General features: G+C 34.2%; 48 protein-coding genes (2 of these 48 running past the window's edge). 23 read left to right on the forward strand and 25 right to left on the reverse strand.

Going from position 1 to position 57,671, the window contains the following annotated elements; all coding sequences use genetic code 11:
* The 9 genes from EV144_RS02715 to EV144_RS02755 all read left to right on the forward strand — a co-directional run.
* A protein-coding gene (locus tag EV144_RS02715; RefSeq protein ID WP_134145937.1) for a TonB-dependent siderophore receptor crosses the window boundary here: on the forward strand, positions 1-188 show its end. 2,110 nt of this gene lie to the left of the window's left edge; the window shows 188 of its 2,298 coding nt (coding positions 2,111-2,298); the start codon falls outside the window, past its left edge; it ends in the stop codon at positions 186-188.
* A 6-nt stretch (positions 189-194) separates the two neighbouring features.
* Positions 195-1,646 (forward strand): ABC transporter permease, encoded by a 1,452-nt coding sequence (locus EV144_RS02720; RefSeq protein WP_134145939.1) that lies wholly within the window; start codon positions 195-197, stop codon positions 1,644-1,646.
* Between the two features lies 1 nt (position 1,647).
* Positions 1,648-2,991, forward strand: a complete 1,344-nt coding sequence (locus tag EV144_RS02725) for a DUF3526 domain-containing protein (protein WP_134145941.1) — start codon at positions 1,648-1,650, stop codon at positions 2,989-2,991.
* A 337-nt stretch (positions 2,992-3,328) separates the two neighbouring features.
* The gene (locus EV144_RS02730) at positions 3,329-3,928 is read left to right on the forward strand and encodes an RNA polymerase sigma-70 factor (protein ID WP_134145943.1); all 600 of its coding nucleotides are present in this window, start codon (positions 3,329-3,331) and stop codon (positions 3,926-3,928) included.
* A 68-nt stretch (positions 3,929-3,996) separates the two neighbouring features.
* Positions 3,997-5,103, forward strand: a complete 1,107-nt coding sequence (locus EV144_RS02735) for a FecR family protein (protein WP_134145945.1) — start codon at positions 3,997-3,999, stop codon at positions 5,101-5,103.
* A gap of 7 nt (positions 5,104-5,110) precedes the next feature.
* Positions 5,111-8,470 carry a SusC/RagA family TonB-linked outer membrane protein gene (locus EV144_RS02740; RefSeq protein WP_134145947.1) on the forward strand — a complete coding sequence of 1,120 codons (3,360 nt, stop codon included), beginning with the start codon at positions 5,111-5,113 and terminating at the stop codon, positions 8,468-8,470.
* Positions 8,471-8,474: 4 nt separating this feature from the next.
* Entirely contained in the window at positions 8,475-9,953 is a 1,479-nt protein-coding gene (locus EV144_RS02745; RefSeq protein ID WP_243854603.1) for a RagB/SusD family nutrient uptake outer membrane protein, read from the forward strand.
* The gene (locus EV144_RS02750; RefSeq protein ID WP_134145949.1) at positions 9,940-11,406 is read left to right on the forward strand and encodes a hypothetical protein; all 1,467 of its coding nucleotides are present in this window, start codon (positions 9,940-9,942) and stop codon (positions 11,404-11,406) included. The genes EV144_RS02745 and EV144_RS02750 overlap by 14 nt, the downstream gene beginning before the upstream one ends.
* 136 nt (positions 11,407-11,542) lie before the next feature.
* Complete coding sequence (locus tag EV144_RS02755) at positions 11,543-12,685, forward strand: cytochrome-c peroxidase (protein ID WP_243854604.1); 1,143 nt, start codon at positions 11,543-11,545, stop codon at positions 12,683-12,685.
* 227 nt (positions 12,686-12,912) lie between these two features.
* Here EV144_RS02755 and EV144_RS02760 read toward each other — a convergent pair whose 3' ends face one another.
* The gene (locus tag EV144_RS02760) at positions 12,913-13,461 is read right to left on the reverse strand and encodes an REP-associated tyrosine transposase (RefSeq protein ID WP_134145952.1); all 549 of its coding nucleotides are present in this window, start codon (positions 13,459-13,461) and stop codon (positions 12,913-12,915) included.
* Between the two features lie 240 nt (positions 13,462-13,701).
* Between EV144_RS02760 and EV144_RS02765 the strand changes: the two genes are divergently transcribed.
* Positions 13,702-14,355, forward strand: coding sequence for a VOC family protein (locus tag EV144_RS02765; RefSeq protein WP_134145954.1), 654 nt, complete (start codon positions 13,702-13,704; stop codon positions 14,353-14,355).
* A 35-nt stretch (positions 14,356-14,390) separates the two neighbouring features.
* Here EV144_RS02765 and EV144_RS02770 read toward each other — a convergent pair whose 3' ends face one another.
* From EV144_RS02770 to EV144_RS02795, 6 genes are all read right to left on the reverse strand, one after another.
* Positions 14,391-15,989 carry a family 43 glycosylhydrolase gene (locus EV144_RS02770; RefSeq protein WP_134145956.1) on the reverse strand — a complete coding sequence of 533 codons (1,599 nt, stop codon included), beginning with the start codon at positions 15,987-15,989 and terminating at the stop codon, positions 14,391-14,393.
* Positions 15,990-16,230: 241 nt separating this feature from the next.
* On the reverse strand, positions 16,231-18,240 hold the full coding sequence (locus EV144_RS02775; RefSeq protein WP_134145958.1) for a heavy metal translocating P-type ATPase: 2,010 nt from the start codon (positions 18,238-18,240) through the stop codon (positions 16,231-16,233).
* A gap of 269 nt (positions 18,241-18,509) precedes the next feature.
* Positions 18,510-19,751: an efflux RND transporter periplasmic adaptor subunit gene (locus tag EV144_RS02780; RefSeq protein ID WP_134145960.1), complete on the reverse strand. Its 1,242-nt coding sequence runs from the start codon at positions 19,749-19,751 to the stop codon at positions 18,510-18,512.
* Between the two features lies 1 nt (position 19,752).
* The gene (locus EV144_RS02785; RefSeq protein WP_134145962.1) at positions 19,753-20,991 is read right to left on the reverse strand and encodes a TolC family protein; all 1,239 of its coding nucleotides are present in this window, start codon (positions 20,989-20,991) and stop codon (positions 19,753-19,755) included.
* 115 nt (positions 20,992-21,106) lie between these two features.
* Complete coding sequence (locus tag EV144_RS02790; RefSeq protein ID WP_134145964.1) at positions 21,107-24,226, reverse strand: efflux RND transporter permease subunit; 3,120 nt, start codon at positions 24,224-24,226, stop codon at positions 21,107-21,109.
* 103 nt (positions 24,227-24,329) lie between these two features.
* Positions 24,330-24,650, reverse strand: a complete 321-nt coding sequence (locus tag EV144_RS02795) for a DUF6660 family protein (protein ID WP_243854605.1) — start codon at positions 24,648-24,650, stop codon at positions 24,330-24,332.
* 258 nt (positions 24,651-24,908) lie between these two features.
* Between EV144_RS02795 and EV144_RS02800 the strand changes: the two genes are divergently transcribed.
* The 5 genes from EV144_RS02800 (at position 24,909) to EV144_RS02820 (ending at position 29,604) form a co-directional block, all read left to right on the forward strand.
* On the forward strand, positions 24,909-26,030 hold the full coding sequence (locus EV144_RS02800) for a hypothetical protein (RefSeq protein WP_134145966.1): 1,122 nt from the start codon (positions 24,909-24,911) through the stop codon (positions 26,028-26,030).
* A 10-nt stretch (positions 26,031-26,040) separates the two neighbouring features.
* On the forward strand, positions 26,041-26,799 hold the full coding sequence (locus tag EV144_RS02805) for a porin family protein (RefSeq protein ID WP_134145968.1): 759 nt from the start codon (positions 26,041-26,043) through the stop codon (positions 26,797-26,799).
* Positions 26,800-26,934: 135 nt separating this feature from the next.
* Positions 26,935-27,684 (forward strand): SDR family oxidoreductase, encoded by a 750-nt coding sequence (locus EV144_RS02810; RefSeq protein WP_134145970.1) that lies wholly within the window; start codon positions 26,935-26,937, stop codon positions 27,682-27,684.
* Between the two features lie 57 nt (positions 27,685-27,741).
* Positions 27,742-28,614 carry an RNA polymerase sigma factor gene (locus tag EV144_RS02815; protein WP_134145972.1) on the forward strand — a complete coding sequence of 291 codons (873 nt, stop codon included), beginning with the start codon at positions 27,742-27,744 and terminating at the stop codon, positions 28,612-28,614.
* 264 nt (positions 28,615-28,878) lie between these two features.
* Positions 28,879-29,604: an alpha/beta fold hydrolase gene (locus EV144_RS02820; RefSeq protein WP_134145974.1), complete on the forward strand. Its 726-nt coding sequence runs from the start codon at positions 28,879-28,881 to the stop codon at positions 29,602-29,604.
* A 202-nt stretch (positions 29,605-29,806) separates the two neighbouring features.
* Here the strand turns inward: EV144_RS02820 and EV144_RS02825 are convergent, their stop codons facing one another.
* The 5 genes from EV144_RS02825 to EV144_RS02845 are packed head-to-tail and all read right to left on the reverse strand — an operon-like array spanning position 29,807 to position 36,385.
* Positions 29,807-30,394, reverse strand: a complete 588-nt coding sequence (locus EV144_RS02825) for a chemotaxis protein CheB (protein ID WP_134145976.1) — start codon at positions 30,392-30,394, stop codon at positions 29,807-29,809.
* The gene (locus EV144_RS02830) at positions 30,376-31,185 is read right to left on the reverse strand and encodes a CheR family methyltransferase (protein WP_134145978.1); all 810 of its coding nucleotides are present in this window, start codon (positions 31,183-31,185) and stop codon (positions 30,376-30,378) included. The genes EV144_RS02825 and EV144_RS02830 overlap by 19 nt, the downstream gene beginning before the upstream one ends.
* Positions 31,186-31,192: 7 nt before the next feature.
* Positions 31,193-31,558, reverse strand: a complete 366-nt coding sequence (locus EV144_RS02835) for a response regulator (RefSeq protein WP_134145980.1) — start codon at positions 31,556-31,558, stop codon at positions 31,193-31,195.
* A gap of 18 nt (positions 31,559-31,576) precedes the next feature.
* A complete protein-coding gene (locus EV144_RS02840; RefSeq protein ID WP_134145982.1) occupies positions 31,577-35,149 on the reverse strand; it encodes a response regulator in 3,573 nt (1,190 codons plus the stop codon).
* Between the two features lie 27 nt (positions 35,150-35,176).
* The gene (locus EV144_RS02845) at positions 35,177-36,385 is read right to left on the reverse strand and encodes a response regulator (RefSeq protein WP_134145984.1); all 1,209 of its coding nucleotides are present in this window, start codon (positions 36,383-36,385) and stop codon (positions 35,177-35,179) included.
* A gap of 361 nt (positions 36,386-36,746) precedes the next feature.
* On the opposite strand from EV144_RS02845, the gene EV144_RS02850 reads away from it, so the two are divergent.
* A complete protein-coding gene (locus EV144_RS02850) occupies positions 36,747-37,604 on the forward strand; it encodes an SDR family oxidoreductase (protein ID WP_134145986.1) in 858 nt (285 codons plus the stop codon).
* Positions 37,605-38,029: 425 nt separating this feature from the next.
* Positions 38,030-38,290, forward strand: coding sequence for a SemiSWEET family sugar transporter (locus tag EV144_RS02855; RefSeq protein WP_134145988.1), 261 nt, complete (start codon positions 38,030-38,032; stop codon positions 38,288-38,290).
* Between the two features lie 154 nt (positions 38,291-38,444).
* On the opposite strand, the gene EV144_RS02860 is transcribed toward EV144_RS02855, so the two are convergent.
* Both EV144_RS02860 and EV144_RS02865 read right to left on the reverse strand, forming a co-directional pair.
* Positions 38,445-39,275 carry a hypothetical protein gene (locus EV144_RS02860; RefSeq protein WP_134145990.1) on the reverse strand — a complete coding sequence of 277 codons (831 nt, stop codon included), beginning with the start codon at positions 39,273-39,275 and terminating at the stop codon, positions 38,445-38,447.
* Between the two features lie 395 nt (positions 39,276-39,670).
* Positions 39,671-40,012: a hypothetical protein gene (locus tag EV144_RS02865; RefSeq protein ID WP_134145992.1), complete on the reverse strand. Its 342-nt coding sequence runs from the start codon at positions 40,010-40,012 to the stop codon at positions 39,671-39,673.
* Positions 40,013-40,215: 203 nt separating this feature from the next.
* On the opposite strand from EV144_RS02865, the gene EV144_RS02870 reads away from it, so the two are divergent.
* Positions 40,216-43,422: a PAS domain S-box protein gene (locus EV144_RS02870; RefSeq protein ID WP_134145994.1), complete on the forward strand. Its 3,207-nt coding sequence runs from the start codon at positions 40,216-40,218 to the stop codon at positions 43,420-43,422.
* Between the two features lie 107 nt (positions 43,423-43,529).
* Here the strand turns inward: EV144_RS02870 and EV144_RS02875 are convergent, their stop codons facing one another.
* Complete coding sequence (locus EV144_RS02875; protein ID WP_134145996.1) at positions 43,530-43,961, reverse strand: response regulator; 432 nt, start codon at positions 43,959-43,961, stop codon at positions 43,530-43,532.
* 246 nt (positions 43,962-44,207) lie between these two features.
* On the opposite strand from EV144_RS02875, the gene EV144_RS02880 reads away from it, so the two are divergent.
* Entirely contained in the window at positions 44,208-44,711 is a 504-nt protein-coding gene (locus EV144_RS02880; protein WP_134145998.1) for a pyridoxamine 5'-phosphate oxidase family protein, read from the forward strand.
* A 139-nt stretch (positions 44,712-44,850) separates the two neighbouring features.
* Here EV144_RS02880 and EV144_RS02885 read toward each other — a convergent pair whose 3' ends face one another.
* Positions 44,851-45,573, reverse strand: coding sequence for a DUF72 domain-containing protein (locus EV144_RS02885; protein WP_134146000.1), 723 nt, complete (start codon positions 45,571-45,573; stop codon positions 44,851-44,853).
* Complete coding sequence (locus tag EV144_RS02890) at positions 45,570-46,301, reverse strand: DNA-formamidopyrimidine glycosylase family protein (protein WP_134146002.1); 732 nt, start codon at positions 46,299-46,301, stop codon at positions 45,570-45,572. The genes EV144_RS02885 and EV144_RS02890 overlap by 4 nt, the downstream gene beginning before the upstream one ends.
* 199 nt (positions 46,302-46,500) lie before the next feature.
* Between EV144_RS02890 and EV144_RS02895 the strand changes: the two genes are divergently transcribed.
* Positions 46,501-47,052: a hypothetical protein gene (locus EV144_RS02895; RefSeq protein ID WP_134146004.1), complete on the forward strand. Its 552-nt coding sequence runs from the start codon at positions 46,501-46,503 to the stop codon at positions 47,050-47,052.
* 75 nt (positions 47,053-47,127) lie between these two features.
* On the opposite strand, the gene EV144_RS02900 is transcribed toward EV144_RS02895, so the two are convergent.
* The 5 genes from EV144_RS02900 to EV144_RS02920 form a co-directional block, all read right to left on the reverse strand.
* Positions 47,128-47,772 (reverse strand): DUF5661 family protein, encoded by a 645-nt coding sequence (locus tag EV144_RS02900; protein ID WP_134146006.1) that lies wholly within the window; start codon positions 47,770-47,772, stop codon positions 47,128-47,130.
* A gap of 108 nt (positions 47,773-47,880) precedes the next feature.
* The gene (locus EV144_RS02905; RefSeq protein ID WP_134146008.1) at positions 47,881-48,042 is read right to left on the reverse strand and encodes a DUF1328 domain-containing protein; all 162 of its coding nucleotides are present in this window, start codon (positions 48,040-48,042) and stop codon (positions 47,881-47,883) included.
* An 81-nt stretch (positions 48,043-48,123) separates the two neighbouring features.
* Positions 48,124-49,209 (reverse strand): DNA topoisomerase IB, encoded by a 1,086-nt coding sequence (locus EV144_RS02910; RefSeq protein WP_134146010.1) that lies wholly within the window; start codon positions 49,207-49,209, stop codon positions 48,124-48,126.
* A gap of 9 nt (positions 49,210-49,218) precedes the next feature.
* On the reverse strand, positions 49,219-49,458 hold the full coding sequence (locus EV144_RS02915; protein WP_134146012.1) for a Rho termination factor: 240 nt from the start codon (positions 49,456-49,458) through the stop codon (positions 49,219-49,221).
* Positions 49,459-49,648: 190 nt separating this feature from the next.
* The gene (locus EV144_RS02920; protein WP_134146014.1) at positions 49,649-50,659 is read right to left on the reverse strand and encodes a hypothetical protein; all 1,011 of its coding nucleotides are present in this window, start codon (positions 50,657-50,659) and stop codon (positions 49,649-49,651) included.
* A gap of 156 nt (positions 50,660-50,815) precedes the next feature.
* Between EV144_RS02920 and EV144_RS02925 the strand changes: the two genes are divergently transcribed.
* Entirely contained in the window at positions 50,816-51,403 is a 588-nt protein-coding gene (locus tag EV144_RS02925) for a DUF4142 domain-containing protein (RefSeq protein WP_134146016.1), read from the forward strand.
* Between the two features lie 241 nt (positions 51,404-51,644).
* On the opposite strand, the gene EV144_RS02930 is transcribed toward EV144_RS02925, so the two are convergent.
* Both EV144_RS02930 and EV144_RS02935 read right to left on the reverse strand, forming a co-directional pair.
* The gene (locus tag EV144_RS02930; RefSeq protein ID WP_134146018.1) at positions 51,645-52,043 is read right to left on the reverse strand and encodes a cupin domain-containing protein; all 399 of its coding nucleotides are present in this window, start codon (positions 52,041-52,043) and stop codon (positions 51,645-51,647) included.
* Between the two features lie 250 nt (positions 52,044-52,293).
* Positions 52,294-53,166, reverse strand: a complete 873-nt coding sequence (locus EV144_RS02935) for a helix-turn-helix domain-containing protein (protein ID WP_134146020.1) — start codon at positions 53,164-53,166, stop codon at positions 52,294-52,296.
* A gap of 188 nt (positions 53,167-53,354) precedes the next feature.
* Between EV144_RS02935 and EV144_RS02940 the strand changes: the two genes are divergently transcribed.
* Together EV144_RS02940 and EV144_RS02945 are read left to right on the forward strand one after the other, a co-directional pair.
* Complete coding sequence (locus EV144_RS02940) at positions 53,355-53,942, forward strand: Crp/Fnr family transcriptional regulator (protein ID WP_134146021.1); 588 nt, start codon at positions 53,355-53,357, stop codon at positions 53,940-53,942.
* Positions 53,943-54,044: 102 nt separating this feature from the next.
* Positions 54,045-55,052, forward strand: a complete 1,008-nt coding sequence (locus tag EV144_RS02945) for an MBL fold metallo-hydrolase (protein ID WP_134146023.1) — start codon at positions 54,045-54,047, stop codon at positions 55,050-55,052.
* Positions 55,053-55,249: 197 nt separating this feature from the next.
* Here the strand turns inward: EV144_RS02945 and galA are convergent, their stop codons facing one another.
* A protein-coding gene (gene galA / locus EV144_RS02950) for a beta-galactosidase GalA (protein ID WP_134146025.1) crosses the window boundary here: on the reverse strand, positions 55,250-57,671 show its 3' portion. It continues 398 nt past the right edge of the window; only the last 2,422 of its 2,820 coding nucleotides appear in the window; the start codon falls outside the window, past its right edge; it ends in the stop codon at positions 55,250-55,252.

Consider the following 57,671-nt stretch of genomic DNA (forward strand, 5'->3'; position numbering starts at 1 on the left):
ATTTTACACTTCCTGATTTTACCATTTTTGATGCCGCACTTTATTACAAACCAAGCCAAAGTATGCAAATTGCCGTAAATGCAGGCAATCTGCTGAATAAAACCTATTGGCTTGGTGCTCAGAATTATTTGAGATTATTTCCCGGAAGTCCGCGAAATGTGAGCCTTACCGTAACTTATAAATTTTAAATGGGTATGAAAGTATTACACGCCGAAATTTTAATCGCCAAACATTTTAGAAACTCCGTTTTTAAAAATAGTGCTATTTTTATTATTACACTTTTTATTGGCATTTTATTGCTTTATGCTGCGTTTTCGGGTTGGGAGAATTATTCGAACCAAAACGAAACGAGCGAAAAATACCAGCACCAATCACGGGAAGACTGGTTGAAAAATCCAGATAAAAATCCGCACAGAATGGCGCATTACGGAAATTTTGCTTTTAGAAAGAGTACTTCTCTAAGCGTTTTTGAATTCGGAATGGAACCTTTCTTCGGAAATGCCATTTTTCTGGAAGCGCACAAACGAAATACAGCCAATTTTTCTGAAGCTGGATTTTCTAACAGTATGCTGCGTTTTGGTGAAATCAACATTGCAATGGTTTTGCAGATTTTACTTCCGTTGTTGATCTTTTTCTTAGGATTTAATTCGATTGCATACGAACATGAAAACGGAACTCTGAAAATCCTTTTAACGCAGGGAATCAATTGGAAACAACTTTTGACAGGAAAAATATTAGGTGTTGCAAGCGTTATTATGCTGCTTTTTGTACCCACAATTATTGTGTTGGTTTTTATTTGGTTAGTTCTTCAAAATTTTACTATTTCGGCAGATGAAACGATCAAAATGCTTTTGTTTATTGGGTTTCATTTTATTTATCTGCTCTTTTTCTGCATCATTGCAGTTTTAATTTCAGCGGTAAGCAAAACATCCAAAAAAGCGTTGATTTCCCTTATCGGGATTTGGCTTGTATTTACGATCATTCTGCCGAGAACTACGCAGGCGGTTGGCGCTTACATCTATGAAGCACCTTCAAAAATAAAATTCAACAGCGATATCGAAAAAGATATTCTCCTGCAGGGCGACAGTCACGACCCAAACGATCTGCATTATAAAGCGATTAAAGATTCTTTGCTTCTGGTTTATAAAGTCGATTCGGTACAGAAACTTCCGTTTAATTATTCGGGTTTTATAATGGCTGAGGGCGAAAAAATAAGTTCCAGAATTTACAACGAACATCTTGCCGAACTTCTTAAGATTTACGAAAATCAAAATAGTTTTTCTAAAACATTTTCGTTTTTAAATCCGTACATCGCTATCAAAAATCTTTCGATGGGATTGTCTAATACTGATTATGATTCTTATATCGATTTTCAAAAACAAGCCGAAGCATATCGTTACAATATGGCGCAGAAAATGAATGCTTTACAGGTAAAATTCATTAGCAATAAAAAACCCGGACCAAATGATAAACCGCTTACAATTGGCAAAGAGCATTGGGCCGATGTAGCAGCATTTCATTATGAACCAAAAGGAATCCGGGAAGTTTTAAAAAGTGAAATTATCTCTATTCTTTCTATTATTCTCTGGATTACAATTCTGTTTATTTTCATCAGAATTGCTGCCAAAAAACTTAAAGCCATCTAATATGTTAGTACTAGTATTTAAAAATTTCTTACGATCAAAAGGTACCAAAATTGGCTTACTTTTTTTATTATTAATCTGTTTTATAAGCCTTTTAATCGGACATCAATTTCAACAAAAACAGCAAAATAATATTACCGAAGCTGCAGTCTATCAAAAAGAACATATTGCCAGAAACGCTGCTTTCCATAAAGACGAAATTGGACTTTTGCTGTATAATATCAAATTTTCGTTAGTCAATAAAACACTGCCGATAAACAGTTTAGCGATTGGACAAAGAGATGTAAATCCATCGATTCAGAGTGTTACGATTCGCGGTTTGGAAGCGCAGAAATACGATTCAGAACTTAATAATCCGAATAATTTACTTTCTGGAAATATCGATTTTAGTTTTGTATTGATTTATCTATTTCCGCTTCTTATTGTGGCTTTTTCATACAATATAATTTCCGAAGAAAAAGAAAGCGGTACCTGGAAAATCGTGGCAACGCAGAGCAAAAACACGTTTCTATATATTCTACAATTATTTTATGTTAGAATTTTAAGCGTTTTAGCGTTGTTTACTATAGTTTCCCTAATTGCAGTTTTGTTTTTGAATATTCCGTTAGACACTTCTCTCCTAACCTTTTTTGGATTGGGCGTTTTGTATATTTTGTTTTGGTTTTCGGTTTGTTTCTTCATCGTTTCACTTCAAAAACATTCTAATTTTAATGCGGTTATTTTATTGACAATCTGGTTGTTTTTGATCATAATTCTTCCGGCTACAATTAACACTTATATCGTAAACAAATACAAAGTTCCAGAAGCTTTAGAACTAACATTAACGCAGCGAAATGCGTATCACGAAAAATGGGATTTGGATAAACAGAAGACTTTAAATAAATTCTATGCTCATTATCCGCAGTTTAAACATTATGCTTTGCCGGAGAAAGAATTCAGCTGGCTTTGGTATTATGCGATGCAGCAAATGGGCGATGATGAATCGGCAATACAATCGCGCGAATTAGAGTCTAAATTGAAACAGCGAAATCAGGCGAGTCAGACAATTGCTATGTTTATTCCAACACTTCACACGCAGATTCAGCTGAATGAAACCGCAAAATCAGATCTGGGAAATCAGCTTTTGTTTTTGAAGGCAACAGCTAAATTTCACGAAAAAATGAGGTTGTATTTTTATCCAAAAATATTTGATGAAGTGCCGGTTGATAAGGAAAATTGGAAGAAATTTAAGGTTGAAACTTTTACGGATTCTACAAAAATAGATTTCTTTAAAGTGATTCTTCCTTTATTGATTTTTAATATTTTATTGTTTGCTTTTGGATGGAGGAATTTTAGATTTTTTTCTTAATCACAAAGCACGCAAAGTTTTTCTGTAGAGACGTACAACAGTGTGTATAACACAATGATTGTCAGTCTGATCGGAGTCGAAGCCTGTGCCAATTGGAGCGCCCTTCGACTCCGCTCAGGGTGACAAACTGTATGGTTATGTTGTGTTAGACGCACTGCTGGGCATCTCTACAAATTAAAAACAAAGCTTATTCTGAATAAAATTTCCTGATTTACTCTTTATTTCAATTTTATTTAGAATTAATATAAATAAACTTTTATATTTGCCGCTTTCCGGGCAAATCCCTTAAGTAGTCAAACACAAATTACTTATATTGCCTCCCAAGTAATCCTGTTCGATGAATATAAATAGTAGTTTAGAATCCGATCATTTTGAATCTTTCAAGGAAGGAAACGAAACTGCTTTCACTTATTTTTACGATAAATATTTTCGCAGGATACAATCTTTCAGTGTTCAGTTTATTTACGATGCTGAAGAAGCTGAAAATCTGGCTCAGGAAGCTTTTCTTCATTTATGGCAAAATAGAGAAACTGTCGAGTCTATCAACGGAATTCAGTCTTTTTTGTACACTTATGCCAAATCAAAATGTTTGAATTTTATTCGTCATAATAAAGTGAAGGATAAATTCAAAAGTGATCTTTTAAATCAAAAAGAACGCGAACTGAATATTGAAGTTTTAAATTCGATATCATTTGATACTTTAGAATTAACCGAATTAGAACGCATAATTCAGGAATCTATAAACGAATTACCTCCCAAAACCCGCGAAGTTTTTATAAAAAAACGCTTCGAAAATAAAAAAAATGCAGAAATCGCAGAAGAAATGCAAGTTACTTTAAAAGCTGTTGAAGCCCACATGACCAAGGCTTTGAAGATTTTAAAAACCAAATTATCCGATTATTTATTCCTTCTTTTTATTCTTATTTATAATAATTAAAAACAAAAGGTAGGGTATTTTAATTCTGAAGTGTACTTACTAAAGCGAGGAGTTTTAAAAACGCAAATATGACATCAGAATTAATTTATAAATACTTATCTAACGAAGCTTCAGAACAAGAAGTTCAGGCACTTTTTGAATGGATTGATGCTTCTGAAGATCATAAAAAGCAATTTATAACTTTAAAGAAAGCTTGGATTTTAAGCGATTTCTCTGATGCTGCTTTGATTGATGCTGTTCCGGTAATCCAAATCAAATCAAAAAATAAATGGAGGCAATATTTAAGTTATGCAGCCGTATTTTTAGTTTTAATAGGATTAGGAAGCTCTATTTTATTATTTACGGATAAAAATAAATCTTCAAAAAAAGAAATTGTTCTGGAATTTAGCGACGGCTATTCAGAAAATTATTCTCAAAAAAATCAAACTGTATTGTACAATGACAAGGGATTAGTGGCCAAAAAATTCCCGGATCACATTGTATATTTCGGAAAAGTTCTTGATAAAGAAGTTTTATATCACACACTTACAGTGCCATACGGAAAAAGATTCAAACTTCAGCTTTCAGATGGAACTGTTGTGAGTTTAAATTCCGGAACTACTTTTCGTTATCCGGAGCAGTTTGGCATTAACGGAAAAAGAAATGTTTATTTAACCGGTGAAGCATTTTTTGAAGTTGCCAAAGACAAACAGCATCCGTTTATTGTGCATGCCAATCAAGCTGATATACAAGTTCTTGGAACTAAATTTAACGTGAGCGCTTATCCTGAAAACCCAACTGTAAATAGTACTTTGGTCGAAGGAAGTATTCAAATGTCTGAGGCTGCAAATGCTTCAAATGTCGTTTTATTAGCTCCAAATCAAATGGCGACATGGATTAATAATTCGAAAAAAATTGTAACAAAATCTGTCGAACCTGCCTTCTACTCTGCCTGGACAAAAGGTGAACTTGCGTTTAAAGATACCCCATTTTCAACTATCGCAAAAATTATTCAGCGTACCTACGACGTTGAAATTGTAAACGAAAATTCTGATTTGGCCAGACAGAATTTTACGGGTACAATTACGATTAGCGAATCTAGTGTCGAAAACATTTTAGAACTTCTAAAACGTGACACGCCTTTTAATTATTCTATTAAAAATAAGACTATTACCATTACCAATATTCCAAACTAAATAAAACATGACTTTAACGATACCCAATACTTTAAGAAAAATTCTGTTTTTCTTAGCCCTTCTTATATCCGGTTTTAAAGGTTTTTCTCAAAATAAATCGATCACTTTACATTTAAAAAATAAACCTATCAGCTTCATTATTAAATCAATTGAAGAACAAAGTGATTTTAGGATTATTTATAATGCCAGAAAAATTGATGCCGAACAACTGGCCGATATTGATGTAAATAATGCCTCTCTTGAAACAACTTTAACGCAGTTACTGGCTGGTAAAAATATTTCGTTTTACATTCAGAAAAAGCAGGTTTTATTAACGAGTGCTCCGCCTCAAACTTTAAATCCAGACAATCAGGAAACAGCAAGATTTATAAGCGGAACGGTTTATAATGCCAAAGACAAACTGCCTCTTCCCGGCGCAACGATTCGCATAAAAGGAACGGGAATGGGCGCGATTACTGATTTTAACGGAAAATTTGTTTATGAATTAAAAGGAAATAACATCTCAAATCTGGTGCTTGAAGTTGGCTTTTTAGGAATGGAAACGCAGTCTCAAAAAGCAGAAAACAAAAAAGAGTTTATTTTTTATCTTGAAGAAACTACAGACGAATTAAATCCGGTGGTAATTACTTCATCTTACGGAACTAAAAAATTAAAAGAAGAAATTGTTGGAAGTATTTCGACTTTAAACGCAAAAGATATTCCGGTACAACAGGCTTCTGAAAGCATTGATAAAATGATCGAAGGACAAATTCCCGGGGTTTTGGTAGAAAATACTTCTGGTGTTGGTGGTCCGGTTAAAATTAATATTCGCGGTCAGGGAACTTTAAAATCTCTAAATGGGAATCTTTTAGGAACTTCAACTCAGCCTTTGATTATTGTTGACGGAATTATTATGACGGAAGAAACAGGTATTGATAACGACTTTTTTAATGCTGCAGGAGTGGGTTCAGAAAATTTATCAAATCCTCTTGCTTTATTATCTCCTGATAATATAGAAAACCTAACGGTACTTAAAGATGCAGCTGCGGTTGGTCTTTATGGTGCTGACGGTGCAAATGGCGTAATTTTGATTACGACCAAAAGAGGAAAACAAGGTAAAGCTAAATTTAGTTTTTCAAATCAGCTTGGTGTTTCTTCTGCCATTAATCAAATTAAATATTTAAATGGCGCACAATATACTGAACTTAGAAATGACTATTTAAAAAATACATCAACGGGTTATGTTCCAGTTCCTTACAACGGTGTCGATACTAATTGGTTTGATTTATTAAATAATTCTGGAATTTACAATAAGTATAATTTTAGTGTTTCTGGCGGAACTTCAAAATTCTTTTATAATACTAATTTGACGTATTTGAATATTGATGAGCCCCAATTAGGAAATACAACAAAACAGCTTGATGCCGGAATTAATTTAGGTTACAGAACTTCAAAATGGGATCTAAATTTGTCTTTTAATCCGAGTTATATTAAAAAAGATGCACCAAACATTTTTTATGATTTTGCTTATGTGCCTACTCTTTCGCCTTATAATGCAGACGGTTCTTATTCTAATACTGGTTTAATAGGTGCAACGGGCGGAAATCCTTTAGCAGCAATTGACCAAAATAAAAATATCACAGATACGTACGGAATTTTAAGTAGTTTGAATGTAGGTTATGAATTGAATAAGAACATCAAATTTGCCACTTTATTCGGAATCGATTATAAAGATAAGTCACAGGATCGCTATTTTTCTGGTGAAAATGAAAGCGGACAAGCGAACGGTTCTTTTTTATTAAACGGTGATACGTACCCAAATTGGGGAAGACGTCTTTTTAATAAACGTAATTCGACGAAATGGAACTGGCAGGGACAAGTTTTATTCAATAAAGAAATCAATCACGATAATACTATTGATGGTGTTGCTGGGTTTGAACTTTCTGAAGAAAAAACCAATTTTGGGTATCGATCTGCGACAGGTTTTGTGAACCCGAATGTGATACACAATATCGAAGATGCGATTCAGGATGATAATCTTTTGACACCGCTTGTTGACGAAAGCAAAGCAAAACAAGTTTCTCAATCGGATATTAATTACAATTCTAGAGTTTCTTTGTTTACTCAAATCAATTATAATTATAAAAAGAAATATTATTTCTTAGGCAATTTTAGACGCGACGAAAGTTCTGTTTTTGGAAATGATACGAATGTTGCGCTTAACAGCGGCGCAGGTCTTGCCTGGATTATGAGCAACGAAGATTTCTTAAAATCAAATTCGTGGGTTGATTTCTTAAAACTAAAAGTAAGTTACGGTTCTACAGGAAATTCAAGAATTGGTTCTTACCGATCAAAAGGTCTTTATTCGATTTCTAAAAATGGTTATAATGGTGAAGAATATGCTACACCAACTGATGCCCCAAATGGAAATTTAAGCTGGGAAAAGAATAAAAAGTTTAATGCCGGTGTTGATTTTAATGTATTCAATACTATCGAATTGACTTTAGAATATTACTACGACGATCTAAGCGATTTAATTACGAGCAGAGATCTTCCTATAGAATCTGGTTATACTTCGCTGCAATTAAACGCCGCAAGTATGTACAATAAAGGTTTTGAATTGGGTACCCGAATTAAATGGTTGCAGAAAGGAAAGTTTAAATGGACTACTTCTTTTAATATTTCAACGGTACAAAACAAGGTAACGGATTTAGTTGGTTTAGGAAGTGATTATTCTATAGCGTCACTTGCGCTTGCTCAAAAAATTGGATACAGTACAACAAAAATCTGGGGAATGAAATGGGCTGGCGTTGACCCTGCAACGGGTCGGGATTTGGTTAATAAAGGCGGACAAATTTATGATGCTGCAACTTATAACCAAACTTTTACTGCTGCCGATTGGGAACCTATTGGAGATACACAGCCAAAAGCTTATGGAGGTTTTAGCAATAGTTTTTCTTTTAATAATCGCATTACTTTGGGTATTACAGGCGCTTTTCAATTGGGCGGAGATAAATTGGTTTCAGACGATATTATTGCCAAATATCGTACGACTTCAAACCGAAATATGTCTGTAAATGCTTTTGACTATTGGAGAAATCAGGGAGATGTTGTTGCGCAGCCAACGCCAAGCAATAACACTTTACTGCCCAACTTAAGCAAATATGTTTATGATGCTACGTATGTCAAGATCAGCAATATTAATTTGAGTTATAATGTTCCTCTAAAAAATACTTTTCTGGATGCTTTAACGGTGTTTGCAGATGTTTCAAACGCATTGTATTGGTATAAAGAAAAAAGTCCGGCGGGAATGAACGGTATTCGAGAATTTAATTACACTTATCCACAAGCCAGAACTATTTCATGTGGAATTAATACAAAATTTTAAAAAGATGAAATATTTTAAAAACAATATAAGAGCCCATTTTCTGATGCTTTTTGCAATGCCTTTTTTATTGCAAAGCTGCAGTGATTTTTTAGAACAGGAGCCTGGAACCAAAACTTCTATCACAGAGCAATTAAAAGACAAAAAGGGTGTTTTGACGGCCTTAAACGGTGTTTATCAAAATCTTGAAGGAGATTTAAGAGGCGAACGTTTTGCTGTTTATGCAGATGTGCAGGGAGGCAATATAAAGTTTACTCCTTCTTACACTGGAGCTTCAAAAGGGCAGATCAGCATTCCAACCAATATCAAAGACGTTTATTCTTTTGATGATAAAGCTCTTGCATCCAATTTTTCTTCTTTTTACTCCGACGGTTATGATATTATCAATCAGGTCAATCTAATTTTGGAATATACAGATGCCGTTTCTGATGCTACCGATGCAGAAAAAAATCAGATAAAAGCGCAGGCATTAACCATTCGTGCGTATGTTCATTTTTTATTGAGCGAAATCTACAGCCAGAATTACGGCTATACTAATGATGCTTCTCATTTAGGAATTGTTTATAATTTAAAATCTATCAGCCAAGGACTTACCTATCCGGCAAGAGAAACTGCTGCCAATACGTATTCTTTAATTATAAATGATATTAAAGCTTCTTTAGATTTATATTCTAATACCACGCTTAATGCTGGGCCGGCTTATTCTTATTTCAATAGTAATAGCGCAAAAGCTTTATTGGCAAGAGTTTATCTTTCTAAAAAAGATTATAAAAATGCATACGATACTGCCAATGATGTGATTGCAAATTCAGGCGTAAGTTTAGTGAGCTCAGCCAATTATATTTCGCAATGGGAACAGCCGGATCTTCCAATTTCTGAAATTTTACTAGAATTATCGGTTACCAAAAGCTCAGATGGAACTGTAAACGGGTCATTATCTTCTTATTTCGGATATATTTTTGATACCAATTATGGCAATTACGCAGCTTCTCAGGATTTAGTTGATTTGTATGAAACCGGAGATATTAGAAAGCAGCTGTTTTTAGAAAAACCATTATCTACATTGGTTAATTTACAGCCTGTAAATAAAAATTATTATTTCACTAAAAAATTTCAGGGCAATCCCGGATATGTTGCTTTTAGATTGAGCGAACAATATTTAATTCGTGCCGAAGCGTCAATTGGACTTAACAATCCGGAACAGGCAAAAACAGATATCAACATTATTAGAGCCAGATCAAATGCGGCTGTATTGACCAATACCAACAATATAACCGAAGCTTTATTTTTAGAAAGAAGAAAAGAATTGTGTTTTGAAGGTCATTTATTTTTTGATATTGCCCGAAACAAAAAAGACGTTTCGCGCAACGACGGCTGTATTTCGCTCAGCTGCGGACTCACCTATCCGTCGCCAAAATATGTATTGCCAATACCGCAAAGTACGCTTAACCTTAACTCAAACCTAAAACAAAATGAATCGTATTAAAATTATATCCATATTAAGTATCGCTATAACATTATTTACAGCTTGTTCTAAGGATGATTATAGATTAGAATCACAGAACATTAATCCTTTTATCAGGTTTAATTTCCTTGTAAACAACAATATACCGCTGGAATATCCGGCTGTAAATACTTCTTCAATGGCATCTGTAAGTTTTGAAAACAAATCGGTTAAGACCTTAAAAGTTCCGGTAACTTTAACTTCTGCTACTTTAAAATCGGCTGTAATGGCTAATTTTAGTGCTGTTTCAACAGGAGATGCTGCAAGTTTTAGCTTAGAACCCGCCAACCAATTGTTGTTTAAAGGATCACAACTTACAGATACAATTTATGTTTCTTTTGATAAAAGATGGAAAGACAAACAAAGTATTACCTTAAAATTAGAAAATACTTCTGATCCTGAAATTCATATCGGAAATTTAAATACAACGGCTGTAAATGACACTTTTACGATTAATTTAGGCGAAGTGAGCACACCGTATTCGCTTTCAACAAACCGAATTGTAATAAAAGGACAGGCAGGCGAAACATTCGATTTTAAAGTAAATTTCCCTAACGGATTTATTCCGTCTGAAATTGAAAAACTTAGTATTTTTAAGTTCTTAAATGGTTTTGAATATTCCTTAAAACATGATGATTTTGGAGATAACAGAAGTTCAATTACCTATCATTTAACGCTTTTAGAAGATATTCAGAGCGATGATGTTTATTATGAAACTAATATTTCACTTGTAAATGCTGGCGATTATATTGCATCTGGCACAACCATTCTGCAAATCGTAAAACCAATAAAATCAACACGTGATATTCAGGCAAATCCAGCTTCTAAATTTTACGATTTATCCAATCAATTTTATCTAACGTATGGCGAAACCTGGTTTGATAAATCGGGCGTTTGTGCATGGCAGGCTTTTAATGCCTTTACGTTTCCGGTTGTTGTAACAAAAGACAACGAAAACGCCATTTTATACAGCGACAAAGGAACAGCAAACCCAAATGATGATGTTTATCACGATGCTTTTAAAATCGGGTTTAATGTTTCTACAGGAGCCAACACGACAAATTCATTCAATTTAAAAAGATGGTTTTCTAACGAAAGTGTAACTGCTGCACTTTCTCCAGGTTTCAATATTACCTCTGCTTTGGAATTTTTTCCAGCAAACGGAAACAGCAAAACCAATGGTAAAGTATTAGTGATTCCACAATATATTACGATTAGCAGCAGCACTAAAGTTAGTCATAGTATTGCCATTTCCGGCGAAGGAACCTATAAAGAAATAAGCGCAGGTCTATTTGAAATTTCTTTTGAATTGAAATTAACCAACGACGAACTTTTTGGAGGAACGGTTTCTACGCAATACAAAATTTACAACAACAAAACCTATCCTAAAATAGATCCGATAAATGAAGCTTGTCCTAAAGAAATTGCTTTATAAAATTAGATAATTAGACAATTTGCAAATTAGATAATTCTTCAGGCTTTGTCAAAGTTTAAAACTTTGACAAAGCTTTTGGAGTCTAAACTGGGACTGGAAATTGAGATTAAAAATTTAAATCAAATAAAAAACAAAATTGAAAAAGCTAATTTTCCCTATTCTGTTTCTACTCATTTTAACCGCTTACAAGAGCATCGAAGAACCCGAATACATCGATATTCAGGAACTGAGAAAAGTGTATTCCAGCGGTGATCCATCGTTGTGGCCTGCAGCAGCATTAAATGAGCGAATTGATAAATCGAAATTTCAGGATATTGGTATTCTTCCTGCTGTTCCTTATCCGGCTTACAATCCGTATTCTAAAGAAAAGGAAAGTCTGGGGAAAATACTCTTTTTTGATCCGAGATTATCGCTTAGCGGACAAATTGCCTGCGCTTCCTGCCATAATCCAGAATTGGGCTGGACAGATAATTTGACGCGTTCTTTTGGACACGACCGCCAGACTGGAAAACGAAATTCGATGACCATTCTAAATGCCGCTTACGCGAAAACGCTCTTCTGGGATGGACGTGCGTCTAGTCTTGAAGATCAGGCTCAATTTCCGATCGGCGATCCATTAGAAATGAATGAAAAACTGACGATTGCGGTTGATAAAATTGCACAGGTTAAAGGTTATAAAACCCTTTTTGAAGCTGCTTTTGGAGATAAAAAAATATCACTGGAAAGAATACAATATGCCATTGCAACTTTCGAAAGATCTATAAATAGTCCGAAAAGTAAATTTGATCAATTTATAAGTGGAAAATCAGATGCTTATACGGATTCGCAAGTAAAAGGATTGCATCTTTTTAGAACTAAAGCACAATGCATTAATTGTCATAATACGCCTTATTTCAGCGATAATCAATTCCATAATGATGGACAAACTTTATTCGGTACAAAAAACGAAGATTTCGGACGTTATAATGTTACTAAAGATGTTGCGGACATAGGGAAGTTTAGAACTCCAACTTTACGCGAAGCAGTAAACACAAAACCGTGGATGCATCACGGACATTTTCCGTCTTTATTGGATGTAGTAGAATTGTATAATCTTGGAAATCCTTCTCCTATTCAGAAAAAATATCTCGGAACTGCAAGAGATTCACTGATTCCAAAAGCGGACCCAATGCTTCGTAAATTAAATTTAAACAAAGAGGAAATAAATGATCTTTTGGCTTTTATAGAGACTTTAAGTACGCCAACAAGAAGAATTATTTATCCAACTCTTCCACAATAAGTTTTTTATTTTTCGTTTGTAATTTGCCCCAAAACTTTGCAAATTTTAAAGGCCTGTTTCTGTTGAAATGGGCTTTTTTTGTTTTAATCTGTGTGGCTTATTAGAGCGGGCACGAGCGGGACGCTCGCGCTAGCATGCGTACAAAACAATACCGCAGTTCATGTCGCTAGCGCGAGCGTCCCGCTCGTGCCCGCTCCAAATTAACGTAATCAAAATCAATACTTAAACTAATTCAAATCTATTTCTAAAACCGTCTGGTCATTGTTTCCATAATTACGAGCACTACTGTATTTCCAGTCTATAGGGTCTGTTACAAAGCCAGTTTCAACAGGATTTTGATGAACATAATTTAGTTTTTGTTCAAATACTTTTAAGGACCAAATTTCTATCGGATGATTATGTTGCTGCCAAAATTGTTTTTTCTCAACATTACAATTTTTCTTTCCAGCACGTTCAAACATCCAAAGCATCCAATCTTTTCTACTTTCTTCTGGATTCTCTTCTATGATTTTTACCATTTTCTTAGAGGTAAAGCCTTTAAAATCTCTAAGTAAACCAGATGGATCACCAAAAGTCGAGCGGAAAATTATATGCAAATGACTTGGCATAATACAATAACCAAATATTTCCATTCCTTTATTTTTCCGGCAATATTCTAAAGATTCAATTATGCAGGCAAAATATGCTTCACGTGTAAAAACGTCAATCCAATGTACTGTTGCAAATGAAATGAAGTATGCACTATTTTTTTCTCTAAACTTATATTTTCTACTCATTTCAGATTTTGATTGTGCGCACGAGCGATACGCTCGCGCTAACAATAGTAATAAAATTGAAATCAAAAATGTTTCAAATTTATAAAAATTAAAGAAAAAACCTACTTATTTGTGTTTCAATATTAAATATTTATACTTCAATCAACTTATAAAATGATCCGTAGATTTATATACTATTGACATTTTTTAAATTTGATAAGAACAAAAAAGAAGTTTTCTTCTTTTCTAAATGACATAACAATGAAAGTAGAACAGATCCAAATTCAAACAAAAAATATTCAAGAAACTTTCTTTTTTTATAAAGATATACTTGAACTCAAAATCATAGAAAAAGATGAGAAATCTGTAACGATTCAGGCAGGAAATTCTATTTTAAAATTCGTTGAAAATTCTCAATTTAATTCCATTTATCATTTTGCATTTAACATTCCACAAAACAAGCTTGAAGAAGCAATTGAGTGGTGTAAAAGCAAAGTAGATTTAATTATTATAGAAGATCAAAATGTAATCACCAATTTTGAAAACTGGAATGCTCACGCTGTTTATTTTTACGATAACAACGGAAATTTATTAGAATTTATAGCAAGACATGATCTTGAGAATCAACAATCAGGTGAATTCAATTCTAAATCCATTTTGAATATAAGCGAAATAGGGATCGTAACTAAAAATCCGCTGGAATTAGGAAAAGAATTAATAGCAAAACATGGATTAGAATTCTTTAGTAAAAATACTAATAGTGAAGCATTTTCTGCAATTGGTGATGATGAAGGTTTATTAATTTTGGTAACGCCAAATCGAAATTGGTATCCAACGCAAACACCATCTGAAAACAATGAGCTTGAAGTTATATTAAAAAATAATGAAAATAGAATTGAACTAAATTTTAATTAAAACTGATTTGCACGTTCTGGATATAAGGTTGTTTTTTACTTTTCCGATTTAACAAGCGATACATCATCAATTAAACAAAAAGAATTTGCTTTTCCATCTGCAAGAAATCCAACCTCTACATTTCCTTTTTTAATCATGAAGTTTTTGATTTCGATAGTTTTCCATTCCTTATTTTCTTCAGAAATAACATATTTATTTCTTTTTCCGTTACTCAAAATATACATTTCCAAATTATTAAAACCTTGGCTGTTTTTAATTTTTGCAGTTAATGTATAGGATCCGTCTTCTAATTTAACAAAAGGTGAAGAAGAAATTATCTGAGTTATTTTTCTTTTAAAGTTTACTTTATCACTAATATTTAAACTTTTTTCTCCAATTACAATTCTTCTATCTTCCTCTGTATTAAAATAATTTAAAACGGGTGATATGGAATCCTGACTCAGTTTATTACCCTCTATAATATCGCTATTCCAACCTGTTAATTGAATTTGTACTGGTTTAACAGGACTTGGAATATGTCTTCTGTCAGCTTCAAAACTATTGTTTTTGATGTAATTATTGTCATCCGCAACCTTCCAGATACCTGTTTTAGCATCTAGATTCCAGGAACTAAGTGAATTAAAATAAGGCATTTCTCCATCAAACGAAACGGGACACCATTGGTTATATCCTAATCCGTTGCCTGCAAAATTCGCCCATCGATCTCCACAATATACTATGGTTTCTTGTTTGTTTCCTTTTAAGGAAAAGAAAAAACCGGTTTGAGATACGTGAGCAAAATCTTCAGAAGCGCCCTTCATAACCAACATATCATTTGTGGGTGTGTAAGGTCCTCGAATATCATCGGCAATAAGATAATACGCAAATGAAGAATCCCAGCCATAAATATTAGAAGCAAACATATAATACTTATTGTTGTATTTAAACATACAGTTTCCTTCGCGGCTTTCTCCCTTAAAAACCTGCGTGCAGTCTAAAAGATTAACCATTCCGTCCTTCACTCCTATTTCTGACACATAAATTTTGTTTCGTCCATTTCCATAAGAATAAATAAGATACGATTTTCCGGTATCTTCATCTGTAAAAACCGTTTGATCGCCCGTATTACTGGTGCCAATCATCGGTTCCATATTGATCTTCTGATGCCACTTAAATTCTCCAACAGGTGAATCTGAAACCGTTATTAGAACTTCTTTATCATGCTGTACAAACATCGCGTACTTCTTGATCTCTTTTATATAAGCGACTCCTAAACGACCAACCCAGCTTTTGCCAGATTGATTTACTTTGTCTTTAGTCAGAACATCTCCTTCAAACTTCCAATTGACCAAATCTAAAGAACTATAGCACGTTACGGATTGAAAGGTTGCATTTGGTAAGGTAATGGAGGGATTGTTTCTGTATGTATCAGCTTCCTGATAATGAACTCCATACCAATAATATTTTTGCTCTCCGGTTGATGGATCATTAAATTTGAAAATTCCTCCGCCCTGACTATTAATTGGAAGTCCTTCTTTGGTAGTCCAAAAAGAATCATTTTTAATATTTTGTGACTGTGATTTACTGTTTTGTATTCCAAAACCAATCACTAGTATTAATAGCAGTATTCTAAAATGATTTTTTCTTTGTTTCATTATGTTTGGCTGGATTTGGTACATTTTTTTAATGAGAATTAAATGTACTAAATGCTAATTAGCTCTGTATCATGGACTATCCTGTTTCATGATCATCACCAAACATAAAATTGACTAAAATTATATTCAATAGAATTGAATTAAAATGATCTGCACTATCTGCAAAATCTACGAGAAAAAATCTCACGCAGATTTTGCAGATTGAGCAGATTTAATTGATTAAACTAAATTATTTTAAGTTTTAAAACTTCATTCTCTGAATCCTTACTGCATTCAAGATTGCCAATAATGCAACTCCAACATCAGCAAAAACAGCTTCCCACATTGTAGCAAGTCCGCCGGCGCCTAAAAGTAACACTGCAGCTTTTACAACAAAAGCCAAAGTAATATTCTGCCAGACGATTTTTTTGGTTTGTTTTCCGATGTTTATTGCCATTGCAATTTTGCTTGGTTTATCATCTTGAATTACCACATCTGCGGTTTCGATTGCGGCGTCGCTTCCTAAACCTCCCATTGCAATTCCAACCGTACTTAATGCAATTACTGGCGCATCATTTACTCCATCGCCTACAAAAGCTACAGTTTCATTTTTTGCTTTGATTTCGTTTAGTTTATCTACTTTATCTTCTGGAAGTAAATCGCCAAAAGCATTTGCGATTCCGAGTTTTTCCGCTACAAATTGCACCACATTTGTTTTATCACCGCTCAGCATTGTAGTTTTTACGCCCAATGCTTTTAATTTTGACACCGTAATTTGTGCATCTTCTTTTATCGCATCTGCAATGGTTAAATAACCCGCAAATTTATTATCGTAAGCAATTGCAATTGTCGTGTAAACAATAGTATTCGGATCGATATCATATTGAATATTAAACTTATCCATTAGTTTAAAATTACCTGCGTGTAATTCTTTCCCGTTAATTGAAGCTTTTAGTCCGTGGCCTGAAATTTCTTCTATATTTTCTAAAGTGATTGAGGAATCTATTTCACCAACGTAATCGTGAATTGCAACGGCAACAGGATGTGTGCTTTTACTTTCCAGAACATTAAGGAGTTTTAGAATTTCATCTTTATCAAAATCATTCGAAATAACAACTTCCTGCACTTTAAAAACACCTTCTGTCATTGTTCCGGTTTTGTCCACAACTACATTCTGAATATTGGCAATACTATCCAGAAAATTACTTCCTTTAAATAAAATTCCGTTTTTACTTGCCGCGCCGATACCGCCAAAATACCCAAGCGGAATACTAATTACTAAAGCACACGGGCACGAAATAACCAGGAAAACCAAAGCGCGATACAACCAATCGCTAAAAACATAATTACTCACAAAAAGCATTGGAAGTAAACAAATTGCAATCGCTAGATATACCACAATTGGCGTGTAGATTTTAGCAAATTTCCTGATAAAGAGTTCTGCAGGCGCTTTTTTTGTCGTAGCATTTTGTACCAATTCTAAAATTTTAGCCAATTTACTGTCTTTATAAAGCGCTGTCACTTTTACCAATGCGATTGTATTTCCGTTTATCATTCCTGCCAAAACAGTTTCGCCTTTTACTTTTGTATCAGGTTTGCTTTCGCCTGTTAAAGCTGCTGTATTAAACGAAGCTGTATCGGATAATAATTCGCCGTCTAAGCCTAATTTTTCTCCTGCTTTTAGCTGTATAATTACGCCTATTGCTGCATCTTTTGCTTTTACATTTTTTGCAATATTATCTTCTAAAATCGTAACCTCATCTGGACGCTGATCCAGCAAACTTTTAATATTCGATTTTGCTTTACTCACCGCCAAACCTTGAAATACTTCTCCAATCGAATAAAACAACATTACGGCAACTCCTTCAGGATATTGACCAATTGCAAAAGCGCCAATTGTAGCGATACACATCAGAAAAAATTCTGAAAAAACATCGCCTTTTACAATACTTTCGTAAGCTTCTTTTAAAACCGGAATTCCAACTGGAAGATACGCTATAAAGTACCAGCCGATTCTAACATATCCAGAAAACCAATCTTGCGGAAAATAGTTGTCAAACGCAATTCCAATCAACAGTAAAACAAAGGATATTATTGCTGGAAGAAACATTTTAAAAGCACTGCCTTCTACATTGTGTTCGTGATCGTGTCCATCATGTTCGTCGTGATTATGTCCATCATTATCATGATGTTCCGGTTCGTCGTGTGAACAACAGCAAGTTGGTTTTACTTTCTTTTTTATAATTTTTTCTTCTTTATGTAGATGTTCCATAGGAAAATTCAAGTTTTAGGTTTCACGTTTCAAGTTGTTTAAACTCTACGTGAATAATGTTCTAAATTTAAGTATTTTATGCGAATTGATAATTATGTAAAGCTATTTTAATCTCGCAAAGACACAGAGGCGCAAAGTTTTTTTATTTAGGTACAAAGGCTCAAAGGTACAGAGGTTTGATGCAAGATCTTTTCCTGACTTTGTAGCTATAATTTAGGCTCTATAGCTTTGAACCTCTGTACCTTTGAACCTTTGAACCTCAAAAAGACCTAATGTTCATGTTCGCCGCCGCCTTTCATTGTCGAAAGCAGATAAAAAGCGCCTTCGGTAACAATCTTTGCGTCTGCCGGAATTTCATCAATAAATTTTACTTCGGTGAAGCCTAAATCTGTTGTTCCGGGAATAACTTCTATGGTTTTAAAATGAATTTCTTCTTCGTGTTTTTCTTTAGGTTTCTCGTGTTTTTCTTCCTGTACAAATACGAAATATTTATCGGCATTTCGTACTACAGCATCTTTTGGAAGCGCAGGAACAGTCGCATTCGTGATATTGATATTAGCCGAAACATACATTCCCGGAATCAAACCTTTTGCATCAGCCGATTCGATTTTGGCATGTACGGCAACCGTTTTACTTTCGTTAGAAAATGATTTATTGATTCCGAAAATTTTTCCTTTTATCGATTTGTTAGACTGATTTGTTAATACAAAATCAATTACCTGCCCAACAGAAATAGAGCCCAAATCTTTCTCATAAACATTCAAATCTAAATGCATCTGCGTATTATCTACAACCTCAAAAAGTGAAACTCCGGTTTGTGCATACGCTCCTTTCGCAATGCTTATTTTGCCTACATAACCGCTTATAGGTGCTACAATTGGTACTAAAGACGAACTTCCTTTTGTACTCACGTGCAGGGCGTCTAATTTGCTTTTTGCTCCCTGAGCTCTTACTCTTTCTGCCGCTAATTTTGATTTTACTTCCTGAAAAACTTTCCTTGGATTTACATTTTCATCACTCAAAGTTTTCTGACGGTTGTATTCTAACTGCAGATATTCGATATTGGCTAAAGCCGAATGATAATCTTCCTGCATTTCAATCACTTCAAGGTTTTGAATTGTGGCCAAAACTTTTCCTTTATTTACATAAGTGCCTTCTAAAACAAAAATATCTTTTACGGTTCCTCCTATCAAAGTCGATATTTCGGCTGAGTTTTGTGGCGGTACAGTGGTGTAACCATTTGCTTTGATAATTTTATTCAGGTTTCTGTTTTCTACAAGACCGGTTTCTATGCCGATTGTTATGTATTGAGAAGCTGTTAATACGGTTTCTGTTTTTTCGGTTTCTTCTTCTTCAGGAGTTTCTTCCACCTTTTTTTCGTTACATGAATTGAGGATAATAACCGCAAAGAACACAAAGGAAAAACGCAAAGAACACAAGAAAACCAAGCTTTCTAAACTTTGTGAAACCTTTGTAAACTTTGTGGTAAAATTTTTAAGTATATATTTCATTTTAATAATTTTTAATAGTTGGAAATTGAAGTTCAATCGCACTCTGATTGTAACTGTGAACCGCTTCTGCATGTTGTTTTTTAATATCAATAGCCTGATTTAAAAAACTGATGTACGACCAATAACTCATATCGCCGTTGGCATAACTTTTTTGAGCCGAATTGATAATCTGATCAGCATATTGCAAGCCTTCATTCTGAAAATATTCTAAGGCTTTTTGCTGCTTTTCGAAGTTATTCTGCAATTCTATTTTCTGAAGATTTAATGCCAATTTGCTTTTGTCTAATGCCAATTGAGATTGTTGCGTATTTATTGCAGAAGCCTGAGCTTTAGCTGTATTCACGCCTCCAAATAACGGAATCTGTAATCCAGCTGTAAAACCTTGAAACAACGATTCTGTATTGATTGTCTGTGCAAAATATCCCAATCCTAATTTTGGTGTGCGCGCAGCTTTAAATGTGTTTTCTTCTTTTTTGTACACTGAAATCTGTTGTTGATAATAATCTGAAAGTAAACCTTCTGCACCCAAATTCCCTTGTTCTTTTACAACTGAATATTGCAACGAAGTCTGAACATCTGGAACAATATTTTCTTCTGTCTGCATAAAAAACTGCAGCTGTTTCTGATAAATCACCAAGTCATATTCCAGTTGTTTTTTCTGGGTTTCAATTTCTTTTACTTTCGCTTTAGCGCTGATGACTTCAATGTTGCCACTTTCTCCGGTTTGAAAACGCAACTCAGCATTTTTCAAGAATTTGGTGTAAATTTCATTGAGTTCTGAGTTTAGTTTTTGAATCGAAATTCCATACAAATATTGATAATAGGCCAATGTCATGGCTTTTTCAATTTCATACGCAGACAAAGCTTTTCGTTTTTCGGCTAATTTTGCCAGTTCTTCCTGTAGTTGTCTGTTTGCTTTTGTGATATTTCCTATCGGGAAAAATTGCTGCACAGAAACATTATGGTCAAAATCTACGCTGTTAAACTGTCCGCCCTGATATTGCACTTGCAATGGATCGGGCTGAAATGCAGTCTTTTTCAGAATGGTTTGTTTCTCGATTTCTTTGTCAGCGATTTTTAAATCAATGTTGTTTGATTTGGCTAATTGAATGGCTTCTTCTAAAGATATTTTTGTTTGTGAGTTTGCTATTGTGCTTATTAACAATAATGCAATTAACCGCAAAGTTTGCGAAGGTTTTTTCGCAAGGTTCGCAAAGATTTTATGTTTTATATTTTTCATTTTATTTCTTTTTTGTTTCACGCAGATTTTAAAGATTTAAGCAGATAAAGACAGATTATTTTTTTTTAAAATTTCTATTTGATCTGTTGCAATCTGTAAAATCTGCGTGAAAAAATCATTTTATTTTGCGGTTAAATTTTTCCAGCAGTAAATACAAAATCGGCAATACAATCAATGTTAGTAATGTTGCAGAGAATAAACCGCCAATTACTACGGTTGCCAATGGTTTTTGTACTTCTGCCCCGCCACTTGTTGATAATGCCATTGGTAAAAATCCTAAAGAAGCTACGGCAGCCGTCATTAAAACGGGACGTAATCTGGTTTTGGTTCCGATTAAAACTCTTTGAAGCGGATCTGTAATGCCTTCTAATTTGAGCTGATTGAAATACGAAATCAAGACAATTCCGTTAAGAACCGCAATTCCAAATAAGGCAATAAAACCAATTCCAGCCGAAATACTAAAAGGCATGCCGCGGAGCCAAAGCGCAAAAACACCGCCAATTGCAGAAAGCGGAATTGCTGTAAAGATTAAACCTGCTTGTTTGAAACTTTTGAAAGTAAAATATAACAAGACTAAAATCAGTCCTAAAGCAATTGGTAATGCAATAGAAAGTCGTTTGGTTGCTTCTATAAGATTTTCAAATTGTCCGCCATAGGTTACATAATAACCCGTGGGAAGTTTGAAATCTTTGTCTAATTTTTGCTGAATTTCATCTACAAGACTTTTAATATCGCGGCCGCGCGCATTGAGCCCAACCGTAATACGACGCTTTCCGTCTTCGCGGGTAACTTGCACCGGCCCTTGCTCGTAATCTACTGTTGCCACCTGCGAAAGTGGTACTTGCTGTCCGTTTGGAAGCGGAATAAACAAATTGCTTACATCGGTAATATCGCCCCGATTGTCCTGATTCATGCGTACCACTACATCAAATCTTTTGCTTTGCTCGTAAATTTTTCCTGCACTTGCTCCCGCAAAAGACGAACGAATAATTTGATTGATATCAGAAATATTCAAACCGTATAAAGCGATTTTATTATAATCGTATTTAATGGTAATCTGCGGCAATCCGGTTACTTTATCGGCTTTTAAATCGCCGATTCCTTCGATGCTTTTAATCTTCGAAATCAGCTCTTTTGCTTTGGCATCTAAAATCTCCAGATCATCACCAAAAATTTTAATGGCAATATCAGATCGGCTTCCTGTCATTAATTCGTTAAAACGCATTTGTATAGGCTGTGAAATCTCGATATTAGCGCCCGGAATCACTTCCATTTCTTCTTTCATGGCATTGGCCAAATCTTCCCAATTATGATATTTTCCGTGCCATTCCTTTTTGTCTTTCAAAACAATAATCAAATCGCCGCTTTCTATCGGCATCGGATCGGTCGGAATTTCACCGCTTCCGATTTTGGTAACAATGGTTTTGATTTCGGGAAATTTATCTTTTAATATTTTCTCGTATTTTGTGGTGGTTTCTACCATCTGCGTAAGCGAACTTCCGGTCATGATACTGGCATTGATTGCCAAATCGCCTTCTTCGATTGTTGGAATAAATTCGCCTCCCATGTTTTGGAAAATGATAAGACTTAAAGCGAATAATCCTAAAGCAATTCCTAAAACTATTTTTTTATATTCTAATGCTTTGTTCAGAAATGGTCTGTAAATATTCTCCAGCCAGGTGATCATTTTATCGCTAAAATTGTCTTTGTGCTCTGTATTTTTGGATAAAAAAAGCGCACTCATCATCGGGATATAGGTAAGCGAAAGGATAAATGCACCAATAATGGCAAAACCAACGGTCATTGCCATAGGTTTAAACATTTTTCCTTCGGTACCAATTAGAGCCAGAATGGGTAAATAAACTATCAGAATAATGATTTCGCCAAAAGCAGCGCTGTTTCTAATTTTTGAAGCTGAATTGTAAACCTCAACGTCCATTTCTTCCTGAGAAAGTTCTTTTTTGATTTTTCGCTGCTGCAAATGATGCATTGTGGCTTCGACAATAATAACGGCACCATCTACAATGATTCCGAAATCTATTGCGCCCAAACTCATTAAGTTACCGCTTACGCCAAAAGCATTCATTAAAATAACGGCAAAAAGCATGGCTAACGGAATTACAGATGCGACGATTAATCCTGCACGAAGATTTCCGAGAAATAATATCAATACAAAAATCACGATAAGCGCGCCTTCGAGTAAGTTTTTGGTAACGGTTCCTACAGCATTATCAACTAATTTTCCTCTGTCTATAAAAGCTTCGGCAACAACACCTTCTGGCAGACTTTTATTAATCTGAACCATCCTTTCGTGAATTCGGTTTACGACTTCGCTCGAGTTTTCTCCTTTTAGCATTAATACCAAACCCGACACAATTTCGCCTTTTCCGTCTTTTGTAGAGGCGCCGTAACGCAGCGCAACACCTTCTCGTACTTCGGCAACGTCACGAACTAAAACGGGCGAACCGTTTCGGTTTTTTACCACAACATTTCCAAGATCTGCTGTTCCTTTTGCCATTCCTACGCCGCGGATAAAATACGCGTATTGATCTTTTTCGATATAAGCACCGCCAGTGTTTTGATTGTTTTTTTCTAAAGCATCAAAAATTTCTGTAATCGTAACTCCCAAACTGTTTAGGGTATTTGGGTTTACAGCAATTTCGTATTGTTTTAATTTTCCGCCCCAGGTACTTACGTCGGCAACGCCTTTTATTCCCTGCAATTGCGGAATAATAATCCAATCCTGAATGCTTCTTAGTTTTATGGCATCGTATTGTTTTTCGTAACCTTTTTTAGCGTAAACATCATATTGGTAAATTTCCCCAAGACCTGTAGAAATTGGCGCTAATTCTGGCGAACCTGCATATTCTGGTATGTTTTCTTCGGCTTGTTTTAAGCGCTGAAATATTTGCTCTCTTGCCCAATAAATATCTACATCGTCTTCAAAAACAACAGTTACGACCGATAATCCGAAGCGGGAAATACTTCTAAGTTCGATTACATCGGGAACGGTTTTTACGGCTTGTTCCAGCGGATATGTAATTAACTGCTCTACTTCCTGACTGGCAAGAGTTGGTGCGGTTGTAATAATTTGTACCTGATTGTTGGTTACATCGGGAAGTGCGTCTAGTGGTAATTTTTTGAGCGAATAACTACCAAAAGCAATTAATGCTACGGTAAATAAGAGTATAACGAACTTGTTCCTTATACTAAATTGTATGGTTTTATCTAACATTTGAAATGATAATGAAATGAGAAATGAGACAATTTCTTGTCTGTTTTAGCTTGTGGAAAATCCACACTTCTCTACCAAGCCCCAAATCGTTGGGACGGCTTCATTATGCTATCTGTGGCGGCTGCCAGATACTTCCGTAGAAATTGGAAATAAAAACTGATTTGTAATTTGGTACTACTGCTGTTATCGCTGTGTAAACAACTGGAAATGTAATGTTATTTGTGGATTGATAACTTAAGATCTGCGCACCACAGCAATTGCAGGCGCAAAATGGTGAACATAGATCGTTTTCTTTATCGTGTGAGTGCGAATCTGATGAAAACTGGGCTTTTTGGTGTACAATGCTGTTTACTTCCATATCTGCGCAGGGCATATTAGAAAGTGCTATTAAATAAATTGATAATATGATTGTTATCCATTTCACAAATACAAAAATAAGACTTATTCTTTTATAAAGTTTAATTTTTATTGATTGTTCCAAAAAACCGTACAACACTAACAAATAAACACTTAAGTTTATTTTTACAAAATTTTTAATTACCTTTAACACTAAATAACATATAAAAACACTCACTGCCTGAAAAATTTAATCCTTTCTTAAAGGCCAAAATCCATACTTTTCTCTAAGCCTAATATTTTTTTTTAGATCGAAATCATTAATTAACTTTTATCAGTAAATTTTATGAGAGGTACAAAACTAATATCAGCCTTTTTGTTATTTGCGTTCTCTTCAATATCTGCGCAGGTATATACAGAAAAAATTGTAGGTCAAAAAAATAAAGAACTAAAAGATAGTCTTAAGGTTGCAGATTATCCTTACGCACTGCCGATCTGGGGGAAAAAAGTAGCTCAAAAAGGCTATAAACTTCCGTATTCTGCCGGATTATCTGTTAATTATTTTTGGCAGGATTCAGAAATTATAATCAGCGATCTGGAAGTTGGTTTTAATAATGGTCAAAAATTTAATCTGGATGAAATTGTACGTTTTGATAAATCTTCTGTAGAAGCAAGTTCAATATCTGTTCGCCCGGATATTTGGCTGCTTCCGTTTTTAAATATTTACGGCGTTTTTGGAAAAGCCAGTACATCTACTAAAATTAATGCTGGAATCTGGATTCCTGATGCAACTAATAATTGGTCAAAGATTGCTGATTTTAATACTAGCGCAAGTTTTGATGCGACTACTTTTGGTTTGGGTATGACGCCTACAATTGGTATTGGAGGCGGATGGCTGGCACTTGACATGAATATGGCCTGGACTGATATAAGTTCGCTGGACAAACCTGCCTTTTCTTTTGTTTTTGGTCCAAGGTTGGGCAAAACTTTTCAACTTCCTAAACCAGACAGAAACATTGCGGTTTGGGCTGGTGGTTTTAGAGTACATATTTCGGGAGATACAAACGGAAATATTGCTTTATCCGATATTTTTTCGCTTGAAGATGCACAGGCAAAAGTAGATAACGGTTTTGCAAAGGTTGCTGAAAATCAGGAAAAAGTAGACAATTGGTGGAATAGCTTATCTCCCGCCCAACAAAATAATCCTGCCAATATTGCGAAACATAACACCGCAGACAGAGCTTTAACAAGTGCTGGAAATTTTCTTACTACAATCGATGGTGCTTTAAGCACTGTAGATTCATCGTCAATTCAATATTCACTTCAGAAGAAACCAAAAGATTTATGGAATTTTATTGTTGGATCTCAGTTTCAGTATAATAAACATATAATGTTTAGGGTTGAATGTGGTTTTTTATCCAGCAGGACTCAGGTTCTTGGTGGTGTTCAATATCGTTTTGGACTTTAATCTTCATTATATGAAAAAGATTTTATTGCTTTTAATGCTTTTTTGCATTACTCAGGCACATTCGCAGGTTTTGATTTCTTTGATTTTTGGAGACAAACTGAATTCTCCTTTTTTGGAATTTGGTTTGGAGGGCGGTGCTAATTTTTCGAGTATTTCTAATCAGGAATCTTCGGGAACGAATGTGGGTTTTAATCTTGGTTTTTATTTTGATTTTAGAGCTAAAAAAAATCCGGCATGGATGATTCATACGGGTGTGATTGTAAAATCGCCAATGGGTGCCAATAATATTCCGGTTTATTCTCTTAATGATGATGCTCTGGATGCGACTTTTGCGGGAGGAAATGTTAACCGCGAAATACGTTATTTTAATGTTCCAATTTTAATTAAATATCAGTTTAAAAATAATATTTACGTTCAGGCTGGTCCGCAGGCCGGATTATTGGCTACGGCTTTTGATAAATTTTCTAATGAAATTGACAAGGACGATATTGTTTATAAAAAAACAATTCGGGATCAGCTTCATGTTATCGATGCCGGAATTGCAGCTGGTGTTGGTTATCATTTAAAAGTGGGTTACGGTTTAAATATAACGGTACAATATTATTATGGTTTGGTGCCTTTATTAAAAGGAGATTCTAGCCCGACACAATACAATCGTTCGCTTTATGTAACTGCCGGAATTCCGATTGGAAAAGGAAAAGCGGCCAAAAAAAGAGCAGAAAATGAAGAGGATATAAACAATATTCCGCTTCCTGAAGATGGGAAATAATTACAGTTAACCTAAGATAAAAGGTGCTGTATAAACTGCAACTCTCTAAAATAATTCAAAGACTTTTGTAACACCTTCATTTTTTGATTGTCCAAATAATAGTAACAATGATGTTGCTGTTAAATTAAAAAAACAATGGACAAATTAAAAAACAAAGTTGCCGTAATAACAGGTGGCGGCAGTGGAATTGGTTTTGCGACAGCCAAAGAATTTATCGCAAATGGTGCAACGGTGGTCATCTTTGAACGAAACAAGCAATCAATTGACAAAGCAACAGATGAGCTGGGTTCTATGAGTTATGGGATTCAGGGCGATGTAACTAATATTTCTGATTTGGAAAAATTATTCACCGAAACAAAATCAAAATTTGGTGGAATTGATGTTCTATTTGTAAACGTAGGACAAGGAAAATTGGCACCAATTGCTGAAACATCAGAAACTTTTTTTGATGATATGATGAACGTAAACCTGAAAGGTGCTTACTTTTCTTTGCAAAAAGCAATTGCACACTTAAATCCAAACGCTTCTATTATTATTACTACTTCTTGGTTGAATGAAATCGGTTTTGCCGGAAGTAGTTTGTTGAGTGCCAGCAAGGCTGCACTTCGTTCGGTTGTAAGAGTTGCTAGTGCTGAACTTGCATCGCAGGGCATTAGGGTGAATGCAGTAAGTCCGGGTCCAATAGGAACACCTTTTTGGAGCAAAATTGGATTGCCGGATGATGTGTTACAAGGTGCTGCCGAAGCAATAACCAATCAGACCGCATTAAAAAGATTTGGACAACCTGAAGAAGTGGCAAAAGCAGTATTATTCCTTGCTTCAAATGACGCATCATATATTACAGGACATGAAATAGCTGTAGATGGTGGTATAAATCAAGTTTAATCTATAAATTCACCAATTGAAAACTTCAAGGTTTGCAATTGGTTTTATCTTATTATTATGGACAATCCTTTTCAACTTAATTATACCGACCAAGGTGATACAGACTTGGTAAATTTGGCTGTAAATGGCGATAAAAAAGCATTGCAAAATCTTATTATCCGTCATCAGCTGTTTGTATATAATCTTGCGCTGAAAATGACAAAAAGCGTTGAGGATGCGGAAGATTTAACACAAGAAGTATTTATTAAAGCAATCACTGCGCTGACGAAATTTGAAGGTAAAAGCAAATTCAGAACCTGGCTGTACAGAATTGCTGTAAATCATTTTCTAAATACGAAAAAGAGTAAGGCTGAATTATCAACAACAGACTTTGAGACCTATTTTGACTCAATTGATAGTATTCCCAATCATGTAATATCAATAACGGAAGAAAATGACCTTTCAGACTCAATAGAAGAGATCAGAATTAATTGTACAGCAGGAATGCTGCTTTGTCTGGACAGGGAACAAAGGATGATTTATATCCTTGGTGAAATGTTTGACATTGACCACAGTTTAGGTTCTGAAATATTAGGAATTTCGGCAGGTAATTTTCGGATACGTTTAATGAGAGCAAGGCAGGACTTGTATAATTGGATGAACGAAAGATGCGGGTTAATAAACAAATCTAACCCGTGCAGGTGCGCAAAAAAGACAAGAGCAAATATTGAAGCAGGTTTTGTAGACCCGAACAATTTAGTATTTAACACGCGTTATAAGAAAAAAATATACGAAGTATCGGCGCATAATGCATTGCCAATTGCAAACACAATAGAGGACTTGAACAAGCATATTTTTCAACAGCACCCGTTACAAGAACCATTCACTTCTCAAAAAATAGTGGAAGAAATTTTCAATAATGATTTTATTAAAAAGATTTTGAATATCTAAGCTAGTCTCATAGTAAAAGAATCTACTAACAACGTATTGGTAATAGCAAGGCTAAGAATTACAAATTCAAAAATTGTATTTCTATTAGGCATTTGTGCAAATGCTGGGCTTACGGTTTTAAATGCTGAATATCGCCAATATGTTTTTTTTAGCAGTAAACCAAGATTGTTATTTTCCAAAAAAAAATACTAAATAAAGTGATTGTCCATTTAATAATGTACAGGGGCTAAACCTGTGCACCTAACAATTAAAAATTATTAATAAATGAATAATTCAAACAAAACATTTGTGCTTGTGCATGCAGCATGGCACGGTGCATGGTCTTTTGATAAGACCAAAAAGAAACTAGAAGAATCAGGCGCAAAAGTCATTAGTTTCGACTTGCCGGGACATGGTAAAGATAAGACTGAAATCAAAGATGTTTCGCTTGCAGCCTATGTTAAAAAAGTTAAAGATGAAATCCTGAAACTGGATGAACCTGTTGTTTTGGTGGGACACAGTCTGGCAGGGTTTGTAGTTTCGCAGGTAGCAGAAGAAATTCCACATAAAATTGAAAAGCTGGTATTCGTATCGGCTATGATTCCGTACGAGGGAAAAACTGTTTTTGACATCGTTAGTGCAGATACAGAAAGCCAGCTTTTGCAAAACTTAATTTTTGCAGAAGACAAGAGCTGGGCTACCGTAAATGAGGAAACACTTAAAAATGTGATCTATAATGGGGCTTCTGCACAACAAATAATGGAAGCAGCACCGAATTTAGTGCATCAAGCCACTCAGCCATTTTTTGAGGCAGTTGAAACCAGTGCAAATGCTTTTGGTAAAATTGACAAAACGTATATTGTTTGTGAAAACGATAGAATCCTTTCACCGGCAGCACAAAGAAATTTAATGGAACAAATTGGCATTAGTAAATCACTTTCTCTTACCACAGGACATGTGCCTAATGTTGAAAACCCTGAAGCACTGGCACTGGCAATCCTAAATTCATAACTTTTCAAAAATAAATTATTTATTATTTGAGCAAAGTCGCCAGTGAAGCCAAAAGCTATTCAAGCTTCATCATTTTTCAAAAATTAAACCTATTCATTAATTTGGATAGGTTTATTTGTGCTCTAATTTTTGAGCACTGCTGATTTTGGTTGTTTGCTTGTCTGGGTATAAGTATACGAATCGATTTATCCTTATTAGGATTTTAAATATTATTTATTCTTAGAATGAATTCCAGCAATTCTGGTATATTTAAAATATAATCGGGATTGGTATTTAAAATAGCATTATTGGGCATAAATGGCATATCTGCAGATGTCGGATTCTGAACTGCTATTGTTCCTCCTGCAGCCTGAATTGCTTTTAAACCAAGAGTTCCATCGGTATTAGAACCAGATAAAATTATTCCGACCAAAGCGCTGCCGTAAATTTCTGCTGCCGATTCAAAAGAAACGTCTATACTTGGTCTGCTGTAATTTATTTTTTCTGAGGTATCTAGCGAAAGTGTTTCGTCTTTTTCGAATAATAAATGATAATTAGACGGGGCAATATAAATAAATCCCGGTAAAAGCGGTACTTTGTCTTCTACTGGTTTTACTTCGAGCTTAGATCTTACAGCAAGAAGATCTTCAAGAGTCTGCTCATCAGAACTTTTTCTGTGTACTACGATTACAATGGCAAAAGAATTTACATGGTCAATTTCTGGCAATATCTGCATAAGTGCATTCAGACTTCCGGCCGAACCACCTATTATTACAACTTTACAGCCAGATATTAACTTATTTTCCTCCATATTTTCTCTTTCTCCAGCTGTTTGTATTTACTTGTAGATATCGAATATTTTATAGTTTCTTTTGTTCCTAATGCCAGAAAACCTAAGACAGCCAGACTATCATCAAACAAATTGATGACTCTTTTTTGCAGGTTATGATCAAAATAGATTAACACATTGCGGCATAAAATAAGATCAAACTCATTAAACGAGTTGTCTGACACCAGATTATGTTGTGAGAAAACCATTTTTTCGGCTAGATTTTCATTAAACTTTGCAAAACCGTAATTGGCTATATAATAGTTAGAAAAGTCTTCCTGACCGCCAGAATCTCTATAATTGTCTGCATAATCTTTGATCATTCGCAAAGGAAAAATTCCTTTTTTTGCGGTTTCTAAAACAGAGGCATTTACGTCTGTTGCATACAGTATTGATTTGTGCAGTAATCCGGTTTCTTTTAATAAAATTGCCATCGAATATACTTCTTCACCGGTAGAACATCCTGCATGCCAAATGCGTATAAAAGGTTTTGGGCCTAATAACGGCAAAATATCTTTTCTTAATACGCTGTAAAAAGACGGATCACGAAACATTTCTGTTACGTTGACCGTAATTTCGTCGACCATTCTTTTATAATATTCTGCGTCTGTACGAACTCTGGAAAGAAATTCTGTAAAATCTTTAAATCCATCCAAATGAAAAACCCTGTTTACGCGCCTTTTTAGTGAAGCTCTGGAGTAACTCCCAAAGTCAAAGCCATAATATTCGTAAACCTCATTTATTAGGGTTTCTAATTCGATATCTTCAATCATAATTCATTTAAATTTCACTAAGCGCCAAAAGGAGCTTATCTACATCTACTGGTTTAGAAATATATGCATCTGCCCCAGCCTCTAAACATTTTTCTTTATCACCATTCATGGCCTGTGCGGTAACCGCTATAACAAAAGTAGATTCGCGCAAGGGAAGTTCTTTTATTATAGGAATGGCATCGTAACCATCCATTTCCGGCATCATCATATCAATTAAAATAGCATCTATATGAACATCTGTACTTAATAATTTTATAGCTTCTTCGGCACTTAAACAAGACATACATTCAAAAGAACGGGCGCGTAAAGTGTTTTCTAAAGCAAAAATATTCCTAGAGTCATCATCTATTATCAAAAGTCGTTTTTTATCCATTAGCATAAACTTTAAAAATTAGATTTTATCATACAACCAAACTCGTAATAAAGACAATAACTGGTCTACATCAACAGGTTTTGTAATATAATCTGAAGCTCCTGCTCTTATACATTTTTCCCTGTCTCCTGTCATTGCTTTTGCTGTAACAGCAATTACTGCTAAGTTAAGGAATTTTGGGTTACTTCTTATCTTTTCGGCTGTTTCATAACCGTCCATATTTGGCATCATCATGTCTAATAAAACAACATCTGTATCTGGATTTTCCTCCAGAATTTTGATTGCTTCTTTTCCGTCAAAAGCAGTTATTACAGTCATTTTAAAGACTTCCAAAGCTTTTGTAAGCGAATAAATATTTCGCACATCATCATCTACAATCAAAACTTTTTTATCCAGTAAAATATTATTTAAAGAATTTAGTTTTTTCTGGCTCTCTTTTTTAGACCCGCCTTCTTTTTTATCTTCGACTAAATGCAGGAAAAGTGAAACTTCATCGAGCATTCGCTGATAAGAATGTGCCGTTTTTACAATAATAGAATCAGCATATTTCTTGATTTTAAGTTCTTCTTTTATAGACAAACTTTTTCCGGTAAATACAATTACAGGCAGATTTTCTAAACCTGGATTTTTCTTAACTCCTTCAAGGATTTCGTATGCCTGCTTGTCCGGAACTCCCATATCCAGAATTACGCAGTCAACTTCTTTTTTGCTTAAGGCAGATAAACCATCAGAAACTTCGCTTTTTATCTCCGAATTGATGTTGTAAGTTTCTAAGAAATAAGCCAAAGCTTTAGCATGTTTTGGATTGTCTTCTATAATCAGTACTTTTTGCGATTCTTTGTTTACAATATGTTCTATACGCTTAAAGACATCTGGAATTCTATCAAACGCAACGGGTTTGTCTAAGAAATCTACGGCGCCTTTTAATAAACTTTCTTGTTTTAGTTTATGCGAAGACATGATGTGTACGGAAATATGTTTGGTTTGAGAATTATTTTTTAATTCTTCCAGAACCTGCCAGCCGTTTTTAATTGGAAGTTCAATATCCAGTAAAATTCCAACCGGTTTATAGATTAAGGCAAAATTTAAAGCATAATCGCCTCTTACGGCAACAATTCCTTTATATCCTTTTTTCTGTGTAAACGTTAAAAGTGATTTTGCAAAGTTAATGTCGTCTTCAATAATCAAAATTACTTTATCACCTTCCTGAATAGAATGTCTGTCGTCTTCTATTTCTTCTGGAATTGTAACGCTTAAATATTTATTTCCTGCTGTTGTTTCTTTTACTTCTTCTTTGTCCTCGATTACTTCTGCATGCGGAATTTTATCTACAGAAATTCTATTAATCGCGTATCCTAAAACGGGAACACACAAAGTAAAAGTACTTCCTTCGTTTTCTTTACTGTGCAGGATAATTTCTCCTCTAAGCAATCTTGCCAATTCCCTGCTGATAGACAATCCTAAACCAGTACCGCCGTATTTACGTTTTGTAGATCCGTCTGCTTGTTGGAAAGCTTCAAAAATAAGCGGCTGTTTTGCCAGCGGAATTCCAATACCGCTGTCTTTTACAATAAAAAAAATAATTTTATCGTCGTCTGTACTAACTTTAATTTCCAGACTTACAGTTCCTTTTTCGGTAAATTTAATAGCGTTTGAAATTAAATTTTTAAGGATCTGCTCTAAACGCATTTTGTCTGTTTTAATGACAATTGGCGCGTCTTTTGCAATAATTTCAAAATTAATATTCTTCTCTTTTGCCAGTTGGTTAAACAAATTCCAAAGGTTATCTGTAATTTCTTTAGTTGAAACATCAAGGAATTCAAGATCCATTTTTCCGGCTTCAATTTTAGATAAATCCAGAATTTCATCAATTAAACCTAATAAACTATTTCCTGAACTCTGAATAACTTTAGCAAATTCAATTTCCTCATTATTCATGTTTTTATTATTGTTTTCAGATAATAATCTGCTCAATAATAAAATCGAATTCAGCGGTGTTCTTAATTCGTGCGACATATTCGCCAAAAACTCTGATTTATAACGTGTTGTTATTTCCAAAGCTTCTGATTTTTTCTGAATTTCTGTATTTTTTTCTTCTAATAAAACACTGCGCTCAGACAATTCTTCATTCGTTTGTTCCAATTCTTCTTGTTGTACACGCAATTCTTCCTCAGAAGCTTGTAGTTTTTCTGTCTGCGCTTCCAATTCTGCATTAATCGCCTCTAATTCTGTGTGTTGTTCCTGAAGTTCTTCAGATTGTGCTTTGGTTTCTTCTAATAATTCCATCACACGTCTTCTGTTTTGAGTCGATTTTATGGCAACTCCAATGTTATTCGCAATCAGGTTTAAAAACTCCAATTGCAAATCAGAAAAACCATAAATACTGGCAAGTTCAACAGCGCCTTCCACTTTATAATCAATCAGCGGAATCGCAACAATATGTGTTGGTTTTACTTGTCCTAAAGCATAATTAATTTGAATATCGTCTGGTGTTAATGTTTTTAATTCCAACATTTTTCCAGACGTAATCGCTTGTCCAATTAATCCTTCGCCTTTCTTGATTCGCTCACGGCTTTTACTCGGAATATAGCTGTATCCGCCGGAAACCGCCAGTTCTTCTCCATCTAAAACATACAAAACCCCCGCGCTGCTGTTGGTATATTGACATAAAAATTCGATAACATCTTTAGATAATTTATCGATTGATTTATCGCCCAGCATTTTCTCATTTAAATTGGCAACACCAGTCTGCATCCATTGTTTTTGCGATAATAATTCGAAAGAATCTTTAAGAGAATCTCTCATATTATGCAACGAACTTCCTAAAGCGCCCAGCGTATCTGATTTTTTATCATCGATCTGAACGTCATAATTTCCGTTAGAAATATTACTTGCAATACCACTGATAACTTCGATTCTTTCTGCGGTTTCTATTTCATTTTTTTCTAATTGTTCCTGTAGTAAAGTGCGCGCGTTATGGTCTCTTAAGATTCTCGAGAAAAATACTAACGAAATAATAAAGGCAATAAAAAAGGCCACTACAATTAAAACAAAACTATAATTTCCGTAACGTTCAGAATTACCAATTCGTTCTTTTAGAAGTCCTTGTTCTGTATTTTCAATACTTTTAAACTTCACACGAAGTTCATCCATCATTTTTTTGCCTTCTTCAAGATCAAAATTAACAACAGTTCTTCCTAATTCTTTTTTAACGATTTGATTGTGGAGGTATTTAAAAAAGATTTCGCGCAGCGGCTTTAATTCCTGCAGTTTTTTTTGCTGTGAAGGATTATCAACCGTTAATTCCTCTAATTTTTCAAAATATATTTTCGAAACTTTTTCTGCATCGTAATGTTCTTCCAAAAAATCTTTATTTCCAGTAATCAAATAACCTCGCATACTGGTTTGTGCATCAGTCATTACAGACGAAGCCTCGTTTAAATTATAAATAACTTCTTGCGTATGGTTTACCCAGGAATTACTTTCGAGCAGACTTTTTATACTTAAAAAAGAGGCAGTAGAACTAATCATTAAAATCAGCATGGAAACTGATGAGCTGACTAATAAATTTCTTTTAAAATTGTTCTTCATTTTTGAAATTAAAAATTGGTTATGATTTTATATGGAAGGAAGGATTATAATAAAATTTGCGCCCTCGCCTATTTTACTTTTAGCCGTAATTAATCCGTTATGTTTCTCGATTATTTTTTTGGCGATAGCCAAACCAATTCCGGTGCCTTCGTAACTCTGACGGTCGTTTAGACTTTGGAAAATAACAAAAATCCTGTCGAGGTAAATTTCGTCAAAACCAATTCCGTTGTCTTTTACCATAATTCTGCAAAATTTTCCGTCTGGCGAAATTGGACTGTCAAACGACTTTTCTGCAATAAGTTCTGAAGTAATTTCGATAACAGGCTGTTCTGTATTACCGGAAAATTTGAGCGCGTTTCCGATCAAATTCTGAAAAACCTGACGCATCTGGCTCGGAATACTGCTTACGGTAGGAAGGTCATTGGTTATTATAGTGGCATTTTTACGCTCAATTAGATAATCAAAATCAGAAAGCACTTCCTGCAAAACAATGTTTAAGTCTGTTGTTTCGGGCTCAACCTGAGAAGAAAGTCTTGAATAAGCCAATAAATCGGTAATCAAAGTCTGCATTCTTACGGCAGATTTGATTGTTCTGTCAACATAATCAATTCCTTTTTCGTCGTCTTTTAAATAAAGATCTTTGATGATTTTAATGAAGATTTGAATCTTACGGATCGGTTCGTTCAAATCGTGTGAAACTACCCAGGAAAACTGCTGTAATTCGTGATTTCTAAGTTCCAGTTCTTCGTTTTTCTGAACCAGTTCTTTTGTTCGCGCAGCAATTTTGATTTCGAGATTATCCTGCGCTTCTTTTCTAATTTTTATTTCTTTAGAAAGAAGATCTTTGGTTGCTTTTAATTCTCTTTGCTGTTCGTATATTTTTATGAATGTTTTGACTTTAAGAATCAGCAGGTCGCTGTCTACGGGCTTTGTAATGTATTCTACTGCGCCGGTTTCATATCCTTTAAAAATGTATTTTTTCTCGATATTAAGTGCCGAAAGAAAAATAACCGGAATGTCTTTTGTTCTCTTATTGCCCGAAAGAATTTTTACCACCTCAAAACCGTCCAGTCCAGGCATCTGAACATCCATGATAATAAGACAGTATTCTGTTTTTAAAATCTTCTTTAAGGCTTCTTCACCAGATTCAGCAGTATCTACATCAATATTATGTATTTCTAATGTCTTCTTTAAGGCAATAATATTTGCCCGAATGTCATCTACAATTAATACCATGCTGTTGGGAGGCTAAAATCGGTTATGAGTTAAAATTTGATCTTTTTTTAAAATAAATATGAAAAAATATTCTCTTTTTTAAAATTGATTAGGTTTTAAAAAATCGCGTGCGATCTCAAATTTATAAAAAAAACGTATCATGTCTTTTTCATCAAAATCAAAAATAGTTTCAAAATTCCCATATTTGATTCTATCATGCTTATACTAAGTGCTCACAATCTTATAGATTTTTCTTATTTTTTCGTGTTTTGAGCATTATGAAAGAAATTTCTTTAAACATTTATTGAGATACTTTTAATTTTTATCCGGTTATCTTTTTTTTAGACTCCTTTTTAACTTAGATAGTCTAAAATTATTTACGATGGATACTAAAAAGAAACCCAAAACATTTCCTGAACAAAAACAAAAACTGCCGGGAAATGAACATCAAATGAATCCAGAACCTGAAATTATCCGCCAAAACTATGTTGGAAGCGGAAAACTTTTAGGAAAAGTGGCTTTTATAACGGGCGGTGACAGCGGTATCGGCCGAAGTGTGGCCGTACATTTTGCCCGCGAAGGCGCCGATATTGCGATTGTTTATCTAAAAGAAGATAAAGATGCGCTTGAAACGAAAGCGATGATTGAGAAAGAAGGACAACAATGCCTTATTATAAGCGGTGACTTAACAGACGAGAAATTTTGTAAAGCTGCGGTTAAAAAATGCCATACACAATTTAAAAAAATAAACATTATAGTGAATAATGCTGCGGTACAATTTCCGCAGAAAGAGCTGGAAAAAATAACAACAGCCCAACTTCACAAAACGTTTGAGACAAATATTTATCCTTATTTTTATGTTACAAAAGCGGCGCTGCCTTTTCTTCAGGAAGGCGATACGATCATTAATACGAGTTCGGTTACAGCTTATCGAGGCAGTGAACACTTAGTTGATTATTCGAGTACAAAAGGTGCTATTGTCAGTTTTACCAGATCGTTATCTACCATGCTGGCAAAAAAACAAATACGCGTAAACGGTGTCGCTCCTGGCCCAATCTGGACGCCTCTAATCGTAGCAAGTTTTGATAAAGTTTCTGATTTCGGAAAAGACAACCCTATGGGAAGAGCCGGACAACCGTCTGAAGTTGCGCCTGCTTATGTTTTTCTAGCCTCTCAAGATAGTACTTATATTACTGGACAATTTATTCATGTGAATGGTGGAGAATTGGTTAATGGGTGATTTTTAGTTTTGAGTTTTGAGTTTTGAGTTTTGAGTTTGAAAACTTGAAACTTATTACCTCAAATTGATCGACTTGATAATATACTTTTAATACATCATAAATATACTCAAAGTATTGTCATTTCGAGCGGAGTCGAGAAATTGCGCTAGATTTTCAAGTATTGTGGTTACGAGTGCGATTTCTCGACTCCGCTCGAATGACAAGATTGTGTGATAAAAATATACTTTTAATTTAATTAAATATACTTAAAGTACTGTCATTTCGACTGAAAGGAGAAATCACACTCGTAACCACAATGCTTGAAAATCTAGCGCAATTTCTCGACTCCGCTCGAAATGACAAGATTGGGAAAAACCTGAAACTCCCCAAACTAAAAACCTTTGAACCTTTGAACCTCTGAACCTCTGAACCTTAAAAAGAAAAAATGAACTACATAGACATTATCGGACTTTTTGCTGGTGCTTGTGTAACAATATCAGTGATTCCGCAGATTTTGAAAGTATGGAGAACTAAAAAAGTAAAAGAAATTTCGCTTAAAATGTTCAGCATCTTAACTTTTGGTCTTGCGGTTTGGGTTGTTTATGGTATTCTCAAAAAAGATGCGCCTATTATTATTACGAATAGTGTTTCGCTTTTTTTGAATTTGATTATGGTTTATTTTATTATTTATTATGAGAAAGAGTGAGTACAAGGTGCTAAGGTGCTAAGCTACTGAGACTCTAAGCTTTTTACTTAAGTATAATTGCTTAGCACCTTAGAAACTTAGCATCTTAGAACCTCAAAAAAAAAACAGCTGGTGGGCTGTTTTTTTTTGAAAGTGATAGATATGGAGGGCTTTATTAGCTAGCTAGTTTCTGGTTGTATGGCTTGAATGAAAAGTGGTATTTCCCTTTTATAACTCTTGGAAAGAAGTGTAAACTTGCTGTTCCTGCAGCATGAAGTACTTCTGAGAAATTCATGCTTGAAATTCTTTTAATTTCGCCAATTTGTCTGACTGCTAAATTTACAATCGGATCAAAAGTGTTAAGATAGTTGTAACTGTGCTGCGCTATCTCATGTTCGACGATATCTCTTAAAATGCTCTTCATCAACAAATAACGAACTGTTCCTTTTTGCGGAATTGAATTTAGTTCCTGAAATTTCTCTTTTACTTTTAAGTTTTGAACTCCTTGATGAATATAGTTTCCTGATTCATGAATGAATTTTTTTCTTAATTGTGTAACAAAATCAATATTGTCTTCTTTAGCATTTACAAATGTTGGTACTCCAATGATAGAAAACTGTATTTGTTTATGACTTTCAAAAGATAAAACGCTGTTGATTGCAGAGGTGTTACTTACAATACCAGAATGCTTTTCTTTAATGGTTTTATTTTCACCGTTTACACCAAAACTATGTGCAAAACGTCCTTTTGTGCAGTAAGCAAAAAATACCGGAGCACTAGGATTTGATTCCATACTTAAATTTACGTCATCGTAAAAAGTAAGATCAAAATGCATGTACGTCATTTCTTTTTCAAAACGTGCACCGCTTATAGTTCCTTTTGCCCATTTTGATTTAAAAGTCAGTTTATATTCATTGGCGGTAGAGGTCAGCTCGCCATTAAAAGTATCTTTAAGTTCGTTAAAGATAGTATCAAATCCTCCTGTATTTAAGTAAAGTTTTTTCATTTTGGTAAGGTTTAAATAAAGTCATCCGTACATTTGGTAAGTACAAAATCTAACTTTTGTTTTTTATCTCATTTTCATAATTCAAATTTCGCATATATTGCTAATCAAATTATTACAGAATTTTCGCGAGATATTTCATAATTAAAATCTTACCTTGGGAATTAGAGAATTAGTCAATTAGATAATTAGTCATTAGTAAATATTTAATTAGAGAATTAGAGATTAGAAAATTTAAATCGTAATAACCTTAGAACCTAAGTCCTTCCAAAACTAAAAACCTTTGAACCTCAGTCCCTTTGAACCTTTGAACCTCAAAAAAAAGAAAAAGCAGCTGCCTCAGATTAATCTGAAACAACTGCTCATCAGCAAAATAAAAATATCAATCTATTTTATCTTTATGTAAGCTCGTTTATATCGGCGTTTTTAGAATAATTTGCTTTCGGAATATCTTTAAAAAATTCCGCTTCTTCTAAATCCGCTGTAGGGCCATATCCTATTAAATGTGTTCCTTTACGCTGATCTCCAGTTTCTATAACATACAAAATAGACATATCGTCTGGATCGCTCATGCCTTCGTAGCGATGATGCGCAACGATAAAAATTTCATTTGGCTGATAGGCAATCTTCGTTTCAGTATCTATCAATGCGTTATTCTGAAACAAATAGTTGGTAGTATAACCTTCTCCCTGATACTTTTTTATATAGTCGGTCTCGTGTTTTGAAGTTTCGTTTTTCATGATTTCCTGTATTAAAGATTTTCTTGAATCTATTGTTATTCAAATTTCATCATTGAAACCGTATAACTTTAACTCAAACGATTTAATTTTTATCTCATTCAAAAAATCAAAAACATTATCAATTTTTAATTTATTAATTTTAGCTAATAATAAATCAAAATAACAAACCACTTATTTAAATAATAGGAACAAAACCAGTCTTAATGGAGCATACAAATCAAGATTTTCTTGCCAATGGAGGCGAAATGGGCGAATTAACACGGGCTTTAGATTGGAGCAAAACTGCGGTTGGCGGTGTAGAATCCTGGCCTCAAAGTTTACGTACTACTTTAGGAATTCTTTTAAATTCTAAATTTCCAATGTTTTTGTTTTGGGGACCAGAACATGTTTGTTTCTACAATGATGCTTACCGCCCGAGTCTTGGCAATAACGGAAAACATCCTACTATTTTAGGACAAAAAGGCGCCGATTTTTGGGAAGAAATCTGGGATTTCATAAAACCTCTTATAGATCAGGTTCTTACGCAAGGAGAAGCGACCTGGCACGAAGATCAATATTTACCTATATATCGTAACGGAAAAATGGAAGATGTTTACTGGACTTTTAGTTACAGTCCTGTAAACGATGAATCTGGCAAAACTGCCGGGGTTTTAGTTATTTGTAATGAAACTACAGAAAAAGTAAAACTCGTTAGGAAATTAGAAGACAGCAGTACCCGTTACCTTAATCATATTCTGCAAACGCCAAGTGCGATGTGTGTGTTTAGAGGAAAAGATTTTGTAGTTGAAATTGCCAATAAAAATATGCTCGAATTATGGGGAAGAAAATTACACGAAGTATTAAACAAACCCATTTTTGATGCACTTCCGGAAGTAAAAGGCCAAGGTTTAGAAATCATTCTGGAAAATGTTTACACTGCCGGCGAAAAATTTGAAGCGCATGAACGTCTTGTAAAAATTGCCCGAAATGGCAAAATCGAAGATGTTTATATCAATTTTATATATCAGCCTTTAAAAGATCCGGACGGAACTATTTCTGGTATTGTTGCCATTGCAAACGACGTTACAGCGCAGGTTAATTCGCGTCTTGCCGTAGAAGAAAGCGAGAAAAAATTTAGAAATACCGTAAAACAAGTACCGCTTGGAATTGCGATTTTAAAAGGAAAAGAAATGATTCTGGAAATGGCAAATACGGCTTATCTGGAAATTACAGATCAGGAAGAAGATGCCATTTTGGGTAAACCAATATTTGATTCTGTTCCTCTGGCCAAAGAAACCATTTATCCTTATCTCGCTAAAGTTTATGAAGAAGGCGCAGTTTATTCTGCAGATGAATTTCCGGTAACATTAAACCGTTATGGACGAGAAGAAGTGTGCTATTTTAATTTGGTTTCGCAGCCGCTAAAAGAAGAAAACTCCTTTATATCAGGCATTATAATTGTAGCTTTTGAAGTTACAGAAGCTGTAAAAGCCCGTTATCTTTTAACAGAAAGCGAAAATGCTTTCCGTAAATTAGTAATGGACTCTCCTATTGCTATGACTGTTTTAAGGGGTAAAAATCACGTTATCGAAATGGCCAATATCACAATGTTAGAAATGATTTGGCAAAAAGAAGAAAGTGAAGTTATTGGCAAACCGATTGTCGAATTATTTCCGGAATTGATCGAACAAAAATATCCTGAATTACTGGATGAAGTTTTTATAAATGGTAAAATAATACGAGAAAAAGACTCTATTGCTTATGTTGATGTAAAAGGTGTAATCGAAAAATTTTACCTTGATTATCAATATACGCCGTTGTTTGAAAAAGAAGGAAATATATCGGGCGTTATGGTTACCGTAAATGATGTTACCGATAAAGTTGAAGCCCGTAAAAAAGTAGAAGATGCCGAACAAAGAGCAAGATTAGCAGCCGAAATTGCCGAAATTGGCACTTGGGATGTAGATCTGCCAACTCAAAATATTATTTATTCTGAAAATTTACTTAAGATTTTCGGCTTTGACAAAAATGCAAAATTATCGCGTGTACAGCTTCAAAGTGTAATCCATCCAGATGATCGTCATATTTTGGACGAAGCTTTTGCAAAAGCCCTTAAAACAAGTATTTACAAATATGAATCGCGCATTATAAAAAATGATAATTCGATTTCATGGATAAAAGCGCATGGCAAAATATTTTTTGATGACAATAAAGTTCCCATAAAAATGGTTGGAACTATCCTGGATATCACCGATGAAAAATTCAGCCGTGAGGTGCTGATGAAAAGCGAAGAAAAATTCAGACTTCTTGCCGACTCTATGCCACAGCATATCTGGACTAGCGATGCTTTGGGAAATCTAAATTATTTTAATCAGTCTGTGCATAATTATTCAGGAATCAGCGTAAAAGAAATTAAGAAAAATGGATGGCTTCAGATTGTTCACCCTGAAGATCGCGAAGACAATATAAACAGCTGGATCGAAGCTTTAAAAACTGGAAATGACTTTTTGGTAGAGCATCGTTTTCGTCGTAAAGATGGAGAATATCGCTGGCATCTCACACGTGCTATTGCTCAAAAAGATAAAAAGGGAAACATCCAAATGTGGGTTGGAACAAGCACCGATATTCAGGATCAGAAGAATTTTGCAACGCAATTGGAAAATCAGGTTTCTGAACGAACAGAAGAATTAGAACGCAAAAACAAAGATCTTATCAATATGAATATTGAACTTCAGTCGTTTGCGTATATTTCCAGCCATGATTTGCAGGAACCACTTAGAAAAATCCAGACTTTTGCCAGTAGATTGACTGAATTGGACGAACAGAATATTTCGGCGAAAGCCAAAACCTATTTAAGCCGTATTGAAATCGCTGCGAAAAGAATGCAGACTTTGATACAAGATCTTCTTACGTATTCCAGAACGAACTCTGCCGAAAGAATTTTTGTAAAAGCAAATTTAGACGAAATTGCCGAAGAAATTAAAAGTGATTTCTCTGAGCGTATTGAAGAAACCAATGCTGTTTTAAATTTCCATCCTTTGGGCGAAGCTACCGTTATGCCTTTTCAGATAAGACAGCTTTTGCATAATCTGATTGGAAATTCGTTGAAATTCGCTCAAAAAGGAAGACCGCCATATATTGAAATTAAAGCAGAAAGAATAAAAGGCAGTGACTTAAAATTTCCCGTAGATTATCCAGACAAAACATATTATTGTCTTAAAATTTCTGATAACGGAATTGGTTTTGAACCTGAATATAAGGAAAGAATCTTTGAAGTTTTTCAGCGGTTAAATACAGAAACTGAGTTCCTTGGAACCGGAATTGGACTGGCAATTGTTAAGAAAATTGTAGAAAACCATAAAGGTGTTATTACTGCAGAAAGCGAAAAAGGAAAAGGCGCTTCTTTTGAGGTTTTCCTTCCAGAATTGTAGTTTGTTTTTAAACCATATAAGTGATATAAGTTCATTTAGTTTTTTGCTTCCTTATTAAGGTTTGCATTAAATGAACTTATATCACTTATATGGTTTAAATATATTTGTTAAGATTTATAAACAAAGTTATTTGGCGTTGGTGTAAATTCTTTCCAGTTTATTGCCAAAGCATGTTCGATAGATTTTACAATATCTTTCATGAGAATAGGTTTTGTAATAAACAAATCTGCTCCTAAAACGCGGCATTTTTCGATAATACTCGGTTCGTTTGAAGTAGAAAATATAACAATCGGAATGTCTTTTTTCTCGGCAGATTGCCTAAGTTCTGTCAAAACATCAAATCCGTTTTTTCCCGGCATATTCAAATCTAAAAAAACTACATGTGGCGTAGGCGGCGGATTGTAAATTGCATTTAGCAGTTTTTGTCCACCTGAGTAAGTTCTAAGCTCTATTTTTTTTGGTAATGACTCTACAGCATCTGCAAAAATGCTCAAATCATCTTCGTCGTCGTCTGTATAAAATATGGTCAAATCTTTCATGGTCTATTTAGGATCGTATTTTTAAATTTCTGATCAAAGATAGTTAAATTTTTGAATTTTAAATTCCCTGAAATAAACGTTTTAAATTGAAATCTCATAATTTATAAACCAAATTGTATAACCGTAAAAAAACTAAAAAAGTGAACTTTACAGTTAATCATATTTTGCATAAAACTGAAAGCTCGTTTTTCAGAAAATAAAAATTTTGTGCAGTTATTTCTAATAAAAATATAAAATATAAACGTTATGGGAGATCATAAAGACCTTAGTGAAAATCTTGCTGCAGACAAAATAAAAGATCTGGCAGAAGATATTAAAACATGTATGTTTTGTACTTACAAAGAAACTAGATTACAATCTAGACCAATGTCTGTACAAAAAATTGATGAACTTGGTAATCTCTGGTTTTTATCTGACAGAAACAGCAGTCAAAACGCAGAAATTACTCAAAATCCTCTTGTAGAATTATTCTTTTCATCACCGCATGATAAGTTTCTGACTTTACACGGTACGGCAACTATTATGTACAAAAGAGAAATTATTGAAGAATTATACGATCCGATTGTAAAAGTATGGATGCCAGGCGGCGTAGACGACCCAAACTTAAGTGTAATAAAAGTAGTGCCAGAAGACGGTTATTACTGGAACAATAAACACGGAAAAGTTGTTGCCATTGCCAAAATGACGGCGGCTTTTGTTACCGGAAAAACTATGGATGACGGTATTGAAGGTACTTTGGAGTTGAAGTAAAATTAAAATTTCAATTCTTATTTTGTCATTTCGACGAAAGAGAAAAATCGCACTCGTAACCACAATGTTGGGTATCGAATGCGATTTTTTTTTAGTCGAAATGACAAAAATGAGGTTTAGATGATGGTTAAAAAAACTTTTAAACAACAACCAAACCATTCAACTCCAAAGCATTTAAAATTCCTGCCGTACTCGCAGTATTATTAAAATAAATATAAGCTTTCTGATGCCTTAACTCCAGCATGTTTTTTATAATTTCTAATTCTTCTGAAGAATAATTCGAATAAAACAATTTTGCATCGCCATGCATGCGAATATAAAGCAGCGGAAATGCATAAAAAATCGTATTGGGTAAATTTGGATAACTCACACTGCAAAAAGTAATGTTGTTTGCTGCAAAAGCATCCCAGACTTCCTGATTCCACCAGCTTTTATGACGGAATTCGATAACGTTTTGAAAATTAGGATTTACTTTATCGATTATATTCTGAAGCTTTTCAGGACTAAAATCATAACTCGGCGGAAACTGAAATAATATACAACCCAGCTTTTCTTTTAAACCTTCATTGCAGATATCATAAAATTCGTTTAGACGGTCTTCGCAATCTATAAACTTTTTAATATGTGTAATTTCTTTTGGTGCTTTTACAGAAAATAAAAAATTCTGCGGCACTTTATTGTACCAATTTTCCATCACTTTTAAAGTCGGAAATTTGTAAAAAGTGCCATTTATTTCGTAAGTATCAAAATGCTGGCAGTAATAATCAAACCATTGTTTTGTTGGAAGATTTTCGGGATAAAAAACACCTTTCCAAAAACGGTTATTATAACTAGAGCATCCTATTAAAACATCTTCTTTCATTTGTATAATTTTTGACAGTTGGTACAGAAAAAACTACGGCGTTTTTTATCGCCCGTATGTTTTTTGTGAAATGGAAGGTTACAGCGCAGACAGGTTTTCTTGGTATGCGCAAGCCAATGTTGTTTCAATTCGAATTTTTTCTTCCAATACAAAAATTCAAAACTATATACAGAACATTCGCTGATAAGCTGATTAATATCTTCTGCCGGAATTTTACCTACAAGAGATTCCGGATGAATATAACAGCGGTACAAAACTTCATTTTTAATAATATTTCCCACTCCAGAAAATACATTTTGGTCTAAAATGGCATCACAAATCATTTTGTCGCTCATTTTATCCAAACTCATTCTGGCTTTTTTAGGATCCCAATTTTCATTCATCACATCCACACTCCAATCGTAATGCGTATTAATATCGCCTTCCAGAATTTTGACAGAACAGGTATAAAAATTAAGTTCTCCATCAGAAAAACCCAGGCTGAGGCGCGGATCAATTTCCTTTCGCTCGTTTATGCGATAGGTTCCAAACATCAGCAAATGTATTTTGACGGTGAAATCATTAAAACAGATCAAGAAATGTTTTCCCCAGGTTTTAAACTCCTGTATTGTTTTGTCTTGCAGTCTATTAATATCAATACTAGTGTTTCCGGAAACAGAAATTATTTTCTGACCCGTAAACTGCTGTACTTCTTCTTTTAATATTACTATGGATGGACCTTCGGGCATAGGATACTATTTAGATGGATGAAAAAATAGATTTATAATTTTTAAAATTACAATATCAAACTATCGTGCTCCTTATATCATTATAAAAGAAAATTGCATATTAAACAGCTGTTAATTATACAATTAGCCTTTAAAATTCTATAATAAAATTTTTCGCTTTCGGTTCTAGCTTTGTATTATAACATTAAAGATAAACGTCATGAACACTACAGATAATAAAAACAGTTTGGTAAAAGATAGAGATTCTAGAAATCAAAACTTTAACACCAATAGAAGCGGTCAAATCAACGAACATTTTGATGATATTGACAATGTAAAAGAGTCTGATACTAATAATAGTGAAATCGCAGAACGCGGCTATACAGTAAGAAACGGACATAATCCAGACATTCCTAATCCTGATGAGAATGTAAGCAGTTACGATGATGATTTGGATGATCTTGATGATGATTTCCATACCGATAGAGACCTGGAAGATAACAATGATGATATCTACGAAGTAGAACTTGAAAACGAGGATTTAGATGACGAAGATCTTGTTGATGAAGATTTAGACGAAGAGGAAGAGGACGAAATTGACGAACTCGACAATCCGTCTGATGCACGCGAAGATGAGGATTTTAACGAAACCGAAGATGTCTTGGAAGATATTGACCAAGATGATGAAGAAGACAATGAATATGTAGAAGATGATGTTCAGGAAGAAAACGATGAAGAAAATTATCCTGATAATGATCCTAGAAAATTCTAAAATCATTGACTATTCAAAAAGAAAGGCTGTTTTACATGTAAAACAGCCTTTCTTTTTGTTTATATATTGAATATTTTAATCTCCAATGATTTCTAAAACCGGAATATCATCCATTTTTTCTAAACGTTCTGCCAAACCTGCTCTGGCTTCGTTTAATTCTTGCTCGGCTTTGCCCAATTCTTTATACCATTCTTCCTGCCCCGTTGTTGAACTTTGAATTTTGCGAAGAATCTCATAGATTTCTCCTTCAGCTTCCATCACTTTAAGTCTTTTATAATAAGTCAAACTCTCCGTCATGTGCGCCAGAGCAATCATAGCCGTTAAAAACGGATGGTTGTTGGTCACATTTACATCCTTAATTTTTCCATGTTCTAATTCTACTTTTAAAGCAAAAGCAAATTCTTCCATGTTAAACGCTTCGTGTTTGCTGTTAGGATCTAAATATGCTTTTATGGCCTCTACATTATTCATTGTAGAAAGATCAACATCCGTTTGTTTTGTGCTTAAATCTCTGTAAACAACATCGGCAATTACTCTTGCTTCTGCTACTGTAGGATCGTTTTCCGGATTTTCGAAATCACGCGTAGTCCAATCCCAATTTTCTGGATGAACAGGTTTTATATATTTTTCACAAAAGTCTATTACATCATTTTTTAAGCTCACCATAGCATCGTCTCTTTTGATGTAAACGTCTTGATAAGCACCGCTTTTTGTTCCCATTTTTTTCTTTTTTGATATTTTTATTTGCTGTTTTTCAAACTGGAAAAACGACACATTTACCGAAATAAATGTGTCGCTTTGTTGTTTGTTTACTGATTTTCTTAAAAACTAAACTCTTGTTCTTCCGGTAATTAGTGATATAACGAATAAAACTAAAAATATGAAGAATAAAACTTTAGCTATACTAGCGGCTCCGGCAGCAATGCCTCCAAAACCAAATATTCCCGCCACTATGGCTAGAATAATAAATGTGACTGTCCAACGTAACATAATATTAAGTATTTAGTTAATAATAGTTTTTGGCTTTTTAGAGATGCGCTAACTCTATTTATTTTTCTGCTTTTAAAATTCTTAAACCAAATTGATTTGATAGTTCTGAATCAATTCTGAAAAAGCGATTTCTGTGCGTGAAAAATATTTTCTATTGCTACGGCTGTTTTTAGCCATGTCAAAATATTTTTGAATTGATCCGTCTTCATAAGTCGAAATCAATAAGGGATGAACGTAATAATTTTTGCAAACATTTCTGGTATTTCCCAAAGCTTCTGCAGTGCAGTCAAAGGCCGAAATAACGTTTTTCTTGATTTCTTTTTCATCAGAAGTAACTCCCAAATCCATAAGACTTTCAAAAAATATAATAGATGCTGCCCACGTTCTAAAATCTTTCGCACTAAAATATTCTCCCGAAATCTCATGCAGATATTCATTTACCATATGGCTGTCTAAAACCTTTCTTTCGCCGTTGTTATCGTAATATTTAAAAACTTCCATACCCGGAATTTCTTCACATCGGCTAACCAATTTTATCAATTGTTTGTTTCGCGTTGTAATCGTATGCTTTACTCCTTTTTTGCCTGTAAACTCAAATCGAAGTGTATTTCTGTTGATATTGATATGTCTTTTTCGCAAAGTCGAAAGCCCGTAGGATTTATTGTCTTTCGCATATTTTTCATTTCCAATCCTGATATGCGTTTCTTCCATTAATCGGATAACCAAAGCGATAACTTTTTCTTTAGACCATTCTTTTTGTTCTAAATCCAAATCGACTTTTTTTCGAATCAGCGGAAGTTTACTTCCAAACTCGGCAATTTTATAAAACTTAGTCTGATTACGAATCAAATTCCATCTCGGATGATATCGGTATTGCTTTCTGTTTTTAACATCTGTGCCAACTGCCTGAAGATGACCGTTTACAACATCTGTAATTCGAACATTTTCCCAAGCCGGCGGTAAAACCAAGCTGTTAAAACGTTTAATTTCGTTTTTGCTTTTTACGTTTCTGCCGTTTTTTTTATAAACAAACTCTTCACCTTCACGGCATCGCACAATCGTAAGCTGATGATCGTTTATATACGCTAAATCCAGTTTTTCTATTACTAAATGTGGCGTTTTTATAAGCTGATTCATTAGCTTTTCTTTTCTGGCCGTTGCATTCATGTTGGTTTATTAATTATTTTGTAATGAATTAATCAGGCTTTTTTTATTCATATAAGAACGTCCCGGAATACCTGCTTTTATAGCCTGTTGGTATAATTCCTCTTTTGTCCATTCGTTATAAGGTTTTGCTTTAACGCCATTCACACCTACGATTGGCGCATTGACAAGTGGAGTTATTTTTTCCATATTATATCCTTCTTTTAAAAGTCCGTGATATTGCTGCTTGCCATTTACTTCTGAATTTGTCATTGCTAATAATTTAAAGTGAGTATTTAGTACTGTTTTGGTATTTTCAAAGTTCACTCAAAAAGACAGGAATTTTGTTACATAATTTTAGTTTGAAATTCTATAATTTACTATAGATGATTTTTCAAATTGAGCAAAAAAATCCCAATTCTGGGTAGAATTGGGATTAAGTCTATTAAATTAGCATTGTATTTTAATTTGTCCACATAGATGTGTACTGTTTCATTCTAATTAATTCTTTTTCCATAAAATCTGGATTATTACTTAAAGCTCTTAATTGTTCTATTGTACTAATATTGGCAAGTACAGCAGTTTTATACCACGGAAATTCATCTGCAAGTGAGTTTAATTTGGCAGCTGCTTTTAATGTTTCTCCCTTGTTATTTAAATAAACAGAATGCTCATATCTAAAATTTGGACACCAATAATATTCCTCTGCTAATCGATCCCAAGTTTCTAAGTCACAATTACCAGCATTAAGATACATAATTGTAAATATTGACGAATCTATATAATCTTTAGAAAAGAAAAAGTAATTCAATAAAGCAACCTCAGTACCCGTTTCTTTTTTAATCTTATTCTCTATAACTTCATTCATTAAAGTATGTGATTTTTCTTTATCCCCTTCATCCGAGGATAAATGTAAAACAGTTGCATACTCTACTTTTACTATATCTAAATCTGGTCTTAACTCATACGCTATTTCTGCATAGTACAAAGCTTCTTGATGCGAAAGGAGAACTCTGTAAAGTTTTGAAAGTGCTACAATTAATCTGATATCCCTTAGGTCTTCTGTGCCAATATTATTTTTTTTGAATTCATCAGCTTTAAGTCCATACCTATCTTTTACAAATCTTTCGATTACCTGCCATTTTTCAAGTTGATTAAATAACGACGTATCCCAATGCTCAAACAAAACACTTCTTCTATCCCAAGCAGATCTTATTCCTTTCCAATTTTCAAACGTACCTTCAAATGCTTCATGTTCTTTATAAACCGTACCATCTTTATCTGTTAAATTCAAAGAAATTTTTGAATCCGGAGTTGAATAATATCTATCTAATGAGTTATATAACTCTTTTTTGAACAATTCTGGAGTATTGCCCAAATTCGAACTTTCATTTACTGCCTTTTGTTGATTTTCTGTTTTTTCTACAGAATTTACATTTTTATTTGTACCAAATATTTTTCTAAATATGCTCATGATTTTTACTAGATCTTTCTTTTTGCTAAGATAGAATTTATTTCTACTTCAAAAAATCAACTGCATCCAAATCCTATAACATTATTCTAAAATGCTGTAAATTATTCTACTACATTCTAAATAATTTTACATTATAACATTAAAACCATACAAATCATGAAAAAATTACTATTAGCCAGCAAAGCCATTTTAGGAGCAGGACTTATTATTATATTCTTAAACTCGTGTAAAAACGAAACCAAACAAGAAGATCCAAAAGAAGTTGCAGAAGACAGTAATGAAGCAAAATTTGACTCTATTGACAGTAAAGAAGATGATGCTCAATATGTAGTAGATATTGCAGAAATTAATCTTGCTGAAATTGAACTTGGAAAATTAGCTCAGTCAAAAGGTACTGACGCAGAAGTGAAAAATTTTGGAAAAATGATGGTTGACGAACATACTAAATTAGCTTCTGAAGTAAGTGCTTTAGCGAAAACCAAAAACTTTACGCTTCCAACTTCTGTAACTGAAGAAGGAAAAGACGAATACAATAAACTAAACGAAAAATCAGGACTTGATTTTGACAAAAAATACGCTGACATGATGGTTCACGGACATGAAAAAGCGATTGATAAATTACAAAAAACAGCTGATAAAGCAACAGATCAAGATCTTAAGCTTTGGGCTTCAAATAATATTGCAGGTTTTACAGCACATTTAGAACATGCTAAAATGCTTAAAGAGAAATTAGACAAAAAATAAATTTAATTGGTTATTATTTATTTTAAAAACCCCTTAAGAGTTGAATTGCTTAAGGGGTTTTGACTTTTTAAGGAACTAAGGTGCTGAGTTGCTAAGGTTCTAAGGTTTTGAATAGAAAATTCCAATAAAAAAATTCCAAATTCCAAACTTGCGAGTGTGTAAATACCTCTCTGTTGGAATTTGGAATTTTTTTATTGGAATTTTTTCACTTAGAACCTTAGCAACTCAGCACCTTAGCCCCTTAAAAAGAAAAATATTCTTCGTCAGAGACAGTTTCAAGCCATTCTCCGTGGCCTTTGTCGATTTCTGTGTAAATGGCTATATGCGAATATCGGCTTTCTGGAGTTGCTCCATACCAATGATCAACTTCTGGTAAAACGGTAATAACCTGACCTTTTTTAATCAGTTTTATTTTCCCTCCTCTTTCTTGGTAGTAACCAACACCTTCAGTTGCAATTATAAGCTGTAAACTAACATTGCGGTGCCAGTTAGATCTTGCGCCCGGCTCAAAAGCAACGTCTTTGATTACTGTATTTTCTGGGTGAATATCACTGGTTTGTTTTTTATAAAAAACGTCTCCTGTCATATAAGTATTCGGAATTTTTCCTTCTTCGGTAACGGTAGAATATTGTGTTGGCATAAAAATTAGTTTTAATTGGGTTGGCTTTCTATTTTAAAATTATCGAATATTAATATCATTTGGCTTTAAATTGCTTAAAGCTAATAGCGTACTGAAACTAAACGAAGCAGAGAATATGCTTTTCGGAAGTTGTGTTTAGCCAGTAAAAGATCAGACAAATAATTTATTGAATTATTTACGGCAAATGTAGTCAGGTAAATTCAATTAGAAATAATGAAAATCAAACAAAAAATTATGATTTTGAAACAATTTAGGATCGAAGTGACTTTGGAGCACTTCCGGTAAGTCTTTTAAAATAATTATTAAAATAACTTGGATATTCAAATCCAAGCGAATAACCAATATCTGCAATACTCCAATCTGTGTGATGTAGTAATGCTTTGGCTTCGCTGATAATTCTTTCGGTAATGTGCGCTGTTGTTGGTTTTCCTGTAATTTCTTTTACAGAACGATTCAGATGATTGACGTGTACAGCAAGACTCTGCGCATAATCCTGAGGGTTTTTCAGTTTTAATGGCTGATCTTTTGTTTCAATAGGAAATTGCCTTTCTAAAAGCTCCAGAAATAAAGAAGTAATTCTTGAAGATGCATTTTTATGTTTGAAGAAATTCTCCGACGGCTGCATTTTCATCGATTCATGAATCACAACATTGATATAATTTCGAACCAAATCATCTTTAAAAACATAATCTGTTGCCTGTTCTTCAATCATTTTTTTGAACAAAGAAGTAATAAACACTTTCTGTTCCTCACACAAATAAAAGATCGGTGTACCGCCAATTTTAAACAACGGACATTCGTGAAGGCTTTCAGAACGGTCGTTCATCTTTAAAAATTCTTCGGTAAAAACACAGGCAAAACCATGAAAAGACGGCGAAAGTAATTCCCATGAATAAGGAATATAAGGATTTCCAAAAAACAAAGTAGTTCCGTCCGTTTCAATACCGCGGTCTGCATACTGAATAAGACTCTGCCCAGTACTAATGCTGATTTTATAAAAATCCCTGCGGTTATAACTTGGTATAACCGTACAATCAGTTCCAATCTGATATACTTTAAATCCTTTAAGTTTTAACTCGGAAGTATTAGAATCTACAATTTCGGAATGCAGCTGCTCTTTCATGAGGCAAAGTTATGAAATTCAAACAAAAATCAAATTACAAAATTCAATATCAATATCAAAAATCAATTTTATAGTTAATATCAAAATTTAAGCAACTGTCAAAATTGAAATTGAGCTCTTCAAATTGATATTGACATTAATATTGTTTTTTGATATTGATATTGATTTTGATTTTTATCTTTGTTAACATGAACGATCTACTGCCCGTAATAAATTATATTTCAAGATATGTTGACTTGACAGACGATGAAAAAAATCATCTCGCTTCTTTTTTGAAGATAACCAAAGTCAAAAAAAGACAATTTATTGTACAGCCCGGTTTTGTATGCAAACATAAAAGTTATGTTGTAAAAGGCGCATTTAGAGGCTATTTGGTCGATAATGAAGGAAAAGAACATACCTTATCTTTTGCCATAGAAGACTGGTGGATATCGGATTACAGCAGTTTGATTTATCAGGAACCGGCAACTTTGTTTGTAGAAGCGCTAGAAGACTCGGTTTTGATTCAGATTGAATATGAAGACGAGCAAAAATTCTTAGCAGAAATTCCGAAACTCGAAAAATTCGAACGCATTATTACCCAGCGTTCACTGGCGTTTCAGCAAAAAAGATTATTGTCAAATTTCACCAAAACCGCCGAAGAACGTTATGATGAATTTATGAGCAAATATGCCGCAATTGCAAAACGAGTTCCTCAATATGCGCTGGCTTCGTATTTAGGTTTCAGTACCGAATATTTAAGCAAGATCCGCAACGGCAAAACCTCAAAAAGTTAAACCAGTTCAATCAAATTTCCTAAACCAGTTCATTTTTATTTTTAGTATTCTGTCCCAGATTTGCAGTGTCAATACCGACAAAATAATTTAATAAAATACAAAATGAAAAAGACAATTTATTCCAGCAATACAGGACGCATTTCTTTATTGTTGTTGCTGCTTATTACGCTTGGTTTTACTGCCAAAGCGCAAAACAAAAATGACAATTCTAAAGTTCAGATTTTCCATATCCAGAATTATTTTACTGAGGCTTATCTTGTAAAAGGCAATTCTGAAAAATTACTTTTAATAGATACTGGAGTTCCAGTTGCTGGTTATCAGGACAGTTTGGTAAATTCGATTAAAAAATTGGGTTTTAAACCCGAAAACATTTCACTGGCAATTGTAACACACGGACACGGAGATCATGCCGGAAATGCACGATTTCTACAACAGACTTACCACACTAAAATTGCCGGAAGCAAAGCCGATTTAGGAAAATTTACTTCTGGAAAAACAGAACTAAATAAATCCGAAGATGTGAGTATTTGGGGCACACGCCTTCGACAGTATTCTGATTTGAGTTATTCGCCATTTACTCCCGATGTTATGGTAGAAAAAACGGTTGATCTTAGTAGATATGGTGTAAACGGGAAAATCATTCCCATAAAAGGCGGTCATACTCCAGGCGATTTATTGATTCTTATTGGCGATAATCTTTTTGTAGGCGATGCTTTCGTGGGAACTTTTAAAGCGCAAGGCGGCGGATTGGCTCCCGACGGTCATCATGTGCGTGAACATTTCTATCATGAAAACAGAAAACTTGCCGATTTGAATTTAAAATTGATTGAAAAAATTGCTTTAGAGAATAATGTAAAAACCATTTATCCTACGCACAATGGTCCGGTTGCTACTTCTGAATTAACAAAATACATTAAAGAAGAACCTTTGTTGAAGCTTTTATCTAAACAAGAAAATGCGGAGGATTTTAGAATTGTTTCTTCTAATGAAAATACTGCGGTTTTAACGTACATTAAACCAGAAGGAAAAGACGCTAAAAATGTTTTGGTTACTGAAACTTATGCTAAAGATAAAAACGAATGGAAATTGGTAAACAAAAAAGAAAATTAAGGTTTGTCATCCTGACCGAAGTCGAAGGACAGGTTTCGAGTTTCCTGAGATGAGAATTAACCGCAAGTTTTTTTGTAAAGGTTAGAGTATGAATCTCGCAAAGTCGCGAAGTCGCAAAGTTTATTATTTATTTTACTTTGCGACTTCGCGACTTTGCGAGATTTTTTTAATGAATTGCGAACTTTGCGGTTAAATCATTAATCTATCTTCAAGTTAAAAGTCTTTAATCCTTTCGCGGAAGCGGATAAAATAACCTCTTTTTCGTTTTCTTCTTTTTGAATAATAATTTGAGCAAAACCGTTGAACAATTTGCGTTTCCACGGTTCAGACGGTGTGATTACTTGAATAATTCCGGGATCTGTATTCATTACATCCCAATCTTTTATTTTTTGTAAAGGAGTCGCGATGATGTAAATTGAGTTTTTTCCTTGTTTTAAAATTGCGGTATTAAAAGTATATTTTTGAGCATCTTCTGTAGTTGCAGTTACTTTATTTCCATTCACAAAAACAACGGTTTCTATTCCTATTTTTTTATAAAAGAAATTCACAATAGTAGATTTTGTATTTTCTTTTAAATCAAATTCACCGCGGTAAACATACGCCGGAGCTTGATTTTTGTAATCTCTGTTTTTAAAAGCTTCATTCCAATTTTCATCAAAAGATGGTAATTGCTGTGGCAAACTTACAGTTGCTGCTTTTTGTTCCTGCAAATTCGTTATCGAAACTAGTTGAATATCATCTAGAAATTTATCTTTTTCTAAAGATGTTGGATCACCATTTCCTACACCAAGAATTTTTCCCCCTTTAATATCAAAACTTATTTCGTTATCTGCTGTCGGCATATGAAGTCCTTTTTTGTCTGTAACCTCAACCGTTATTACAGCAATATTAGCATTAGCTGCAATTTCTTTATCAACAGAAAGTTTAATATTTTCTGGATTTTCAGTCGTTTTCTGAATTTCAGAAAGTATCTTTTTACCATTTTTATAGCCAATCGCTTCCAGAGTTCCGGGCGTGTATTTTACCTTCCATTCCAGATGTCCTAACGGTTCCATTTTCTTTTTTCCTAAACTCTTTTTGTTTAGAAAAAGTTCGACCTCATCACAATTAGAATACACCCAAACGTCGATTTCTTTACCTTCCATCCCACTCCAGTTCCAGTGCGGTAAAAGATGCAAAACAGCTTCAGTTCCCCACCACGATTTTAGGTAAAAAACATTGTCTTTTGGGAAACCGCAAACATCCATCATTCCGAAATAAGACGTTACAGAAGGCCAGCCATACGGCGTAGGTTCACCGCGATAATCAAAACCCGTCCAGATAAACATTCCTGCCAAGTAAGGGCGTGACGCGTAAAATTTCCAGCCTTCTTCGATACTATAAAAAGACGGACGCGGTTTTTTGTCGTAAGCGCTTTGATAATGTTTGGCATCATCGGTAAAATAAATACCTCGCGTAGCAAACGTAGAACCTTCCTCCGTTCCCATTCCGGGCTGGTTTTTAAATTGATTTCTGTGCGCATCAATATCGCCGTTGCCCATATAATTATATCCCATAATTTCGACAACAGACGAAATACCACTTTTAAAACCGCTGCTAATTCCCACAGTTACAGGCCTTGTATCATCAATACTTTTGGCAAATCCCTGCATTATGTTTGTAATTCTTTCTCCAGTAATCCCGCCTTCAATATTCCATTCTTCGTTGCCAACAGACCAGCAGAAAATACTCGGATGATTGCGGTCGCGGTCGATCATTCGTTTTAAATCATTTAAATGATAATCGTTAATTCCCATCAAATGGGTTTCATCAATTACCAGCATTCCGAGTTTATCACAAGCATCTAACAATTCTGGCGTTGGTGGATTGTGCGAACATCTGTAGGCATTTGAGCCCATTTCTTTGAGTTTTTTAATTCTGTAATATTGCAATTCTTCAGGCAAAGCAGTTCCAATTCCCGCATGATCCTGATGATTGTTTGTTCCTTTAAGTTTTACTGGTTTTCCGTTTAAAATAATTCCTTTTTCAGCATCAAAAACAATGGTTCTTATTCCGAAAGAAGTTTCATAACGATCCAGAATTTTTCCTTCTTGCTTAACTTCTGTAATTAATCGATACAAATTGGGCGAATCAATATCCCATAATAATGGATTTTGAACTTGAAGTTTTGAAGTATATTTTGCTGTTTTATAAAATTCCGGCGCTGTTTCTTTCTCAGAAAAGTGAGCAATTTCTTTTCCCGAAGCATCAATAATTGTCTGGGAAATTTCAATTAAGCCTTTATAATTTCCTTTGTTTTCAATAGAAACTTCAGCCCTAACTTCAGCATTGTTATTTGTAATTTGAGAAGTTACGTAAGTTCCGTTTTCAACCACAAAAATTGGATTTGTTTTTTGTAAATATATATGTCTGTAAATTCCGGCGCCTTCGTAAAACCAACCTTCTTCCATCGAAGCATCGGCACGAACGACAATTGTATTTTCGCCGCCGTAATTTACATAAGCCGTAATATCGTACTCAAAACCATTGTAACCGCTTTCTTCAGTTCCAAGATAATGTCCGTTAAAAAACACTTTCGAATTTCTAAAAACACCATCAAATTTTAAAGAAATGATACGT

Source organism: Flavobacterium sp. 270 (assembly GCF_004368785.1).
Taxonomy (GTDB): domain Bacteria; phylum Bacteroidota; class Bacteroidia; order Flavobacteriales; family Flavobacteriaceae; genus Flavobacterium.

What these genes read in the sequence shown, in the direction of transcription:
- EV144_RS02720 (WP_134145939.1), top strand. Translation starts at nt 195, where the DNA reads ATGAAAGTATTACACGCCGAAATTTTAATCGCCAAACATTTTAGAAAC.
- EV144_RS02725 (WP_134145941.1), top strand. Translation starts at nt 1,648, where the DNA reads ATGTTAGTACTAGTATTTAAAAATTTCTTACGATCAAAAGGTACCAAA.
- EV144_RS02730 (WP_134145943.1), top strand. Translation starts at nt 3,329, where the DNA reads ATGAATATAAATAGTAGTTTAGAATCCGATCATTTTGAATCTTTCAAG.
- EV144_RS02735 (WP_134145945.1), top strand. Translation starts at nt 3,997, where the DNA reads ATGACATCAGAATTAATTTATAAATACTTATCTAACGAAGCTTCAGAA.
- EV144_RS02740 (WP_134145947.1), top strand. Translation starts at nt 5,111, where the DNA reads ATGACTTTAACGATACCCAATACTTTAAGAAAAATTCTGTTTTTCTTA.
- EV144_RS02745 (WP_243854603.1), top strand. Translation starts at nt 8,475, where the DNA reads ATGAAATATTTTAAAAACAATATAAGAGCCCATTTTCTGATGCTTTTT.
- EV144_RS02750 (WP_134145949.1), top strand. Translation starts at nt 9,940, where the DNA reads ATGAATCGTATTAAAATTATATCCATATTAAGTATCGCTATAACATTA.
- EV144_RS02760 (WP_134145952.1), bottom strand. Translation starts at nt 13,461, where the DNA reads ATGAGTAGAAAATATAAGTTTAGAGAAAAAAATAGTGCATACTTCATT.
- EV144_RS02765 (WP_134145954.1), top strand. Translation starts at nt 13,702, where the DNA reads ATGAAAGTAGAACAGATCCAAATTCAAACAAAAAATATTCAAGAAACT.
- EV144_RS02770 (WP_134145956.1), bottom strand. Translation starts at nt 15,989, where the DNA reads ATGAAACAAAGAAAAAATCATTTTAGAATACTGCTATTAATACTAGTG.
- EV144_RS02775 (WP_134145958.1), bottom strand. Translation starts at nt 18,240, where the DNA reads ATGGAACATCTACATAAAGAAGAAAAAATTATAAAAAAGAAAGTAAAA.
- EV144_RS02780 (WP_134145960.1), bottom strand. Translation starts at nt 19,751, where the DNA reads ATGAAATATATACTTAAAAATTTTACCACAAAGTTTACAAAGGTTTCA.
- EV144_RS02785 (WP_134145962.1), bottom strand. Translation starts at nt 20,991, where the DNA reads ATGAAAAATATAAAACATAAAATCTTTGCGAACCTTGCGAAAAAACCT.
- EV144_RS02790 (WP_134145964.1), bottom strand. Translation starts at nt 24,226, where the DNA reads ATGTTAGATAAAACCATACAATTTAGTATAAGGAACAAGTTCGTTATA.
- EV144_RS02800 (WP_134145966.1), top strand. Translation starts at nt 24,909, where the DNA reads ATGAGAGGTACAAAACTAATATCAGCCTTTTTGTTATTTGCGTTCTCT.
- EV144_RS02805 (WP_134145968.1), top strand. Translation starts at nt 26,041, where the DNA reads ATGAAAAAGATTTTATTGCTTTTAATGCTTTTTTGCATTACTCAGGCA.
- EV144_RS02810 (WP_134145970.1), top strand. Translation starts at nt 26,935, where the DNA reads ATGGACAAATTAAAAAACAAAGTTGCCGTAATAACAGGTGGCGGCAGT.
- EV144_RS02815 (WP_134145972.1), top strand. Translation starts at nt 27,742, where the DNA reads ATGGACAATCCTTTTCAACTTAATTATACCGACCAAGGTGATACAGAC.
- EV144_RS02820 (WP_134145974.1), top strand. Translation starts at nt 28,879, where the DNA reads ATGAATAATTCAAACAAAACATTTGTGCTTGTGCATGCAGCATGGCAC.
- EV144_RS02825 (WP_134145976.1), bottom strand. Translation starts at nt 30,394, where the DNA reads ATGGAGGAAAATAAGTTAATATCTGGCTGTAAAGTTGTAATAATAGGT.
- EV144_RS02830 (WP_134145978.1), bottom strand. Translation starts at nt 31,185, where the DNA reads ATGATTGAAGATATCGAATTAGAAACCCTAATAAATGAGGTTTACGAA.
- EV144_RS02835 (WP_134145980.1), bottom strand. Translation starts at nt 31,558, where the DNA reads ATGGATAAAAAACGACTTTTGATAATAGATGATGACTCTAGGAATATT.
- EV144_RS02840 (WP_134145982.1), bottom strand. Translation starts at nt 35,149, where the DNA reads ATGAAGAACAATTTTAAAAGAAATTTATTAGTCAGCTCATCAGTTTCC.
- EV144_RS02845 (WP_134145984.1), bottom strand. Translation starts at nt 36,385, where the DNA reads ATGGTATTAATTGTAGATGACATTCGGGCAAATATTATTGCCTTAAAG.
- EV144_RS02850 (WP_134145986.1), top strand. Translation starts at nt 36,747, where the DNA reads ATGGATACTAAAAAGAAACCCAAAACATTTCCTGAACAAAAACAAAAA.
- EV144_RS02855 (WP_134145988.1), top strand. Translation starts at nt 38,030, where the DNA reads ATGAACTACATAGACATTATCGGACTTTTTGCTGGTGCTTGTGTAACA.
- EV144_RS02860 (WP_134145990.1), bottom strand. Translation starts at nt 39,275, where the DNA reads ATGAAAAAACTTTACTTAAATACAGGAGGATTTGATACTATCTTTAAC.
- EV144_RS02865 (WP_134145992.1), bottom strand. Translation starts at nt 40,012, where the DNA reads ATGAAAAACGAAACTTCAAAACACGAGACCGACTATATAAAAAAGTAT.
- EV144_RS02870 (WP_134145994.1), top strand. Translation starts at nt 40,216, where the DNA reads ATGGAGCATACAAATCAAGATTTTCTTGCCAATGGAGGCGAAATGGGC.
- EV144_RS02875 (WP_134145996.1), bottom strand. Translation starts at nt 43,961, where the DNA reads ATGAAAGATTTGACCATATTTTATACAGACGACGACGAAGATGATTTG.
- EV144_RS02880 (WP_134145998.1), top strand. Translation starts at nt 44,208, where the DNA reads ATGGGAGATCATAAAGACCTTAGTGAAAATCTTGCTGCAGACAAAATA.
- EV144_RS02885 (WP_134146000.1), bottom strand. Translation starts at nt 45,573, where the DNA reads ATGAAAGAAGATGTTTTAATAGGATGCTCTAGTTATAATAACCGTTTT.
- EV144_RS02890 (WP_134146002.1), bottom strand. Translation starts at nt 46,301, where the DNA reads ATGCCCGAAGGTCCATCCATAGTAATATTAAAAGAAGAAGTACAGCAG.
- EV144_RS02895 (WP_134146004.1), top strand. Translation starts at nt 46,501, where the DNA reads ATGAACACTACAGATAATAAAAACAGTTTGGTAAAAGATAGAGATTCT.
- EV144_RS02900 (WP_134146006.1), bottom strand. Translation starts at nt 47,772, where the DNA reads ATGGGAACAAAAAGCGGTGCTTATCAAGACGTTTACATCAAAAGAGAC.
- EV144_RS02905 (WP_134146008.1), bottom strand. Translation starts at nt 48,042, where the DNA reads ATGTTACGTTGGACAGTCACATTTATTATTCTAGCCATAGTGGCGGGA.
- EV144_RS02910 (WP_134146010.1), bottom strand. Translation starts at nt 49,209, where the DNA reads ATGAATGCAACGGCCAGAAAAGAAAAGCTAATGAATCAGCTTATAAAA.
- EV144_RS02915 (WP_134146012.1), bottom strand. Translation starts at nt 49,458, where the DNA reads ATGACAAATTCAGAAGTAAATGGCAAGCAGCAATATCACGGACTTTTA.
- EV144_RS02920 (WP_134146014.1), bottom strand. Translation starts at nt 50,659, where the DNA reads ATGAGCATATTTAGAAAAATATTTGGTACAAATAAAAATGTAAATTCT.
- EV144_RS02925 (WP_134146016.1), top strand. Translation starts at nt 50,816, where the DNA reads ATGAAAAAATTACTATTAGCCAGCAAAGCCATTTTAGGAGCAGGACTT.
- EV144_RS02930 (WP_134146018.1), bottom strand. Translation starts at nt 52,043, where the DNA reads ATGCCAACACAATATTCTACCGTTACCGAAGAAGGAAAAATTCCGAAT.
- EV144_RS02935 (WP_134146020.1), bottom strand. Translation starts at nt 53,166, where the DNA reads ATGAAAGAGCAGCTGCATTCCGAAATTGTAGATTCTAATACTTCCGAG.
- EV144_RS02940 (WP_134146021.1), top strand. Translation starts at nt 53,355, where the DNA reads ATGAACGATCTACTGCCCGTAATAAATTATATTTCAAGATATGTTGAC.
- EV144_RS02945 (WP_134146023.1), top strand. Translation starts at nt 54,045, where the DNA reads ATGAAAAAGACAATTTATTCCAGCAATACAGGACGCATTTCTTTATTG.